General features: G+C 63.3%; 55 protein-coding genes and 1 other RNA gene (2 of these 56 only partly in view). 20 read left to right on the top strand and 36 right to left on the bottom strand.

The features are described from left to right. Window positions 1-32, bottom strand: partial view of a ferric iron uptake transcriptional regulator gene (gene fur, locus E4A48_RS05585; protein WP_039010079.1) — the start only. The gene continues 391 nt to the left of window position 1, outside the view; 32 of the gene's 423 nt are visible here — the first part of the coding sequence; the start codon lies at window positions 30-32; its stop codon lies off the left edge, out of view. A gap of 103 nt (window positions 33-135) precedes the next feature. Between fur and E4A48_RS05580 the strand changes: the two genes are divergently transcribed. Next, window positions 136-534 (top strand): outer membrane protein assembly factor BamE, encoded by a 399-nt coding sequence (locus tag E4A48_RS05580; protein ID WP_003467992.1) that lies wholly within the window; start codon window positions 136-138, stop codon window positions 532-534. A 30-nt stretch (window positions 535-564) separates the two neighbouring features. Here the strand turns inward: E4A48_RS05580 and E4A48_RS05575 are convergent, their stop codons facing one another. Both E4A48_RS05575 and E4A48_RS05570 read right to left on the bottom strand, forming a co-directional pair. Then, entirely contained in the window at window positions 565-828 is a 264-nt protein-coding gene (locus E4A48_RS05575; RefSeq protein WP_039009568.1) for an RnfH family protein, read from the bottom strand. Continuing rightward, complete coding sequence (locus tag E4A48_RS05570) at window positions 825-1,256, bottom strand: type II toxin-antitoxin system RatA family toxin (protein ID WP_142742022.1); 432 nt, start codon at window positions 1,254-1,256, stop codon at window positions 825-827. Before E4A48_RS05570 ends, E4A48_RS05575 begins: the two co-directional genes overlap by 4 nt. 60 nt (window positions 1,257-1,316) lie before the next feature. On the opposite strand from E4A48_RS05570, the gene smpB reads away from it, so the two are divergent. Further along, on the top strand, window positions 1,317-1,820 hold the full coding sequence (gene smpB / locus E4A48_RS05565) for an SsrA-binding protein SmpB (RefSeq protein WP_003467984.1): 504 nt from the start codon (window positions 1,317-1,319) through the stop codon (window positions 1,818-1,820). A gap of 375 nt (window positions 1,821-2,195) precedes the next feature. Here the strand turns inward: smpB and E4A48_RS05560 are convergent, their stop codons facing one another. Beyond that, window positions 2,196-4,673 carry a S8 family peptidase gene (locus E4A48_RS05560; RefSeq protein WP_409976361.1) on the bottom strand — a complete coding sequence of 826 codons (2,478 nt, stop codon included), beginning with the start codon at window positions 4,671-4,673 and terminating at the stop codon, window positions 2,196-2,198. A gap of 400 nt (window positions 4,674-5,073) precedes the next feature. Between E4A48_RS05560 and ssrA the strand changes: the two genes are divergently transcribed. From ssrA to E4A48_RS05540, 3 genes are all read left to right on the top strand, one after another. Then, window positions 5,074-5,425: a transfer-messenger RNA gene (ssrA, locus tag E4A48_RS05550) on the top strand. A gap of 107 nt (window positions 5,426-5,532) precedes the next feature. After that, the gene (locus E4A48_RS05545) at window positions 5,533-7,065 is read left to right on the top strand and encodes a site-specific integrase (RefSeq protein WP_142742021.1); all 1,533 of its coding nucleotides are present in this window, start codon (window positions 5,533-5,535) and stop codon (window positions 7,063-7,065) included. A 39-nt stretch (window positions 7,066-7,104) separates the two neighbouring features. Continuing rightward, window positions 7,105-8,037, top strand: coding sequence for a hypothetical protein (locus tag E4A48_RS05540; protein WP_142742020.1), 933 nt, complete (start codon window positions 7,105-7,107; stop codon window positions 8,035-8,037). Between the two features lie 3 nt (window positions 8,038-8,040). Here E4A48_RS05540 and E4A48_RS05535 read toward each other — a convergent pair whose 3' ends face one another. Further along, on the bottom strand, window positions 8,041-8,277 hold the full coding sequence (locus E4A48_RS05535) for a hypothetical protein (RefSeq protein ID WP_142742019.1): 237 nt from the start codon (window positions 8,275-8,277) through the stop codon (window positions 8,041-8,043). A gap of 91 nt (window positions 8,278-8,368) precedes the next feature. Next, window positions 8,369-9,979, bottom strand: a complete 1,611-nt coding sequence (locus tag E4A48_RS05530) for a MobA/MobL family protein (protein ID WP_142743106.1) — start codon at window positions 9,977-9,979, stop codon at window positions 8,369-8,371. 429 nt (window positions 9,980-10,408) lie between these two features. Between E4A48_RS05530 and E4A48_RS05525 the strand changes: the two genes are divergently transcribed. Further along, complete coding sequence (locus E4A48_RS05525; protein WP_185910722.1) at window positions 10,409-11,224, top strand: DUF6216 family protein; 816 nt, start codon at window positions 10,409-10,411, stop codon at window positions 11,222-11,224. A gap of 112 nt (window positions 11,225-11,336) precedes the next feature. On the opposite strand, the gene E4A48_RS05520 is transcribed toward E4A48_RS05525, so the two are convergent. Further along, entirely contained in the window at window positions 11,337-12,362 is a 1,026-nt protein-coding gene (locus E4A48_RS05520) for a hypothetical protein (RefSeq protein WP_142742018.1), read from the bottom strand. Window positions 12,363-12,377: 15 nt separating this feature from the next. After that, entirely contained in the window at window positions 12,378-12,671 is a 294-nt protein-coding gene (locus E4A48_RS05515) for a helix-turn-helix domain-containing protein (protein WP_142743104.1), read from the bottom strand. A gap of 170 nt (window positions 12,672-12,841) precedes the next feature. Between E4A48_RS05515 and E4A48_RS05510 the strand changes: the two genes are divergently transcribed. Beyond that, window positions 12,842-13,153 (top strand): hypothetical protein, encoded by a 312-nt coding sequence (locus E4A48_RS05510; protein WP_142742017.1) that lies wholly within the window; start codon window positions 12,842-12,844, stop codon window positions 13,151-13,153. A 42-nt stretch (window positions 13,154-13,195) separates the two neighbouring features. Beyond that, the gene (locus E4A48_RS05505; protein WP_142742016.1) at window positions 13,196-13,588 is read left to right on the top strand and encodes a hypothetical protein; all 393 of its coding nucleotides are present in this window, start codon (window positions 13,196-13,198) and stop codon (window positions 13,586-13,588) included. A gap of 64 nt (window positions 13,589-13,652) precedes the next feature. Here the strand turns inward: E4A48_RS05505 and E4A48_RS05500 are convergent, their stop codons facing one another. Next, window positions 13,653-14,375 carry a hypothetical protein gene (locus E4A48_RS05500; protein WP_142742015.1) on the bottom strand — a complete coding sequence of 241 codons (723 nt, stop codon included), beginning with the start codon at window positions 14,373-14,375 and terminating at the stop codon, window positions 13,653-13,655. Between the two features lie 536 nt (window positions 14,376-14,911). Here E4A48_RS05500 and E4A48_RS05490 point away from each other — a divergent pair. After that, window positions 14,912-16,246: a site-specific integrase gene (locus E4A48_RS05490; RefSeq protein ID WP_260608069.1), complete on the top strand. Its 1,335-nt coding sequence runs from the start codon at window positions 14,912-14,914 to the stop codon at window positions 16,244-16,246. A gap of 23 nt (window positions 16,247-16,269) precedes the next feature. On the opposite strand, the gene E4A48_RS05485 is transcribed toward E4A48_RS05490, so the two are convergent. From E4A48_RS05485 to xopL, 4 genes are all read right to left on the bottom strand, one after another. Next, window positions 16,270-16,674: an H-NS histone family protein gene (locus E4A48_RS05485; RefSeq protein ID WP_142742014.1), complete on the bottom strand. Its 405-nt coding sequence runs from the start codon at window positions 16,672-16,674 to the stop codon at window positions 16,270-16,272. A 42-nt stretch (window positions 16,675-16,716) separates the two neighbouring features. After that, window positions 16,717-17,640, bottom strand: a complete 924-nt coding sequence (locus E4A48_RS05480; RefSeq protein ID WP_142742013.1) for a Kiwa anti-phage protein KwaB-like domain-containing protein — start codon at window positions 17,638-17,640, stop codon at window positions 16,717-16,719. Next, the gene (locus E4A48_RS05475; RefSeq protein WP_099803904.1) at window positions 17,637-18,221 is read right to left on the bottom strand and encodes a hypothetical protein; all 585 of its coding nucleotides are present in this window, start codon (window positions 18,219-18,221) and stop codon (window positions 17,637-17,639) included. Before E4A48_RS05475 ends, E4A48_RS05480 begins: the two co-directional genes overlap by 4 nt. A gap of 979 nt (window positions 18,222-19,200) precedes the next feature. Beyond that, complete coding sequence (gene xopL / locus E4A48_RS05470; protein WP_142742012.1) at window positions 19,201-21,078, bottom strand: type III secretion system leucine-rich repeat domain-containing effector XopL; 1,878 nt, start codon at window positions 21,076-21,078, stop codon at window positions 19,201-19,203. Window positions 21,079-21,693: 615 nt separating this feature from the next. Between xopL and E4A48_RS20445 the strand changes: the two genes are divergently transcribed. Beyond that, complete coding sequence (locus tag E4A48_RS20445) at window positions 21,694-21,867, top strand: hypothetical protein (protein WP_003467978.1); 174 nt, start codon at window positions 21,694-21,696, stop codon at window positions 21,865-21,867. A 164-nt stretch (window positions 21,868-22,031) separates the two neighbouring features. Here E4A48_RS20445 and E4A48_RS05465 read toward each other — a convergent pair whose 3' ends face one another. The 6 genes from E4A48_RS05465 to E4A48_RS05440 all read right to left on the bottom strand — a co-directional run bounded on the left by E4A48_RS05465 (window position 22,032) and on the right by E4A48_RS05440 (window position 29,715). Beyond that, window positions 22,032-23,480 carry an efflux transporter outer membrane subunit gene (locus E4A48_RS05465; protein WP_142742011.1) on the bottom strand — a complete coding sequence of 483 codons (1,449 nt, stop codon included), beginning with the start codon at window positions 23,478-23,480 and terminating at the stop codon, window positions 22,032-22,034. Then, complete coding sequence (locus E4A48_RS05460) at window positions 23,474-24,208, bottom strand: SDR family oxidoreductase (RefSeq protein ID WP_039009561.1); 735 nt, start codon at window positions 24,206-24,208, stop codon at window positions 23,474-23,476. The genes E4A48_RS05465 and E4A48_RS05460 overlap by 7 nt, the downstream gene beginning before the upstream one ends. A gap of 31 nt (window positions 24,209-24,239) precedes the next feature. Then, complete coding sequence (locus E4A48_RS05455) at window positions 24,240-27,413, bottom strand: efflux RND transporter permease subunit (protein ID WP_142742010.1); 3,174 nt, start codon at window positions 27,411-27,413, stop codon at window positions 24,240-24,242. 102 nt (window positions 27,414-27,515) lie between these two features. After that, window positions 27,516-28,724, bottom strand: coding sequence for an efflux RND transporter periplasmic adaptor subunit (locus E4A48_RS05450; protein ID WP_409976360.1), 1,209 nt, complete (start codon window positions 28,722-28,724; stop codon window positions 27,516-27,518). Continuing rightward, entirely contained in the window at window positions 28,721-29,494 is a 774-nt protein-coding gene (locus E4A48_RS05445; RefSeq protein ID WP_039009555.1) for an SDR family NAD(P)-dependent oxidoreductase, read from the bottom strand. Before E4A48_RS05445 ends, E4A48_RS05450 begins: the two co-directional genes overlap by 4 nt. Continuing rightward, window positions 29,491-29,715, bottom strand: coding sequence for a hypothetical protein (locus E4A48_RS05440; protein ID WP_142742009.1), 225 nt, complete (start codon window positions 29,713-29,715; stop codon window positions 29,491-29,493). The genes E4A48_RS05445 and E4A48_RS05440 overlap by 4 nt, the downstream gene beginning before the upstream one ends. A gap of 128 nt (window positions 29,716-29,843) precedes the next feature. On the opposite strand from E4A48_RS05440, the gene E4A48_RS05435 reads away from it, so the two are divergent. Further along, complete coding sequence (locus tag E4A48_RS05435; protein ID WP_039009552.1) at window positions 29,844-30,926, top strand: LysR family transcriptional regulator; 1,083 nt, start codon at window positions 29,844-29,846, stop codon at window positions 30,924-30,926. 154 nt (window positions 30,927-31,080) lie between these two features. Here the strand turns inward: E4A48_RS05435 and E4A48_RS05430 are convergent, their stop codons facing one another. The 7 genes from E4A48_RS05430 to E4A48_RS05395 form a co-directional block, all read right to left on the bottom strand. Further along, window positions 31,081-31,779 carry an OmpA family protein gene (locus E4A48_RS05430; RefSeq protein WP_142742008.1) on the bottom strand — a complete coding sequence of 233 codons (699 nt, stop codon included), beginning with the start codon at window positions 31,777-31,779 and terminating at the stop codon, window positions 31,081-31,083. Between the two features lie 96 nt (window positions 31,780-31,875). Continuing rightward, entirely contained in the window at window positions 31,876-33,330 is a 1,455-nt protein-coding gene (locus E4A48_RS05425; RefSeq protein WP_142742007.1) for a WS/DGAT/MGAT family O-acyltransferase, read from the bottom strand. A 123-nt stretch (window positions 33,331-33,453) separates the two neighbouring features. Next, on the bottom strand, window positions 33,454-34,875 hold the full coding sequence (locus E4A48_RS05420; RefSeq protein WP_142742006.1) for a cryptochrome/photolyase family protein: 1,422 nt from the start codon (window positions 34,873-34,875) through the stop codon (window positions 33,454-33,456). 147 nt (window positions 34,876-35,022) lie between these two features. Then, window positions 35,023-36,441, bottom strand: coding sequence for a replicative DNA helicase (locus E4A48_RS05415; RefSeq protein ID WP_058196435.1), 1,419 nt, complete (start codon window positions 36,439-36,441; stop codon window positions 35,023-35,025). 233 nt (window positions 36,442-36,674) lie between these two features. Beyond that, window positions 36,675-37,229: an NADPH-dependent FMN reductase gene (locus E4A48_RS05410; protein WP_039009543.1), complete on the bottom strand. Its 555-nt coding sequence runs from the start codon at window positions 37,227-37,229 to the stop codon at window positions 36,675-36,677. A gap of 314 nt (window positions 37,230-37,543) precedes the next feature. Further along, window positions 37,544-38,707, bottom strand: coding sequence for an acyl-CoA dehydrogenase family protein (locus E4A48_RS05400; RefSeq protein ID WP_058196434.1), 1,164 nt, complete (start codon window positions 38,705-38,707; stop codon window positions 37,544-37,546). A 118-nt stretch (window positions 38,708-38,825) separates the two neighbouring features. Next, window positions 38,826-39,641, bottom strand: coding sequence for a glycine zipper 2TM domain-containing protein (locus E4A48_RS05395; RefSeq protein WP_039009539.1), 816 nt, complete (start codon window positions 39,639-39,641; stop codon window positions 38,826-38,828). A gap of 173 nt (window positions 39,642-39,814) precedes the next feature. Here E4A48_RS05395 and E4A48_RS05390 point away from each other — a divergent pair, with 173 nt between their 5' ends. Both E4A48_RS05390 and E4A48_RS05385 read left to right on the top strand, forming a co-directional pair. Then, a complete protein-coding gene (locus tag E4A48_RS05390; protein ID WP_039009537.1) occupies window positions 39,815-40,054 on the top strand; it encodes a DUF6116 family protein in 240 nt (79 codons plus the stop codon). 6 nt (window positions 40,055-40,060) lie between these two features. Beyond that, the gene (locus E4A48_RS05385; protein WP_039009535.1) at window positions 40,061-40,843 is read left to right on the top strand and encodes a TatD family hydrolase; all 783 of its coding nucleotides are present in this window, start codon (window positions 40,061-40,063) and stop codon (window positions 40,841-40,843) included. Window positions 40,844-41,125: 282 nt separating this feature from the next. Here the strand turns inward: E4A48_RS05385 and E4A48_RS05380 are convergent, their stop codons facing one another. From E4A48_RS05380 to E4A48_RS05355, 7 genes are all read right to left on the bottom strand, one after another. After that, window positions 41,126-41,836 (bottom strand): MOSC domain-containing protein, encoded by a 711-nt coding sequence (locus tag E4A48_RS05380; protein WP_039009534.1) that lies wholly within the window; start codon window positions 41,834-41,836, stop codon window positions 41,126-41,128. A gap of 22 nt (window positions 41,837-41,858) precedes the next feature. Beyond that, window positions 41,859-43,061: an aminotransferase-like domain-containing protein gene (locus tag E4A48_RS05375; protein WP_142742005.1), complete on the bottom strand. Its 1,203-nt coding sequence runs from the start codon at window positions 43,059-43,061 to the stop codon at window positions 41,859-41,861. Between the two features lie 204 nt (window positions 43,062-43,265). Then, window positions 43,266-43,439 carry a hypothetical protein gene (locus E4A48_RS20440; protein ID WP_155521929.1) on the bottom strand — a complete coding sequence of 58 codons (174 nt, stop codon included), beginning with the start codon at window positions 43,437-43,439 and terminating at the stop codon, window positions 43,266-43,268. Window positions 43,440-43,463: 24 nt separating this feature from the next. Beyond that, window positions 43,464-43,697, bottom strand: coding sequence for a hypothetical protein (locus tag E4A48_RS05370; protein WP_142742004.1), 234 nt, complete (start codon window positions 43,695-43,697; stop codon window positions 43,464-43,466). Window positions 43,698-44,089: 392 nt separating this feature from the next. After that, complete coding sequence (locus E4A48_RS05365; protein WP_039005103.1) at window positions 44,090-44,344, bottom strand: DUF6587 family protein; 255 nt, start codon at window positions 44,342-44,344, stop codon at window positions 44,090-44,092. A 1-nt stretch (window position 44,345) separates the two neighbouring features. Next, window positions 44,346-46,205 (bottom strand): ferrous iron transporter B, encoded by a 1,860-nt coding sequence (feoB, locus tag E4A48_RS05360; RefSeq protein WP_142742003.1) that lies wholly within the window; start codon window positions 46,203-46,205, stop codon window positions 44,346-44,348. Beyond that, window positions 46,202-46,459 (bottom strand): FeoA family protein, encoded by a 258-nt coding sequence (locus E4A48_RS05355; RefSeq protein WP_141696300.1) that lies wholly within the window; start codon window positions 46,457-46,459, stop codon window positions 46,202-46,204. The genes feoB and E4A48_RS05355 overlap by 4 nt, the downstream gene beginning before the upstream one ends. A gap of 124 nt (window positions 46,460-46,583) precedes the next feature. Here E4A48_RS05355 and E4A48_RS05350 point away from each other — a divergent pair, with 124 nt between their 5' ends. From E4A48_RS05350 to E4A48_RS20930, 6 genes are all read left to right on the top strand, one after another. Beyond that, window positions 46,584-47,372: an enoyl-CoA hydratase-related protein gene (locus E4A48_RS05350; RefSeq protein WP_039005106.1), complete on the top strand. Its 789-nt coding sequence runs from the start codon at window positions 46,584-46,586 to the stop codon at window positions 47,370-47,372. Then, complete coding sequence (locus tag E4A48_RS05345; protein WP_058195954.1) at window positions 47,369-47,770, top strand: VOC family protein; 402 nt, start codon at window positions 47,369-47,371, stop codon at window positions 47,768-47,770. Before E4A48_RS05350 ends, E4A48_RS05345 begins: the two co-directional genes overlap by 4 nt. A 177-nt stretch (window positions 47,771-47,947) precedes the next feature. Further along, window positions 47,948-48,841 carry a hydroxymethylglutaryl-CoA lyase gene (locus tag E4A48_RS05340; protein ID WP_142742002.1) on the top strand — a complete coding sequence of 298 codons (894 nt, stop codon included), beginning with the start codon at window positions 47,948-47,950 and terminating at the stop codon, window positions 48,839-48,841. A 216-nt stretch (window positions 48,842-49,057) separates the two neighbouring features. Next, entirely contained in the window at window positions 49,058-49,828 is a 771-nt protein-coding gene (locus E4A48_RS05335; RefSeq protein ID WP_039005110.1) for an SDR family oxidoreductase, read from the top strand. Between the two features lie 93 nt (window positions 49,829-49,921). After that, window positions 49,922-50,488 carry an elongation factor P-like protein YeiP gene (gene yeiP / locus E4A48_RS05330; RefSeq protein WP_039005111.1) on the top strand — a complete coding sequence of 189 codons (567 nt, stop codon included), beginning with the start codon at window positions 49,922-49,924 and terminating at the stop codon, window positions 50,486-50,488. Window positions 50,489-50,513: 25 nt separating this feature from the next. Then, a complete protein-coding gene (locus tag E4A48_RS20930) occupies window positions 50,514-50,981 on the top strand; it encodes a hypothetical protein (protein ID WP_230812443.1) in 468 nt (155 codons plus the stop codon). A 342-nt stretch (window positions 50,982-51,323) separates the two neighbouring features. Here the strand turns inward: E4A48_RS20930 and E4A48_RS05320 are convergent, their stop codons facing one another. From E4A48_RS05320 to E4A48_RS05310, 3 genes are all read right to left on the bottom strand, one after another. Then, a complete protein-coding gene (locus E4A48_RS05320) occupies window positions 51,324-53,216 on the bottom strand; it encodes an Lnb N-terminal periplasmic domain-containing protein (protein WP_185910721.1) in 1,893 nt (630 codons plus the stop codon). Window positions 53,217-53,275: 59 nt separating this feature from the next. Beyond that, the gene (locus tag E4A48_RS05315; protein WP_058195955.1) at window positions 53,276-53,593 is read right to left on the bottom strand and encodes a DUF2388 domain-containing protein; all 318 of its coding nucleotides are present in this window, start codon (window positions 53,591-53,593) and stop codon (window positions 53,276-53,278) included. Between the two features lie 125 nt (window positions 53,594-53,718). Beyond that, window positions 53,719-55,107 carry an FAD-binding oxidoreductase gene (locus E4A48_RS05310; protein WP_142742000.1) on the bottom strand — a complete coding sequence of 463 codons (1,389 nt, stop codon included), beginning with the start codon at window positions 55,105-55,107 and terminating at the stop codon, window positions 53,719-53,721. Window positions 55,108-55,401: 294 nt separating this feature from the next. Between E4A48_RS05310 and serA the strand changes: the two genes are divergently transcribed. Then, on the top strand, window positions 55,402-56,301 hold the 5' portion of the coding sequence (serA, locus tag E4A48_RS05305) for a phosphoglycerate dehydrogenase (RefSeq protein WP_142741999.1). The gene runs 342 nt beyond the window's last position; 900 of the gene's 1,242 nt are visible here — the first part of the coding sequence; its start codon is at window positions 55,402-55,404; its stop codon lies off the right edge, out of view.

Below are 56,301 nucleotides of genomic sequence, written 5' to 3'. Positions count from 1 at the left end.
AGGCCGACTTTGCGCAGATCGTGGGATTCCATGGTGGCTCCGTTCATAGCTGGTTTAGCGCCAGCTGCCTCGGGGTGGGTCGCGGCGGTCGGCGGGAGTGTATCATCGACCCGATTTCCCTCAGTACTGTCCCCGATGCGCAATCTCTTGCTGGTCGCCGCTGTTGCCCTGTCCACCGCTGGCTGCGGGATCATCTACAAGCAGCCTATCTACCAAGGCAACCTGATCAAGCAGGCGGCCGTCGATCAGCTCAAGGTCGGGCAGAGCAAGCAGCAGGTCAACGCGCTGCTCGGCACCCCGTCGATCCCCGATCCGTTCCATGCCCAGCGCTGGGACTACACCTCGACTGAGCGCCTCGACCGACTGGGCAGGACCGAGATCAAGAATTTCGTCGTCTATTTCGACAACGACACGGTGACCCGCTGGGAAGGCGACTATTTTCCGGAAAACGATTCGGAGCTGGCCAAGAACAGCGTGCGCCAGTTCGGCCGCAACCTGGCCAAGGACAAGAAGAAGCAGCGCCGCAGCGAGTAAACCGGCGCAGCGGCGACCGGTCCGGCGGCGCTAGCGCGGTTTCGCGCGCCGCCGCCGGGCGTCCTTCGGATCGGCCAGCAATGGCCTGAGCAGTTCGACCCGGTCGCCATCGTGCAACAGTTGGGTCGGTGCGACGACGCTGCCGTGGATCGCGCAAGGCATGCCCTGCTCCGCCTCTGCCAGCGCGGCCGCCGCCAGCGCGTCGGCGACGGTGGCGCCTTCGGGCAGGTGCAGACTGCGCGCGACGAAGCGCTCCGGCCAGGCCAGCACCACCTCGACCCGCAGCCCGCTCATGCGTCTTCGCGGTCGGCCACGCGCACGAAGTCGTTGACCATGCGGTCGGCCAGGCTCTGGAACCCCAGCGCCAGCGCCGGCCCCAGCAGCCGCGAGGCAGGTTCGAAGTCCAGCATCAGGCTAACCTTGCTGGCGTGGTCGTTGAAGCCCTGGAACTCCCACTGCCCCTGCAGGCGCTTGAACGGGCCGTCGCGCAGCAGCATATCGATGCAGTCGGGGCGATGCAGGCGGTTTTCGGTGGTGAACCAGGTCCGGAACGAACCCAGGCCCAGGTCCAGCCGCGCCACCAGATGCTGGTCGCTGTGTTCGAGCACATGCGCCGCATCGCACCAGGCGAAGCGGCGCGGGTAGGCGGCGACATCATTGACCAGATCGAACATGCGCGTTGCGGGGTGTTCGACCAGGGCGCTGCGGCGGATGATAGGCATTCGGTGCGGGGAAAGTGGACCAAGACGTTCGGGAGGCCCCGAATCGGAGACAATAGCAAGATGAGCAAGAAACCCGCCAAGGATAAAGCAAACGGCGCGACGGCCAACAAGACCATCGCGTTGAACAAGCGTGCGCGCCACGAATACCACCTGGAGGACCGCTACGAAGCCGGCCTGGCCCTGCAGGGCTGGGAGGTCAAGTCGATCCGCGCCGGCCGCGCCAACATCGGCGAGAGCTACGCGTTCGTGCGCCAGGGCGAACTGTTCCTGTTCGGCGCGCAGTTCACCCCGCTGATCCAGGCCTCCACCCACGTGGTCGCCGACGACCGCCGCACACGCAAGCTGCTGCTGCACCGGAGCGAGATCGACAAGCTGATCGGCCGCGTCGAGCGCGACGGCTACACCCTGGTGCCCACTGCGATGTACTGGAGCAAGAACAAGATCAAGCTCGAGATCGCGCTGGCCAAGGGCAAGCAGGATCACGACAAGCGCGACGCCGCCAAGGACCGCGACTGGGCCCGCGACAAGCAGCGGATCATGCGGCGCCACAACAAGAACGCGTGAGATTCGGGGACCGGGGACCGGGGACCGGGGACCGGGGACCGGGGACCGGGGACCGGGGACCGGGGACCGGGGACCGGGGACCGGGGACCGGGGACCGGGGACCGGGGACCGGGGACCGGGGACCGGGGACCGGGGACCGGGGACCGGGGACCGGGGACCGGGGACCGGGGACCGGGGACCGCAGGATGGTGTCCGGGCGAAAATCGCTGTCAAGCGATTTGATAAAAAAGACGTTTTTTGGGGAAAAAGCGGCTTTTTTACAGTTTCAGCTCGCCGTTTTGGAGCTAAAGCCCCTCCACAGAAAAGCAAAAACGCAATGCACTCGCGACCACTCTCCCTGGTCCCCGGTCCCAAGTCCTAGCCTCGGCAACACCCTCACGCCGCTCCCAACATCCGCATCAGACTCGGCAACCCACGACCCTGCATGTACGGATCGCGTTGCAGGTCCAGGCACTGGTCGAGCAGCAGTTGCTTGACCCGGTCCGGAAAGCCGATGTACTCGCGGCGCACCGACAGGAACGCGGCGATCAGCCCGGACACGTGCGCGGCCGCCATGCTGGTGCCGCTCATCTCCACCATCCAGGTGTTGGGGTCGGCGGCGGCGTAGTGATGGTGGGCCGAAACGATCTTCTCTCCCGGCGCCACCAGGTCCGGCTTGTGCCGGCCGTCGGCGGTCGGCCCGCGTGAGGAGAAATACGACACGCCATAGCTGTGCGGGCTGCTCTTGTGCACCGAACCCACCGCCAGCGCCTCCTCCAGATTGGCCGGATCGCCGATGCTCAAGTCCAGGTTCAACGGATGGGCCTGCCCGTCGTTCTGCACCAGCCAGGCCAGGCCGTCGTTGCCCGCCGCGATCACCACCACCACGCCCTGCCGCCATAGCCGGCGCAGTTCGTTGCACAGAGGGGTGAAGCCGCAGCCGTAACTCTCCGCGTCGAAGTAGCCGCCCAGGCTCAGGTTGACACCGTGGATGACCAGCGCGCCGGCGCGTTCGTTGATCTCGGCGACCTGCTGCACGCCCTTGATGATCCAAGAATCGCGGCCGTTGCCATCGTCGTCCAGCACCTTCAGCCCGTACAGCCGCGCCTGCGGCGCCATGCCGGCGAAACGCAGCGGTGTGGCCGGCGCCACCCCGGGCAACGGCGCCTCGCACTGCCCGGCGATGATTCCGGCCACGTGGGTGCCATGGCCATTGCCATCCAGCGCGGCGAAGCCGGCGCCGTCGCGGCGGCGCAGTTCGCGCGCGCGACCGCGCTGGGTGCAGTCCCATTGCGCCAACACCGTTTCGGCCAGGCCCGGCTGCTGGAAATGCGGATGCGCCGCGGCGATGCCGCTGTCCAGCACCGCCCAGCCGATGCCGGCGCCGAGCGCACGGTACGCCACCTGCACCGCGTCGGCCTGCACGGTGCTGCGCGACTGGTAGATCAGCGCGCGCTTGCCGGCGTCGCGCCACAGCCGTTTCAGGCTCAGGCCGCGACAGCGATCGCGCAGGCTTTCGATCTCGAACCGGGTCAGGCGCGCCGACACGTAGCGCTGCAGCGTGTCCTCCAGCGCGATCGCCGCGTCCAGCGCCTCGCCCTTCAATCCTGTGGACGCCTGGGTCAGCTCGCGCAGTACCGCGACCAGATCGCACTTCAACTGCGCCGGCTCGCGCGCGTCCGGCAGGCGGTCCAGTTCGATCAACACCTCGTGGCGATAGTCCGGCGCGTGCGCCTCCAACTGATCGGACAGGTCCTTGATCAGCACCGGATGCGCGATCGGCTGGTCGAAGCCGACCCCCACCGCACGCCGCACCTCGGTGCGGACCTCGAGGATGGACAGATAGCCGGAGCCCGAATGCGGATTGCGCTGCCAATCCGGATTGATCCGCGCGCCGGCGATGTTGTGGAAGCGCCCCTGCGCATCGGCGATGTCGTCGCTCAGGTCATCGTCCAACGCCACCGGATCGCGCCGCTCGGCGACGTTGACCCAGCGCTTCACGCAGGCCGGGAACGGCAACTTCTGCGTGCCGGTCCACTGCGTGAACATGCTGCGCACCACCGGCAGGCCCAGCGGCGAACCCAGAGTCAGCAACAGCGACACCTCGCAACCCTCGGCCTCGAACTCGCGCAGCACGTCGTAGGCGATCAGCGAGCCCTGGCTGTGCGCGACCACCACGAACGGACCGCCGCCGGCGCGCATGCGTCGAAGTAGGCCTTCGCGCATCTGCTCGCGCCGCGCCGGCACGAAGAAGAAATCGTGCACGTCCTGCAGTAGCGCGGCGGAGATCAGCTTCAGCAGCATCCGGTTCAGCACATCGATCGGACCCTGCGCGTGCAGGCCGGCAGCCTCCGGCACGGCGGCCTGCACCTCGTCCAACAACTGCTGCAGGCACGCACGCTCCGCGTCGCTGCCGGCCAGCATATCGGCCAATTGGCGAAGATCGGCCAGCTGCGGCAACACGCCCAGCGCGCCGAGCACCCGCTCCTCGGCCTGGTTCAGCGCCGGGCCGTGGTCCTGATCCTGGCAACCGCCCGGCTCCGGCGACGGATAGCGCTCGCGGCTGACCCAGTAGGCCATGCGCGTGCGCTCGCCCATCTCGCGACCGAACAAGGCGCGGTCCCACTGGCAGCGCAACACCTCGGCCGGCGGCTTGTTGCCGATGCCATGGAGGTAGAGGACCGTGCGCGCCCGCCCCTGTGCCAACGAACCTTCACCTGTGGCCTTGGGCCGGGTCGTGCGCGCAGGCGCCCGCGCGCGCGCGGCGGCGGCGCTGCGATGAGAGGACGGCACACGCCTGGCAGCAGCTTCCGGCTCTGCTGTGTTGGGCTTGGCCGCTTTAGGCGCGCCTGTCCCGGGTTTGTCGCCAGTCATTGTCTTCGCCGCGATGCGCCGCGCTGGCTTGCTCGGCCGCGCGGCCGCCGTTTCCGCAATCTTCGCCCGGGCCGGCAGCGCAACCGCCTTCTTCGGCTTGGCCTGCTTCGCCGCAGCGGTTCGCCGCACGGGAGGCACCCGGCCGGCGTGCACTGCTGCCTCGGTCGGTTTTGGCGCTGCCGCCGATGCCGCTGCGGCCGCTCGCTTCTGCGCCGGCCCGCCGGTGCGCGCACGCTGTTGCCTGGTTGCCATCGCGGTGCTCCATGCCTGGGAAGATCCGTCGGCACACGCCGGTAGCGGCGGTGCCGAGTGAAGCCAGCTTAAGCTGCCTTCGTCGCAAGGCTTGTGACTGCCCTCCCCGATCCCTACACTGTGCAAGTCAGCGTTTTACGTTTTCCCCGGGGGTGCACTGGTTTCGACGGGGGTTGCAAAATCGCTTGGCGCATGCCGAGGGGGCCGCTTTCCTCGTAAATCCAGCAGCAAACTTATAGTTGCCAACGACGACAACTACGCACTGGCCGCTTAAGGCCTAGCCCCGAAATCGCTTGTGTCCGTGCTCGCGACGTAGGGTCATTATCACGGAATCGCCGATGGTGGCTGCCTGTCAGCCATTGGCTAAATGAAGCAGGCTGGTCCCGGGATGCGCTTCGCACATCGTGCTGTTCCGGGATGAGATCCAACGATGAGCTAAGCATGTAGTGCCGGGGATGGAGTGCCTTCGGACGGCGGTTCGATTCCGCCCACCTCCACCATTTGATCGCGGAAAAGAGCAGTAAGTGCTTGATTTCGCGAAGGTTAGGCCCGGGGTTTGATGCTCAGTTTGAGCCTGCGTTAGGTATCAAACGAGGTATCAAACCCCGTGCCGAAGCCTTATTTTTTGCGCCGCCCTGCTGGGCTCTATGTGCGCTTCTTCGTCCCGACCGACCTGCAAGCCATCATTGGCTCGCGCTACCTTGTCCGTCCCGTTCGCTTGTCCCTGGGTGATGCTGCCCGACTGGCCGTAGCTCGAACTGCTGTGGCACTCTCGGAAGCATTCGATCGGATGCGGCGGGGGGCAAGCAGCATGAAGGACGATTTGCTGAGCCAGGCTTTGGCCGCATTGCAAGGCAACGAAGCTCGGCCCTACACCATTAAGGTGGGTGGGATGGAACTGTCTGCTGACGGGGCCGAAGACCATGCTCGGCTGCTCGAAGCGTTGAAAAATCTCCCGCTGCCCTCTTCCACCGAAGTGAGGAAGAAGGCCGGACCGTTATTTTCTGAACGCGCAGCCATCTATGTTAGTGAGATGAAACGAGTCGGTCGAAGTGCGACCAACATCTTCGACACCGAATACAGCCTGGGCTTGTTCGTTGCATTGGTTGGCGACAAGCCTGTGGAAGACTACAAGGCCGATGATGTGCGGAGCTTCTTGGAAGCCATCGAGCATTACCCCAGCAACGCGAGTAAAAAGACAGAATTTGCAGGACTGGCTCCTGCTGACATTTTGAGGAAAGCCAAAAAAGGCAATTACGCCAAGCTTGGGATGCGCACGAAGGAAAAGCATCGAGACCGTCTGGCTGCATTTTTTAATGCGTTGGCCAGCGAAGATCTGATCAGCAAAGCACCGCACAAAGCAATTATAAATCGGTCAAAGGCAACCACCGATGAGCCGAGTCGCAATCCATTTTCCAAAGACGAACTCAATGCCTTGTTCGAGCCTTCAAAATTTAAAATGTGGGCATCGAAGTATCCTCATCGCTGGTTCGGCACTTTGTTGGGATTAACCACAGGCGCCCGCATTAATGAAGTCGCACAGCTTTATGTGGATGATCTCGATCAAGTTGGAGGATGTTGGGGCATCCACATTCGTGCAGCACGAGCCGATCAGCGATTGAAAAATCCACATTCTTCCCGCTTTGTGCCGCTTCCCTCTGCATTGATTGAAGCAGGAATTTTGATCTATCGCGATGAGGTCAAGGCCGCAGGTTTTGAGAGACTTTTTCCACATTTGCCGTATCACAGTGAACATGGCTACGGGGACGCATTGGGCGATCAATTCCGGACCTATGCTAAAAAATGCGGACTGACGCAACGACTTAAAAGCTTCCATTGCTTCCGCCATACCTTGTCCAACTCGTTGATCAATGAGCATGGCGTTTCGGTGATGACCACTCAGCAGATTACAGGGCATGATCTGACGCTCCCACCTGGGCTGAAACATTATGTTGATCCGCCCACGGTTCCAGCCCGGTTGCAAGCCTTGGAAAAATTTGGCCCACCCGTCGATTTGCCAGCCTATCAGCCCAAGCAATTTAATATTTCGTTTAAGCAGGTTCGTCACATGGAGAGGCGACGTGAAGAGAATAAGACGACCCGTGCCCATTCTGAAAATAAAACAGGGTGGAAGAACTAGCACCCACCATTTCCCGCACTACTTTTAATGGATTAATCAATGGCCGCAAAACTTTGGGAAGACACCGTTGTGACTGCGTTGCGCGATGCGCAGTGGATCAATTGTAAAGGCTTTGCCCTTCCACAGACGTTCCCACCTGGCTTCGTCAAAATGGATGGCAATGCAGAGTCCGCGCTGGGAGACCTTCTTTATTCCTCCGGCGAAAGATATTATTTGATTGAAGTTAAATCCGGCAGAGATGAAGTTCCCACAGAATGGATAGAAAAGGGAAAATATAAAGAGAAAGTAGTCTACGCTTCCCTCCGAACATTGTGGGAAGAACTAGCAGATGCATCAGAAAAAAATAGACCCAAGGATAAGCGAGACCAGCTTCTCGATTTCTTTTTGAAGTCCATTTCTTGCCATCACGTTTCTTATTGGAACCCGTGGACCGCTGGTGGAATTGCCACTGGCGAGGCGGTTTTGGAACCTTATATGGTGGCATGCTTAGACCTATTTGACCCCGAAGGTCCGGCCAAGGGGAAAGGGATGTTGAAGTGGAACAACAACGATTTCCGAATTGGTAGCACGGTCAACGGAACGTTATTAGGAGCGCGAGCGATACCCGTTCGAAAAATATTTCATGAAACTTCTTGTGCGTTTTCAGTTAAAAAAATTAATGAAAAATTTCATGTTGTCTCAGCCACTCCACTTGGATTGCCGCTCGACGAATTTGAGAGTTATATTAATACTCTAACCGATATCGCCGATGGCGAAGCTCTTGATTTGCACGCAATCGTTCTATCAAACACCGGGACTACATTTAAAGTTGTATCAACAACAGACGATTTGAAGTCGATTTTTAGTCCATCAGCCCCACCTGAGAGATCACCCGAGCAAAAGCTCGAAGTATTGATTCCTCCGTCATCTTTTGATTTTTCCCAAGAAAATCTTGACAACTGGCGTAGAAAAAGAGGTTCAACCTTTAAATAGCAATCAACCACTCGGCTTGATAAAGAAAAGTTCTTTGTCATACATGATTAGCCCAGGCCAGCCAAGTATTCTAGATTGAGGCTGAACTTTATCATCGGAGCCAAAGCCAACCGATTCGTGATAGATTTTCAAAGCCTCATCTGCCAGCGCCGACGCATTGCTGGGTTCGTGAAAAGAAAGAGCCCTCTTATAGGCGATTACCCAGATCTCTTTTTCCACTTCGCTTAAATTAGTTTTCATTTAAAAAATATAACTGCTTACGCGAAGAGGTCAAGTGACTAGTAAAAAATGGCGAGATAACCCACCTCGCCATTTTTTACGACTCACAATCTCATAATCTCGGCGGCTTGAACCGAAGTTGCCACTGGCCGGACTCGCTAGAATTTGAGGCATTGTTCGAGCGATGTTCCTGCGGACTCTGCATTACGGGCAGGCCCACTTTAAAGTTCTTCTCAAAACTTTCCCTTGCCTCATTCATGGCAGTTCGTGCATTTTTAGTCCGCCCCTCTCTAAAATTCATGAATCGCTTAGAAACCATGTGCTTTGCTTTCTGAGCCTGACGAGCAGCCAAAGCTGACTTAGCCGTAGGCGTCTCACCCTCGAATTCCGATAGCCTGGCCTTTGCAGCGAGGTGATCACACTGGGCGCGGTAGGGGCTCACCAGCATCCTCGCATAGCGAACCATTGCTTTACCCAGCAGCTCCGTATCCTCGAAGAGAAATGGCTTTGTCGCGTAGTGATCTACTCTGCGACACAGTAGGGCTTCATAGGCTTGGTTAAAGCAGTCTTCAATTTGGATGCCAGGGATGCTATTGAGGATATCCAATGCTTGCCGAGCGGTTTCATGCTGCGCTTCTAACCATTGCTCAATCAGCTCCGCTTGCTCATTTAAAATATCTGCGCCTTTGCCTGTTGCTCTCGCCAATCGTGTGACTTTGCTGGCTTGTCTGGTCAATGGGCTATATCGAGTATGGATACGGTTTAGAACCTGCTGACTTTGTCTCTGGCCATTGGGATACGGTTGGCCATCAAAATGACGACTCTCCTGCCGAGCAAAGCTCCCCTGCCCTTTCTCTCTGGCTCGATCACGAAGCGCTGCTTCATGACTGTGGCTGGCTGGCACATTATGGACTAGACGGTTTTCCCGGGAAGACTGGCACTCTTTTAAAATTTGAGCAAAGCGTCGATCCGCTGGTGTTACCTTTTCTCCCAAGACCACAGCTTTATAATGACGCTTAGCTTGGAAGAATTCCCCACGAGAGATGCGCTTTTTCGGCGCCCTGGTGAGTGCTCTGGCCTTCTCGTAATCGCCTTGCTTGAAAGCATCTCGTGCCTGAGCTTTGAGTCTTCGGTGGTCCACTCTTGCTTCGACACCAGCCATAATGAGATGCGCATTGATGGTGGATGCGATCTTCCCACGAAGGATCTTCATCTCAGTGGCCCCTGCCCCTTGCCTTGCATCTAACTCGGCACAGGCCCGCTCCCCTAGTCCATTGGCATCGACCTTTCGGGCTGAGACGAGAAGATGCACATGATGATTTCGCTGGTCCCCTCTTCGACCAGGTGAGTGAACAGCCACCAGCACAGCAGCTTGATAACGATCGACAAGCAGCTGGCCAAGTGCAACCGCAAGCATTCTGCGCTGTGGAGCGTCTAAACTGTTTGGCAAGGAAACTTCGACTTCCCTCGCCACGCGAGCATTTGCTCTCGTTTCTTGCTGCTCATTAATATCCCAGAAGCTTCGAACATTGAGACACCATCTCGGTGCCCCATCGGGAGCAAGCATTTGTTGTGAAACAACGCCCGATCTTTTCCCATATTTGTGCGTTGTCTTGTGAGTTGTATCCCGCAGATTGATCCCTGCACGATAAGCGGCCGCCGCCACTGATGATTGACCTTTGCCACGACTAAACGATTTGATATTGACATGATAAATTGCCATTAATTCCCGGTTGAGGTTGGTTGATAGTGGGAATATCAAAATGGCGAATTGCTTGTCCGTCTAGATGATAAGGACGATTGTAAATTGGAGAGATACGTCACGGTGTTTTTTGCCGTTATTCGCATGAGACCACGACTCATTCGTCTCGAAAGAGACGGCTTCTCATCGCGAAAGCGATGCCCACGGTTTTTGCGAAGCAAATAACCATATGTGGGCCCTTGCTCTCTCTATTTTGGGATATCCACAAAGAGGATTAGAAGATATAAATAGAAAACATAAGCCGCAAGTTACCAATAGCTGCGGACAAGCCTCAAATGAAAATGAACGAAACCTGTACGGATTGAGAAATAATTCGATCTCGATAATACTCCCCAAGCAGTTGCAAGAAATAAAAAACCACCGATCACAACCAGAGGGCAGCTACAAAAAATGGAATGGCTTAAATTTTTAACAGGCGAAATCGCAGCTGGCTCTATCATCGTTTTTCTGTTGGCAGCTGCATTTACATGCTGGCGCTCAGGCTCTCTTCATCCTATCAATACCCGTGTCTTGCGATTATTTATCAGCAAAGACGACATTGAAGACACGGTCATTCGCAAAAATTTGGCAGACCATTCTGCTTTGGCTGCGTTTCGAATGGAACACCATATTCGCGTCCAGACGCTAAAAGACGCCAAAGCCCTGATTGGATTCGCGGACTTACACAATATCCCGCTAAAATTGATTGGACACGCAGGCTGGGCGTTTGACCTCAAAACCCACGTCATTCACCCCAAAAGAGTTCATTCTAAGTGGTGGTTGATTTTGCCATCTATCGCATTCGTGGGGTCTATTCTTCTCGCAGCCATCCTAGGCACGATTGCCACCCAGGACAGACTGTTAGTCACCTTAAAAGAGACAGATACGAACCTTTTCATTTCAGAAAATGAGGCGAAGACTCTGGGGCTTCTCTCAACCAAAAGCGATGTATTAACGATCGAACAATGCAAAAACACCGCCGACAAACAAGTCGTCCCTCCAACATTCGATCCAAGAGACCTTAAAATTCTTTGCGACGTCTGGGCAGATCCCATTCTCAAATCGCATTTAGCAAAAGAAGTGCCTAAGCAACGTAATGCATCGCTGTTCGCCTTCGTCATCTCACTATGGTGCGCTTGGTTCTTCTATACCATATTCAGAGAGCTGATCTCTGCGAATATTCTCAAAGCCCTTCTTGAAGAGCTTCAAGTAAGCACAGGCGAATAGTGACGCTTCGGCGCTTGTGCCAGCGCTTCAAAACAAAGAGATGAGGAGGTGTTCCTCCTCATCAACACGACGCGCTTGAAAATCTAAAATTGCAACTAGGAAAATTGACGGCTTATTTTAGATTTATGGAAAAAGTATTTCTAAATTGAAGACAGTTGTCGTGATTTTCATGCACATAGCCCTCTGCAATTTGATAGTGTTGAACCACACGTGGCCCTCTCAATACAGCAGGATCTAACGGATATTTAGCGTAAGGATTGTGAAAAATCTGCAACCCATCCGTTATTTTCTCCGAAGGCTTACCTATTGAGGCGCTTTGCGGATAAGGCCCTTTTGGTCCTCCCCAAGTTGTATTGATGAAGCCCAAAGCAGGATGACTAGACATAGCAACCGCCTTTCCCCATGTTGCTGCACAGGAGAAAATAACGGCGCTAACTTCCTCCCATTGGTCATCTAAGAAAATACCTAAATCAATGGTGGCTCCGTTATCTTTCTCGATTGAACCCAGTGCCACGCTAGGTGGGCCGTTCGGATACAGGTGGGGCTCTTTCAAAAAGGCAGTTTCGTCAACATAATCATCATAAAGGAGTGCGCGAATAGGCCGATCATATTGAAACTGAAAATCCGGCTGTTCGAAAGGTGCAACAGCAATGACAAATGGCTTCCCTTTAACATGAGGAAGCTTTGAATAGACATCGGTGTATTTGCGCGATTTTTTTGAAAGTGCGTTGGACAATCTAATCATTGCCTCTCTATTAAGGGGCCAAAAATTCTTGTCCAGAACCTCTTTCGTCATCGGCGCTTTTTTCTCCCATTCAGCGATAGAGCCGCTTGAAGCGTTTGCAGTCACCGCCTCCACAATGACTTCACCATTTGCAGTTATCAAATGGAAATCTGGCGAAGCTTTTGTCCAATCCATTTTAAATCCATAGTCCTTAAAAACACCATGGAGGTATATTTCCCAAAAGGACGAATTGAACGTTGTCTGAAATTCCTTGATGAATTTTCCATCTCGATCAGGAAATCCCTCTGCCCAACCCTGGACAACTGCTCTTTCGCCTATGCGAGAAGGCTTGATAACATTCACGAAGTTAGAGTGTAGTTTGTCAGCTGGAACGACTGGACTAAAAAGATCCATTTTTCATTTTCCTTTTTATTTGCTCGAAATGTGCCTTTTTCCCTTCAAGCTTAACAACAGCTCTTGCTGCTCACTATGCGTCAATTTGGAAAATTCTTGGATCATTTCTGCCAGTTCGTCTGTCTCTGCGTAGAGGTAGGCAAGCGAGACGCCAAGGGCGTCAGCCATCTTCTGAGCCGTCTCACTATCGCACTCATGCACTGCCCGCTCGTATCGATTGATGCGAACGCCTGCGACATCTTCTGGTAGTCCCATGAGCACTCCTAAGGCCTTTTGGCTGAGCCGAAGTGTCTTCCTCCGCTTCTTCATACGGGCGGCGAAGACGACACGAACACTGCGGGCGTTGGGAGAAGTCATGCCCCAAGGATGAACGTAAGCTACGTTGCTCGTAAATTACGTTGCCCGTATGTTACGTTTAGCGTATCTTTTGCTTCGTTGCAACCCTTGTGGTTGCACCCACCCAAGGCAAAGGACCAACCATGTCGAAGTTCCGTGTCTCCCTCATTTCCTTGCTCATTGCGGGGCTGACAGCCTGCTCAGGAGGCGGTCCGGCTCAAACGGAGAGAGAGCATGCATTTCTGCAATATGTGAAAGACAACGGCAGCGACGACGCCAGGATCGAGGACTTCAAGAGTGGCAAGTGCACGAAGGCAGAAGGCGCACCCAGCTTTTCTTGCGATGTGAGTGCGGAAGTCACAGCCATGGGCCGAAAGTTCGGCAATGAGATGGACGGTGTCTACACCTTCAGCCAAGTGGGCGGCGTTTGGAAGGTGACTGGTCGCGTCCAGTAAGACCCTGCTCGTTGGTATCCCCTCATCCGCTTTGGAACTTCGATGACGGTCTGGACTTTTCTTCTCTTCCTGTTGGTTGGCGGCGCATTTTTTATTGTTATTGGATCGGTGGTGGTCTTGAAGCTGCACGGTGAGCGTGCGGTTTTTAAAGAAAATTATCAGCGATTCCATTTTAATAAGCGCACTGCTATTGCCATTTCCACAGCTCGCTCATCCATTAAATTTAAAATGGGCAGCGCCTCAAAGGCTTATCAGTTTTCGGATGTTCGCTCATGGGATAAACATTGGCACCGATCGAAGCATGAGGGAACGATTACTGTGAATGTCCGGGACATCGACCACCCGAATTGGACGATCAGTTTTGGAAATGAGCGCGAGATGGACAAGTGGTATGAGCTTATTCGACAAGCCGTCAATGAAGGCTTGAAGCTTTAATTTAAATTGACGCATTAAAAAGTTGGCCCCAGTCGGGGCCTTTCTTTTAATTTGAACAAGGTCGTCAACCCGCACGGCCGCCTAGGATTTCCTTCTCCCACTCGTTCTTCATATCGTTCAAGTTTGCAGCCTCGATCCAAAAATTCTCATCTATCTCATCCAAGTCGGTCATAAGCCATGATGTAAAAAGGCCGATCTCAAAGCAGCAGAAGAGTGAAGTCTCAACTCTACTAGGCAAAACTAGCCCCAGCCCAACTTCAAAATGTGTGTTTGTTTCCTCCATTTTGATGGAGGGAATGATGGATCTGACATTAGGATGAGCACCGTCATCGATCATTGAGTCATACATGTCAGTGATGAGACCTGCATTTTCTGGCATCAACTTACCGAAACGCTTGCATGTTTTCTTGACTGCATCGCCAAACTCAGCGCGGCACCTTTTTCGAGCATCCTGGTCTCGATGCCGTTTAGCCCACACATCGCCAAGCTCTGGCTTCTGTTCGATAACTTGTGCATAGCAGGCTGCTTCAAGACACGCTCTGAGAGTGGGGAAGATCGCTGCACGGTATCCAATGAGAGCAGTGTTGATCGATGCACAGAACATGCCTCTGGCACTCAACCGCAGAAGAGTCGCAGTGGGCACCTGCAAACGAGCGGCTGCTGACTTCTCAATGAAAGCGTCCAGCTCAGCGCATCGCCTTACCGCGCTCGCATTTGATTGAATTGCGCCTTTGGCGCAATCAGAAGCAGCTTCAAGAAACTGATAAAGGGAGCGTGAGGTATCCAAGATCTGAAAGTTCCTAGAGGGCGGCAAATGATACCTAATTCATAAGAATCAGGTTGGGCGTGCTGGTTTTCCCGACGATTCTTATTACCGGATCAGGAATCACCTTGACTGAAGTCGATTCCGGATTATAAAACGTGGCATGGGCAAAAAAACGACATCGACTGATTATCACCTCGCTAATCCTATCCTGGACGACGAAGAGCGCGCGTTCCGAGCTGAGATTGTGAAAACAACTTACAAAGTCCTCAAAGCTAACAAGGTTCGCCCCTTCAAGCGGGTTAAACACCTATCCCAACTCTATGTCGATGGCCTAATTACCGATAAAGAGCTAAGCGCGCTCTTGAACGCTCGCATTTCAAGGTGATTGAACAGCGCAACAAATCTAACCCACTTATATAACATTGTTCGCGACTCCTTACACTGCTGGGGATTTTAGATTTAGCGCAACAAAACAAACTGCATCAAAAATAGTATTTTCGACATGGGTATTGACAGCCATCTGCTCGACGTTAGTGTCGGATGCAGAAGGAAACTCCATGCCCGATCATACAAAACAAAGCACATCTTGCAGATGCATCATTAGAAATTTGCCCCTCGGAAATACCGTCATCGGTGAGATTATTGTTGAGGGAGTAGATGCAGCCCAGTGCTTTGACAAAGTGCTGAAAACACTCACTCGAAGAGCTAGGCACAGGAAGTCTGACCACATCGAAGAAAAGCCAACTCTCAAACCCCGCATGCTTTCAGACGAGATTACGGGATATATTTCCGATCTGAAACGGAGGAAAGTAACGCTCACACACATTCAGTCCAGTGAGCAAACGCTTGGTGTTATGCTAGCGGTCACTGGCGATAAACAAATAGCCTCAGTCACAGACACCGATATTCGCGCCACTTTGGACAGCTATAAATTTTTGCCACCAAATGCTAGACGCAAAAAATCCTACAAAGATTTAAGCTTCCAAGACATTTTGGAAATTGGCAGAAAGAAAAAGCATTCATCCATAAATGCGACAACCTACAACAATCACGTCAAGCGGATCAAAGCGTTTTTCAACAAGCAGCTTCGTGCTAAACGCATTGAACACTCACCCGCTAACGGCATAGCCATTGAAGTTGATACCTCTACCTTGGTCAAAACTCGCCGGCCTCTAAGCAGAGATGACCTAGCCCGCATTTTCGAATTAGAACCCTACGCCAAATGGAGCAAGGATATGCCCCACCGATGGTGGGCACCCATGATTGCGCTTTACAGCGGTGCCAGAGCAGGCGAAATTGCACAGCTCAAAATCTCAGACATCGTCACCATCGACGGCATTTCTTGCTTTTGTTTCCGCGTAACGACGAAAAATCAGCGCATTAAAAACGCTTCCTCAATCCGAGTCATCCCCATCGCGCAGCCTCTTCTCGTTGCTAATTTCCTGACCTACGTCGATGAAGTCAAATCCACCGGACAAGATCGCTTATTCCCGCATCTGCCGCTTACAATTTCAGTCTACGATGGCGAAGCATACATGAAGGGCTATGGGAGCGCGATGGTCCAGCAGTTCGGCCGATATCTGAAAAAGCTGGGGTTTGAGACGGGCATTGGATCTCATATCTTCCGACATACCTTCGCCACAAATTTGACCCGAGAGAAAGTCGGAGCCGTCCAAATCGCAGCTCTGACCGGACACAAGGTGATCGGTTCTAAGTCAGAAAGCGTGCTGGTTCCGGGCTTGCAATCGTATATTGATCGGAATGAATGCCCGCCCGAGTTACGCGCGTGTGCGGAGACACTTGCCAAATTCAATCCCGGCATTGAGATCCCGATCTATACGCCAGGGCAATTCGCAAAAGCGCTATCCAACAGAAGACGCTTCAAAAAATAGCCCCGCGATGCGGGGCCTACTTTTTATCCCGGAAACTTAGGGAATTTTTCATCGGGATGCTTCGCCTTCCATTCCTTATAAGCCGCCGATCCTTCGTAAGCTGCAAAAGCACGTGGCGTCCTACCACGACCAGACCAAGTTTCCTGCGTATGGGGAAGCCAATACTTGGGAGCCACTTCCTTACGAGTGCCGGCCGCTTTTTTCGGACGGCCAAGTCCCCCAGCAGAAGCTCCGAGCTGAGCTGCGAGATCTGCTTTCTGCTTGGCGGTAAAGTGCTGTCCAAAGTGGGTCAGCAAATCTGACACTTGCTGAAAAGCGTTTGCTGCTTCTTCTTGCAGCAGATTGGCTTCTTGCTCTTCCAACTTCTTTATTTCTTCGGCGAGTTTCGCTTTGGCTGCTGCAATTGAATCGAGGCTGACTTTACTCATTTATCACCTTGGCAGAAGTTCATCGCTGCGATAGACATAACCTTACTGGACTCTCACCGCATCTGGGACATCATACATGATGTGAGTCACCTCACTAACCAAACGCTGGTCTAACAACAACTTCATGATCAAGGCAGCCGTTTCGGGGGTAGGTATTATCTTATTCGATGCGTCGAACTGGATAGCCCAGCTATACTTTTGAGCCACCGTTTTGAGTGCACTGATGAAAGCCGCATCCGCATACAAAGCTTTTTCTTGGATGACCGCCATGCGCCTTAAATGTATTGCGTTCGTTCCAACATGATCAATAAGCGGCTGCATATCAGTGAATAAAGCCACGAACTCAGGCTGTGTTTGGAGATGATTGAAAGCCTGAACATAACCAGCTCGATACTGCATCATGGACTCGAAGCCGCCTTTATTAGCAACCAGTATTCCAGTCCCTACGCAAAACATATCAAAGCGTGGATCAAGGGTGAATTCCTCGCCTTGTATTGCCTCCAATGCGCCATTCACGAAGTTCATAAACAGCACATTCTTCTTCTTGTATGCCGTTCTCCATGTGTTGGGAGAGCGCCTAGTGGCGTAAACAACTTCCCCATCATGGACAAATTTAATACAATAGCCAACCGCGCGGCGCAATTCCTTCGTCTCTTTAACTGTATGTTGTGTTTCTGGACGGTCAACTAAATTTTTTAAGATGGGGAAATTTGTCTCATTAATTCCAACCGAGAGGCAACTGTTTTCATTAGTCTGGGCCAAATGCCCATAGGGGTGAAACTCGGTAATTCGTTCTTTTTCAGACTTAACAAAACCCTTCAATGTTTCACTGAGCGTTGTGTCGATCAAGACATGATGCGCAGTATACTTCTCATTCTCAGCTGATCTACGTTTAAAAACCCACAGATAAACATCGGCTTTATCAAAGTCAAATTTCTTGAAACGTTCGAAAGCATCCTGCGTCATATATCCCCCATAATATAAACATCCTGCACCGCCTCGGCGCGTTCTTCGCCAATGCTAAGGAGCCCCTTCTTTAATACACGGGCCACGATCACTTCATTGGACTGAACCAACTTCATCTTTACTTCGTAAAATCTCCACCCCAAGACAATCAACATGGGGTTAAGAAATATTTGACCCGACCTGTAAGTGATCAAGAACAGGACAAAGAGAAATACTGAAAAACCGGCAATTTTAGAAGGATCCCCATAAGCCAACCCCATGAACGACACGATATAGGGAAATACATAGTTGATTAAGTCATTCGGAATTGATTTAACCTCTTCGATCCTCACCGGGAACCGTCTTGGAACTGCTTTTAACGTATGCATTGTCCATGCAAGGCAGAACGCTGTGACTATAACGCCGCCAATCGCCAAGTATGGATGATCAAAAAAAGAAAACGAGCAAGCATCGCCTCGCCAAGGCTTACATACCGGCATGACCCAGATTTTCGCTGGAATATCTTGAACCAGCAAAATCAATGCAAGCGGCAGATACGACCCCATGAAAAGGAGGAACGCTGATAGCAGCCTGAACTCCATGTCAACCTTCTCTTCGATTATTCAACCGACAGACGGATGCCAAATCCCTATTAGAAACCATGCCCATCTCCTAAGATCCCTTTAAGCACATCATGCCTCCATGCAATCTCAGAACGTGCGACCTTAGGATGATTCCGCGTTACAACATATCATCGATTGCCGCGATGATACTTTTGGCTATGCCCTTCCGACGGCCTTTATCTTAGATGAACGAAGGCCAAGTCGGAACAGGAATCTCACTACATTGACCTGTGCCTGACTTCAAAACTCAGAGATCGAGGTATCATTCTGGGTATCAAAGCAGGCACATCTGCTGGACCCAAATTTCTTTAGGTTCAAGGGTTTGTCTGAGGGCGTTTACAGGCTCCGCCCACCTCCACCATTCTCACCTGCAAATCTAGCGTAAGTAGCTTGATTTTTCAAGGTTTTCTGGTGATTTACGACCCTCAAACGATACCCCTTCAAGGTATCGTTTGAGGTATCGTTTTGCCCAAACCCTTCTTGTTGAAGCGCGCCAGCGGGCTCTATGCCCGCTTTCTGGTGCCTATCGACGTGCGTCCGCTACTTGGGTGCCGCTTCCTGGTGCGCGCCCTGCCCGGTCGAGGCGACGCCGCCCGGCTGGTCGCAGCCCGCATGGCGGTGGCACTATCGGAGTCCTTCAAGGCGCTGCGGACAGGGACGATGGTGAACGACGACATCAAGGACATCTTGCGCCGGGTGCGCGAGAACGGGCATCAGGATTTGACCATCCAGCAAGTGCGCCTCCCCAATGGACTGACGCTCGGCAATCTCACACGTGCGATCGGCAGCGTGCTGCACGCCATCGCGCATCGCGCAAGGCGTCTGTGCCAGGCGCCGCCTAGCGTTGCAAGCGCAGATCACATTTGCGCGGACTGCTTCCAGGACTTGCCACTGTCATGGTGCGATGCAGGCCTGACCGGAGCCGGATACAGCGCTCAATCGGTTTTGTTGGCAGCTCTCAATCATTTACAGAATCTTCGTGCGCTTTGCGCGCTTCGTCCGGGATATGAAGCGCTATCTCGGGAAAGTGTTCGCGGTCTCTCGGATCTTCAAGAACCAGCATTTCGCGCACCTTCCACATCTGCACCGCTTTAGACAGATTGACTGCATTGATCTCGCTATCACCACGAAATATAGTTTTATTATTCTCGTCACGGATGCCAAGATGTGAATTCTTCAGCGCCAGCCAATCGTTCGTAGCGGCCAGATAATCGCCTTGCGCTTCGGCACCGCTGCGGATAGGTGCACTTTCGCGCAACCTTTGCGCCATTCCATCCAATTTCTCGATAAATTCAGTGGTTTTGCTTTCACTGAGCATCATGGCGATTGAGGATACCTCACCAAGCATGGTGGGAGTTCCAGGGCAGCGCTTTTCCGGAATGAAAAACGGAGCGTCCGCAACGAAGGGATTTCTTTCCTCCATCACCAGATGCAGCAGGGCGTACGCGGTGTCATCGATCCTCTTGTGCGCTTGCTGTTGCGTTTCACTGCTGCTGGACGTCGCGGCGGAAGAAGATGCACCCGTGGCCTCCCGGGCAGCCCGGGCAGCCCGGGCCACCCGAGCTGCCCAGGCCGCCAGGGCAGAAGTCGGCTCGGAGCGGATAGAGAGGAGTCGGTCGAGTTCATGTTGCAGACGTGGTGGAACTAGGATCGTGCAATCCGCAGGTAGCCGAAAAATACTGACAGGCAGCCTTTGCAGATTGTCGCAGCCGCGCAGGTCGAGCTTCTGAAGTTGCGACAGTTTATGTATATCATGTGGCAACGAGCGCAGATTGCTGCAGTCTCTCAGAATTATTTTCTTCAGCGGCGCTCGCGCTTGTGAAATAAGCGGGTATTCGCGCAACTCCGTGCAGCCACTCAGATCCAGTTGCTCCAGCTTGGGCAGGCCATGAATGCTGCTGTCGAGTTCGGCAAGTGGTGAATTGGCAATCTTTATTTCCTTCAACTCTTTCAGGCGTCGGAGGGACGGCGGGAGCGAGCGGATCCCGGTGTTCGACAGTTCAAGCTTCTGCAAGTTGACCAATCCTTCGCGCTCGCCGGATGCGTTGCGGATCGCAAGATCCTCGGGGAGTTCGGACAATTCAGGGCAGGAGAGGATGGAGAGCGCTCGCAACTCCTTTAGCCTGGAGATGGACGCAGGCAGCGCGCTGATCGGATTTGCATCTAACTTCAATGTCCGCAGGCTGGTCAGGTCGCCGATGGACTCGGGAAGTTCCATCAGTCCAGTTCTTCTGATCGTCATATTTTGAAGATGCGAAAAGCGGAACGTCTGCTCCGGGAGCCGTGGCAGCGGGAGATATTCGATATCCAATGAGGTGACGTTGGGAGACGTTGCACGTGCCAGCATCCTTGCAGTGGCTTGTAGCGCGACGCGGGGATGGGACTCGATTCTATGTGCCGGCGCGTAGATGGAGCTCGAGGCGCCTAACCAACTGGAGCTTTCAGCCTCGCATTGCTGGCGCCACTGCGATAGCACGCGCTCGTAAGATCGAATCGGTTCGCTGCGTTGCCGGAGCGGCTGGCGCTGCAGCGCTTGCGCAGGCGAAGGTGTCGCCAGGACGAGCGGAGAAGGTGCCGCCGCCGCTTGCATCGGATGGTGGAGCGCATCCGGGGTGGGTTGCTGGCCGGGCGCATCGCTGCGCCGCGATGGCGTTGACGGATGGCGCGCGCGCTGACGAGGAAAACGTCTGAACAGGCCGCTGAGCAGGCCAGAACGGGGTTGCGTTGCGCCAAGCGGCAGCGTCCGCTCGCCCGGTGCTGCGCTCGTACTCGATTCGGCGTGCTGCGGAATTTCCGCTGGCGTTTCTGGCGCGCGCGAGCGGTTGATGCGTGGCATGGCAGTCCTCGTTCGCTGCATGGCGTATGCACGGCATGATCGATCTGAAGCGCAGCGGATAACGGGTTAGGGGCGAAACCCTGATCGGTGGGGCGAAGTCTAGGTGGGTGCGGTGGTCGCCTGAATCCAAGGCCCACGCACAGAACCCGATCTTCCCCAAGCATCCGGGCAATTCGGTTTTTTCATCTGCCCATTGCAGCAATGGATCGCCAGGCAGGTTGTCGCAAGCATGGCCCGCCTCAACGGCCGGGCAACGCTTGAACGCAGCGCCATCCGGCAATGTCGGCAGCAGCAGGCATGAGATCTACCGGTGCTTAATGAAAGTGGTCCAGCCGCGGATGCCTGCATCCTTGAAGCAGCCCCGAGCGTCGCCTTCGGCCGCACAGCTGGTAGGCGAATCATGCGCGCGTGTCCGTTACGGCAGCGTCCTCGAGGTGTTGCGGAATGATGTCGGGGCCGTCGCGGGGGGGGCAAGGAGACGGACCATGCCGACTACGTCGAGACAACAATCCGGGGCACAGGACCGGCAACGCAGACACATCCGTTACTCGCCCACATGCCCATCACCGTCGGTCTGTACGGTAGGCGATGACCTTCAGATCAGGACGCCCCGCCATGTCATTGACCCAGGAACAACTGCGCATCCTGCAGGACATCCATGCCACAAGACCGGTCGGCGAAGCGGAGACGGCTTGGGCGGTGCGCGAGAATTATGCCGCGCAAGGCGAAGATGGCGATCTCGCGCTAAGCCAGAACGGGCTGCAAGCGATCGACGGCAGCGAAGCGTAATCCCAGGCGCCGTGTCGCCTTCGCCGCACCATGGCAGCGCCGCTGCGAGGCAATAGCGCACAGTGCTGCGGCCATCCCACCTGGACCCGGCTGGCGCCATTGTGGTGTGGTGATGATGCGCAACTTCTTCGTGGTCGTGTGCGGCGTCGGGGACGCTCGCGCCGTCAGTGTGCGACCGGCACAGGCAGCGGCGTTGCCAGCGCCACCTCCTGCGGCAACACCGCGTCCTGGCCCCAGCCGCCGAGCGCCTTGTACACCCGCACCACGCCGACATTGACCGACGCCTCGGCATCGGCCAGGGCATCGTCGGCACTCAGCTTGGTGCGCTGGGCATCGAGCAGGGTCAGGAAATCTTCCGAACCGGCACGGTAGCGGATCTGCGCCAGCGCTTCGGCGCGGCCTGCCGCTTCGGCCTGCTCGAGGACGATGGCCAGCCGCGCCTGCTGTTTGGCGTAGGCGGTCAAGGCGTTCTCGGTGTCCTCCAGCGCGCCGAGCACCGCCTTCTCGTAATCGGCGGCGGCGCCGTCGGCCTGCGCCTCGCTGGCGCGCAACCGCGCGCGCACGGTGCCGAAATCGAACGCCGCCCAGCGGATCGATGGGGTCAGCGACCAGGCCTTGCTGCCGCCCTGCAGCAGCGCGCCGGCATCGCCGGACAGGAAGCCGACGAAGCCGCTGAGGCTGATCCGCGGGAACAGGTCGGCGGTGGCCACGCCGATCCGCGCCGTCGCCGCCGCCAGCCGGCGCTCGGCGATGCGTACGTCCGGCCGCCGGCGCAGCAACTGGGTGGTATCGCCCAGCGGCAGCGCGCGGGCGTAGGCGGGCGTGGCGCGCGGCGCCAGCAGGTCGTCCAGCGCGCCGGGCTGACGGCCCAGCAGCACCGTCAGCCGATGCCGGGCCTGCGCTTCGCCGACTTCCAGCAACGGGATGTCGGCCTCGATCGCCTTGAACCGGGCGCGGCTGCTCTGCACGTCCAGTTCGCTGCCGGCGCCCAGTTGCGAGCGGGTCTCGGTCAGGCGCTGGGTGTGGCGCAGGTTGTCCAGGGTGGTGCGCGCCACCGCGATGCGTTTCTGCGCACCGCGCAACTCGAAATAGTTGCGCGCCACTTCCGCGGCCACGCTGACCTGCGCATCGGCCATCCCTGCCTGCTCGGCTTCCAGGTCGGCGCGCGCCGCCTCGCTGGCGCGGCGCTGGCGTCCGAACAGATCGAGCTCCCAGCCGGCATCGAAGCCCAGGCTGTAGCGCTCGGTCAGCACCCGTGCACCGCCGGCGTCGGCATCCGGCGCCTTGCCGCGGCTGTAGTCGCCGTTGGCGGTGACGTGCGGCGCCTGGTCCAGGCGCCGTTCGGCGAACACGGCGCGCGCTTCGTGCACGCGCGCCAGGGCGATGCGCAGGTCGAGGTTGGCGACCAGGCTCTGGTGCACCAGTTGCTCGAGTACCGGGTCGTCGAACTGCGCCCACCACGACGCCACCGGCGAGGCGCTCGCGAACACCGGTGCCGCCGCGCCCTGCAGCGTCACCGGCGCCGGTTCCGGCGCACGGTAGTTGGGGCCGACGCTGGCGCAGGCGCTGAGCAGCGCCAACGCCAGCGCGCCGATTGCGGGACGGATCACCATGGCAGCACCTGGCCCACATGGGTGTAGCTTCCGGTCGCGCCATCGGCGTCGAGCAGCGCCATCATCACGCTGCTGCGCGCGCCGTCGGCCACGTCCAGCTCGCCTTCGCCGGCATTCATGTCGGTCTTCACGTAGCCGGGGTGAATGCTGTTGACCTTGATCGGGGTGTCGCGCAGTTCGTAGGCCAGTTGCACGGTCCACGCGTTCACCGCGCTCTTGGACACGTTGTAAGCCGGCACCTTGAAGTCGTAGATCGGCGAACCCGGCTGATTGTGCAGCGCGATCGAGCCGAGCACGCTGGACACATTGACGATGCGCGCGGCCGGCGCGGCGCGCAGCAGCGGCAGGAACGCCTGGGTCACCGCGATCAGGCCGAACACGTTGGTGTCGAAGGTCTTGCGCCAGGTCTCCAGGCTCTGCTGCGAGACTGTGCGTTTCATGTCGTCGATCAGGATGCCTGCGTTGTTGACCAGGATGTCGAGCCGGCCGTGGCGCGCCTGCACCGCCGCCGCCGCCGCCGCGATGCTGGCGGCGTCGGTGACGTCCAGGGTCAGCGCCTCCACCGGCAGGCCTTCGCCCTGCAGTTGCAGTGCGGCTGCGCTGGCGCGGGTGGAATCGCGGCCGGCCAGCAGCGTGTGCACGCCGGCCTCGGCCAGCTGGCGCACGGTATGCAGGCCGATGCCGCGGGTGGCGCCGGTGACGAGTGCGATTTTCTGGGTCGTGGTCATGCGAATTTCCTTGAATGAGGGAATGAACGGATCAGGCGTGGATCGGCGCATCGGCGGCGTGCGCCGGCGCATGCGACACCAGCGGACGCCCGGACAGCTTGCGCAGGGCGACATAGAACACCGGGGTGAGGAACAGGCCGAACAGGGTCACGCCGAGCATACCGGCGAACACCGTGATGCCGGTGGCCGAGCGCACTTCTGCGCCGGCGCCCTGCGAGAACACCAGCGGCACGGTGCCGGCGATGAACGCGATCGAGGTCATCACGATCGGACGCAGGCGCAGGCGGCAGGCCTGCAGCGCCGATTCCACGATGCCCTTGCCCTGCAGCTCCAGTTCGCGGGCGAACTCGACGATCAGGATCGCGTTCTTGCACGCCAGGCCCATCAGCACCACCAGCCCGACCTGCACGAACACATTGTTGTCGCCGCCGCTCAGCCATACCCCGAACAGCGCCGACAGCAGCGTCATCGGCACGATCAGGATCACCGCCAGCGGCAGCGTCCAGCTTTCGTACAGCGCGGCCAGCACCAGGAACGCCAGCATCACCGCCAACGGGAACACCACCAGCGCCGCCTTGCCCTGGCTGGCCTGCTGGTAGCTCAGGTCGGTCCATTCGATCTCCATGCCGTTGGGCAGCACCTGCTTGGCGATCTGGGTGAGCTTGGCCATCGCTTCGGCCGAGGACAGCATGCGCGCATCCGCCTCACCGGCCAGGTCGGCGGCCGGATAGCCGTTGTAGCGCAGCACTGGATCCGGACCGTAGCTCTGCTTGAGCGTCACCATCGAGCCGATCGGCACCATTTCGCCGGCGGCGTTGCGGGTGCGCAGCCGCGCGATGTCCTCGACGCTTTCGCGGAACGGCGCATCGGCCTGGGCGATCACCTGCCAGGTGCGGCCGAACTGGTTGAAGTCGTTGACGTAGGTGGAACCGAGATAGGTCTGCAACGTATCGAACAGGTCGGTCAGGGCCACGCCCTGCGCCTTGGCCTTGACCCGATCGACCTCGGCGTCCAGCTGCGGCACGTTGGCCTGGTAGGTGCCGATCGGATAGCTCATGCCCGGGGTCTGCGCCACCGCGCCCTGCATCGCGTTGACCGCGTTCTGCAGCGCGCCGTAGCCCAGATTGGCGCGGTCCTCGATGAACAGCTGGTAGCCGTTGCCGTTGCCCAGGCCCAGGATCGGCGGCGGCATGAACGCGAACGCCATGCCTTCGCCAAGCTGCGAGATGCGCTGGTTGATCTCGGCATTGATCTCCAGCGCGCTGCGGTGGCGCTTGGCGAACGGCTTCAGGGTCAGGAACAACACGCCGGTATTGGGCGTGTTGGTGAACTGCAGCGCGTTCAAACCGGGGAACGAGATCGCATGCTCCACGCCGTCGGTCTGCATGGCGATGGTGACGACCTTGCGCAGCATCGCGTCGGTGCGCTCGAGCGAGGCGCCCTCGGGCAGTTTCACGCCGGCGATCAGGTACATCTTGTCCTGGGTCGGGATGAAGCCGGCCGGCACCGCCTTGAACATCACCCCGGTGACCAGCAGCAGCACCAGGTACACCGCGAACACCGCGCCGCGCTTGCCGAGAATCCGCGACACGCTGCCCTGATAGCGCTCGGAACTGCGGTTGAAGAAACGGTTGAACGGACGGAACAGCCAGCCGCCGAACAGGCGGTCCATCAGCCGCGACGCCGCATCCTTGGGCGCGTCGTGGGAGCGCAGCAGCAGCGCGGCCAGCGCCGGCGACAGGGTCAGCGAGTTGATCGCCGAGATCACCGTGGAAATGGCGATGGTCACCGCGAACTGCTTGTAGAACTGGCCGGTGACCCCGGACAGAAACGCCATCGGCACGAACACCGCGCACAGCACCAGCGCGATCGCCACGATCGGCCCGGACACCTCGCGCATCGCCTGGTGCGCCGCGGCCAGCGGAGTCAGCCCTTCCTCGATGTTGCGCTCCACGTTCTCCACCACCACGATCGCATCGTCCACCACGATGCCGATCGCCAGCACCAGGCCGAACAGGGTCAGCGTGTTGATCGAGAAGCCCAGCACGTACAGCGCAGCGAAGGTGCCCACCACCGACACCGGCACCGCGATCAACGGAATGATCGAGGCGCGCCAGGTCTGCAGGAACAGGATCACCACCAGCACCACCAGCAGCACCGCTTCCAGCAAGGTATGCACCACGGCGGTGATCGAGTCGCGCACGAAGATCGTGGTGTCGTACACCGCCTCGTACTTCACGTCGTCCGGGAACTGCTTGGTGAGTTCGTCCATCGTGGCGATCACCTGATCGCGGATCTCCAGCGCATTGGCGCCCGGCGCCTGGAAGATGCCGATGCCGACCGCGTTCTTGCCGTCCAGCTGCGAGCGCAGCGTGTAGTCGCCGGCACCCAGTTCCAGGCGTGCGACGTCGCCCAGGCGCACGGTTTCGCCGTCGGCGCCGACCTTGAGCACGATGTCGCCGAACTCCTGCTCGCTGCGCAAGCGGCCCTGTGCGTTGATCAGGGTCAGGAACTTGCTGTCGGGCATCGGCTCGGCGCCGAGCTGGCCGGCCGAGACCTGCACGTTCTGCTCGCGCATCGCCGCGACCACGTCGCTGGCGGTGAGCCCGCGCGCGGCGATGCGTTCCGGATCCAGCCAGGCGCGCATCGCGTAGTCGCCGCCGCCGAACACCTGCGCATCGCCCACGCCCTGGATCCGCGCCAGCGCGTCCTTGACGTGCAGGCGCGCGTAGTTGCGCAGATACAGCGTGTCGTACTTGCCCTTCGGCGAGGTCACGTGCACCACCATCAGGAAGGTCGGCGACTGCTTCTGCGTGGTCACGCCCTGCCGGCGCACGTCCTCGGGCAGGCGCGCCTGCGCCTGCCCGACGCGGTTCTGCACCTTGACCGCCGCATCGTCGGCATCGGTGCCGGGGCGGAAGGTGATGGTCATCTGCAGTACGCCGTCGGAGCCGGCCACCGACTTGAGGTACATCATGCCCTCGACCCCGTTGATCGCCTCCTCCAACGGCGTGGCGACGGTCTCGGCGATGACCTTGGGATTGGCGCCCGGATACACGGTGCGCACGATCACCGAGGGCGGTACCACGTCGGGGTATTCGCCGATGGGCAGCATCGGGATCGCGATCAGTCCCGCGGCCAAGATGACGATCGACAGCACGGCGGCGAAGATCGGCCGGTCGATGAAGAATCTGGAAAAGTCCATGGGCGGTGGTCCTGGAAACTAAGGTGAAACGGGGGCAGAACAGGAATGCGGGCAAAGCGGCGGCGACGCTGTGCGCGCCCCTGGCGTCAGTCGGGGGACGACTCAGTCGAGGGCGACGGCCTTGCGTGCGGCGGCCGGCGACGCCGTGGTCAGCAGCACGGGCTTGGCCTGCACCGGCATGCCGGGCATGAACACTTTCTGCACGCCGTCGACGATAACCCGATCGCCAGCGTTGAGCCCGCCGAGCACGATGCGCAGGCCTTCGGCGCTGCGCCCCAGCTGCACGTCGCGGCGCTGCGCCTTGCCTTCGTTGTCGACCACGTAGACGTACTTGCGGTCCTGGTCGGTCAGTACCGACCGGTCGTCGATCAGCAGTGCGTTGAAGCGGCCGCTGCCGAGCAGGCGCACGCGCGCGAACAGGCCCGGGGTGAAGCTGCGATCGGCGTTGTCGAGCAAGGCGCGCACGCGGATGGTGCCGGTGCTGCGGGTGATCTGGTTGTCGAGGAAATCGACCTTGCCGGCATGAGGGAACCCGTCCTCGCCGACCAGGCCGATCTGCACCGGCAACTGCCCGTCGCGTTCGCTGGGCCGCTCGCCCTTGCGCGCCATCTGCGCATAGCGCAGGAAGGTGCCTTCGTCGGCATCAAAGTACACATGCACCTTGTCCAGCGACACCAGCGTGGTCAGCACGTTGGCGCTGTCGCCGGCGCTGACCAGATTGCCGGCGGTGACCAGGGCGCGGCCGGCGTGGCCGTCGATCGGCGCGCGGACCTGCGTCCACTCCAGATTCAGGCGCGCGGTGTCCACCGCGGCCTGCGCGGCGAGTACGTCGGCATCGGCCTGTTCGGCGGCAGCATGGCGCTGCTCCCAGCTCTCGGTGGAGATCGCCTGCTGGTCGGACAGTTTCTTGGCGCGCGCCGCCTCGCTGCCGTTGAGCCTGGACTGGGTCCGCGCCCGCGCCAGCTCGGCGTTGGCGCGCGCCAGTTCGGCGCGGTAGCTGCGCGCGTCGATGGTGAACAGCACATCGCCCTTGTTCAGTTCCTGGCCTTCGACGTAATTGACCTTGTCGATGTAGCCGGACACGCGCGGACGCAGATCGACGCGCTCGACCGCCTCGACGCGGCCGCTGAACTCGTCCCACTGGCTGATTTCCTTCTGCAGCGCCGGCGCGACGCCGACCGCAGGCGGCGGCGCGCCCTGCCCGTCGGCCTTGCTGCCGCAGGCGGCCAGGGCGGCGGCCAGCAGCGCGATCGCCAGCGGGCGCAAGGCGCGCGAGGGGCAATGGAAAAGCGACATCGGCATCGGGTTCATGGGGAAACCTCGTGAGTGGAAAAAGAAAAATGCGCTGCGGTCATCAACGAGGTGCGTGGATGCGCGTAGTGATGCTTATCGATATCGACCACAGGCTGGTCGGGCAAGCCGCCGTCGGCCAGCAGCGCCACCGCGGCGCGGCCGACGCTGAGCGCGGTGAACCATTCCGGGCAGTCGTCGCTGCCGGCTTCGCTGCGGCACACCGGATGCGCCAGCGCCAGCAACTGCACGCGCACGCCCAGCGGCTTGGCCTCTTCGTGCAGGACCTGGGCGAGCATGCGGATCGCCGCCGCGGCTACTGAACTCTCGCCATGCCCGGACCAGGCGCGCAACGCGCACGGGCTGCCGAGCAGGAGGTAGCGGCCGCCGCGCTCGGCCTGCGCCAGCAGCGGCAGCAGGTGCCGGGCCGCGGCCAGATGCGGCAGCAGGTCGGCCTCCATGCGCCGGCGCAGCGCGGTCAGCGGCTGGTCCAACAGGCGCCCGCAGCGCAGTGCACTGCCGAGGCTGGCGACCACGCCCGCCAACGGCCGCGGCCGCTGCGCCACGGCAGCGGCCAGGGTGGCGGCGCTGGCATCGTTGCCGACCGAACCCTGCAGCACGTGCAGCGCCGGCTCGTCGCTGTAGCGATCGCGCAGCGCGCGCAGCCGGCCGCGGTCGCGCGCCACCGCCAGCACCGGGCTGCCGGCCTCGAGCAAGGCGCCGACCACGCCCCGGCCGATGGTGCCGGTGCCGCCGAGCACCAAGACCTCCGGGTCCAGCGTCCCGCTCACGGGACTTTTACTCCCGCAAACGGGACAATCGTAATGCGGCCGAGTCGCCCGCTGCCGCGTTGGCCCAGCTGCATCGCGCCGCCGGCCTGGCTGCGCGGCGGCGGGGTGAACTCGCGAAAGGCCTTGAGATAGCCGGTTTCCAGCGCGTCGATGGACGTACCATCGCGTCGATTGGGGCGACGGACGCCTGCGAGAAACGGCAACAACGTACGCAACAACATGAGCAATTGGCCTGGGTGGCGGCGAATGCGTACAAATTAGGCGTCAAAGCCGCACTTGATTAGTCCGAATTAAGGGGAATAATCGTCCCGTCACCGGTCCAATCGTTCTCCCTCCTCAGGAACCCGCCATGACCCACGATCTGAACGACACCCTGATCTTCGTCAAGGTGGTCGAGCAAGGCAGCTTCATCGCCGCGGCCAACGCGCTCGGCCTGCCCAAGACCACCGTCAGTCGCAAGGTGCAGGATCTAGAGGCACGCCTGGGCGCGCGCCTGCTGCACCGGACCACGCGCCGCCTCGGCCTGACGGAAGCCGGCGCGGTCTATCACGAGCATTGCCAGCGCATCGCGCGCGAGCTGGAAGAAGCCGAGAGCGCGGTCGGGCAGCTGCAGGCCGGCCCGCGCGGCTGGCTGCGTTTCAGCGTGCCCTACTCGGCCGGCATTTCCTGGGTGGCGCCGATCCTGGGCGAATTCCACAAGCAGCATCCGGAAGTGCGCCTGGAAATGATCATGACCAGCGACAAGGTCGATCCGATCGCCGAGGGCGTGGACGTGGCCCTGCACATGGGCGCGCTGCTGGATTCGACCATGGTCGCGCGCAAGCTGGCCACCTTCCGCACCCAGGTGTTCGCCAGCCCCAACTACATCCAACGCCACGGCGAGCCGCTGCATCCGGACGACCTGCAACATCACCGTACGCTGGCGCTGAGCAGTGGCCGCAACGGCGGCAACCGGCTCAGCTGGCCGTTGCGCAACGGCAAGCAGAGCGGCGACTTCGCGATCCAGCCGATCCTGCTCGCCAACGACTCGGCGGCGCTGATCGGCGGGCTGGTCTGCGGCGAAGGCCTGGTGCTGGCCAGCGACGCGACGATCAAGCCGCTGATCGAGGCCGGCAAGGCGCGCCGCGTGCTCGGCGGCTGGGTCGGCCCGGACCTGGATTTCAACGCGGTGTTTCCCGGCGGGCGCATGCTGTCGCCGAAGGTGCGCGCCTTCGTCGATTTCCTGGTCGGCAAGCTCAACTTCGACGTCAACTACATGCTGGCGCAATGCCCGGCCAAGCTGGCCGCGCAACACGCCGACAGCGGCGCCGAGTTCACCCTGTGCAGCGGGGTGGCGATGAATACCCAGACCGTTGCGCTGCCGCAGTTACCCGCGCTGCCGTTGACCGATGCAGAACCTGCGCCGGAACTGGAGGAAGAAGTGCTGGTCTGAGCAGGCAGGCGCGTAGCGACCGCGAGGGTTGGCGCTGGCTGCGCGCTCGGCGCACGCGTCTGCGCCACCGACGCACGGGTGAGGCCACAGAGGCCACAACGCGAAACGGGCCGCATCAGCGGCCCGTTTCGCGTTCCAGGGCGGCGGTCGCCGCTCAGGAGCGCAGCGGCACCACGCGGATCTCGACGCGGCGGTTCTGCGCGCGGCCGGCCTCGGTGCTGTTGTCGGCGATCGGGAACTTCTTGCCCGCACCCAGCGTCTCGATGCGCTCGCGCTGCACGCCCTGCGCGGTGAGGTACGCCGCCACCGAGGCGGCGCGCTGTTCGGACAGGCGCTGGTTGACCGCATCGCTGCCGACGCTGTCGGTATGCCCGACCACTTCGATCATGGTCTGGTTGTATTCGCCCAGGGTCGAGGCCACGCCGTTGAGCGCCGAATAGAACTGCGGCTTCAGCGTGGACTGGTTGAAGTCGAAGGTAATGCCGTCGGGCAGGTTCAAGGTGATGTTGTCGCCGTCGCGGCGCACGTCGATGCCGGTGTTGGCAGTGCGCTCGCGCAGCGCGCGTTCCTGGCGATCCTGGTAGTTGCCGATCGCCGCGCCGCTGAGCGCGCCGATCCCGGCGCCGATCATCGCGTGCTGGCGGCGCTCGGTGGCGCTGCTGCCGCTGAGCAAGCCGGCGGCGACGCCGACCGCGGTGCCGATCAGCGCACCGCGGCCGGTGCGGTCGTTCTGCTGTTCGGTCTGGTTGCCGTACTGGTCGCGCTGCACGTAGGAGCCGCCGGTGGCGCAGGCGGACAGCACCAGCACGCTGACCAGCGCCACGGATATGCATTGAATAGCGGTGCGTTTCATCGCGCTCTCTCCCGATTCTGAAATGAAGTGGAAGCCAGCATAAACAGTGGGCCGCCAGACGGGGATGAACGTTGCGCGCGCCGCACTGCGCCCCGTTCAGGAAACCGGCAGCAACGCGTCCGCGTCCACCGCGCGCAACGGATGCTCCCAGTCGCCCATCAGCGCCAGGTACAGCAGCTTCTCGAATTCGGCGCCGATGCGGCGCATCACCGCATCCGGGTCGGGAATCAGCCGCGCATCGCCGATCAGGCCGAAATGCACGCGATGGTTGTAGCTCATGATCGACACGCCGACCCCGATCGAACCGGTCTGCGGCACACAGAACATCATCTCGCGCACCCGGCTGCCGGCCAGGTACAGCGGCTGCTGCGGCCCCGGCACATTGGTCGCCACGGTGCTCGCCTTGCGGCTGAACAGGTCCAGCGCCAGCGACTGCAGCGCCGCCGGCGCCATGCCCACCGCGGCCAGCAGTCCGAACACCACCATCGCCTGCCGCGACTGCTTGAGCTGCTGCATCGAGGCGGCCACGCGCTGCACGCGCCGCACCGGATTGGCCTCGCCGACCGGAAGGTCCAGGAACACCAGCCCGAAATGGTTGCCGAGCTTGCGCGCGTGTTCCAGCGGGCGCAGGTTGACCGGCACCGTGGCGCGCAGGGTCACCCCGTCCAGCGCTTCGCCGCGCTCGAGCATGTAGGCGCGCAAGGCGCCGGCCATGGTCGCCATCAGCACGTCGTTGACCGTGCAGTCGCAGGCGCGGCCGACCGCCTTCACTTCGTCCAGGTCCAGCGGCGCGGCCCATGCCACCCGCTTGCTGACCCCCAGGCGCCCGCGCAGCAGCGTCGGCGGATCGTCGGACAGGAGCAACGCATTGGCCAGTTCGCGGCCGATCAGGCCGCCTTCCTTGGCCAGCATCTGCGCCAGGTTCGGGTCCTGGTACATGGCGCGACCCTTGTCGAGCATGCGTCCGCCCAGTTTCAGATAGCGATCGATGGCGCCGACCCGGCGCACCACTTCCTTGCCGTCGTCCTTCAGCCAGGCACGGCCCAGTTGCGCCGCTGGCTCCGGCACGCGCTGCATGTCGGTCAGCGACAGCAGTACCTGCACCAGCGCGATGCCGTCGGCGTAGCTGTGGTGGATGCGCGCGACCAGCGCCGAGCCGCCTTCGTAGCGTTCGATCAGATGGAACTGCCACAGCGGCTTGGTCTTGTCCAAGGGCGTGGATGCCATCTGCCCGGCGAAGCGCTCCAGCGCCTGCTTGCCGCCGCGCCCGGGCAGGGCCGACAGGCGCACGTGCCAGTCCAGGTCGAAGTCGTCGTCGTGTTGCCAGTGGGCGCCGGTCGCGGTGTCCACCGGCTTTTGCTGGAAGCGCGGAAACGACAGGAAGCGTTTGCGCACCAACTGCTTGAACTGCGGTAGCGACAGCGCCTCGTCGAGCATCAACACGCCGGTGATCATCATCGGATTGGTCGGCCGCTCCATCCGCAACCAGGCGGTATCCACACGCGACATCGGTTCGCGCCGCGGCTTGCGGCGGGCTGTGCTGGTGGCCATGCATGCTCCTGTGCGTGGCCGGAGTGAATCATGGCGCAGCGAAGGGCGTCAATCGCGGCGCCCTACCCTGCGCTGCCGCGGTTCACGCCGCAGCGCCGCTCGCGCGCACTGGCTTGGCCCGCGTCAGCCGCCGCCAGTCTCGCGATAGGCGGCAAGCGCGGCGTCGCGGCCGGCGGCCAGATCCACGATCGGCTGCCGCGGATAGTGCGGCGCGCTGGTGGCCAGGCGCTGCGGCGACAGCCACGGCGCGAAGCGCTCGGCCACTGGCAGCGCCGCCAATTCCGGCACCCAGCGCGTGATGTAGCGGCCCTGCGGATCGAACTTCTGCGCCTGCGTCACCGGATTGAACACGCGGAAATACGGCGCGGCGTCGGCGCCGGTGCCGGCCACCCACTGCCAGCCGAGGGTGTTGTTGGCCAGGTCGGCATCGACCAGCGTGTCCCAGAACCAGCGCGCGCCTTCGGACCAATGCACGCGCAGGTGTTTGCACAGGTAGCTGGCGACGATCATCCGCACCCGGTTGTGCATCCAGCCGGTGTGCCACAGTTCGCGCAGGCCGGCATCGACGATCGGCACGCCGGTGCGGCCGCGCTGCCAGGCCTGCAGCTGCGCCGGGTCCGGCGTGGCCCAGCGGAACCGGGCGAAGCGCGGATTGAGGTTGTGCTCGGGCGTGTCCGGGAAATGGTGCAGCAGGTGGTGGGCGAAGTCGCGCCAGCCGAGCTGGCGGATGTAGCCGTCGATCGCCGCGCCGGTGGCGGCGCTGCGCTGCTTTTCCAGTGCGGCGACGATCCGCCACGGCGCGATCTCGCCGAAATGCAGGTGCGGCGACAGCCGCGAGGTACCGACCTGGTCGGGACGGTCGCGGCCCTCGACGTAGCCGCGCAGGGCGCAGTCGACGAACACCTCCAGCGCCTCGTGCGCGCCCGCCTCGCCCGGTTGCCATACCTCCCAGAAGCCGCGGTCCCAGCCCAGCGCCGGCGCCAGCCCAAGCTGTTGCAGCGGCAGGCTGGGCAGGGCCGGCGGTGGTGGTGGCAGCGTCTTCGGCGCGGGCCGCAGCGCAGGTACCTGCCAATGGCTCAGGGCGCTGCGCCAGAACGGCGTGAACACCTTGTACGGCCCGCCCTGCTGGGTGGCCAGTTGCCACGGTTCGAACAGCAACGCGCTGTTGTAGCTGTGCACGTCCAGGCCCTGCTCGCGCAGTTCGCGCTTGAGCTTGGCGTCGCGCGGCTGCGTGGCCGGTTCGTAGCGGCGATTCCAGTACACCGCGACCGCGCCGCATGCTTGGATCAGCTCGCGCAGCACGGTCTCGGCCGGACCCTGGCGCAGGATCAAGCGCGATCCGCGCGCTTGCAGCTGCGCATCGAGCGCGGCCAGCGCGCGCTGCAGCCAACTCAGCGAGGCCGCGCCAGCGGACCAGGCGCCTTCGTCGCCTGGACTGTGCACATAGACCGGCACGGGCGTGTGCCCGGCGGCCAGCGCCGCGTGCAGCGCGGGGTGATCGTGCAGGCGCAGGTCGCGCCGGAACCAGACGATGGCGTAGCTCATGCGCAGGACGGGCCGGAAAAGGACGCGCAAGGATACGCGTGGCCGGCGCGCAGCCGGCGTGAGCGCGCGCAATCGATGAAGGCGCGCGCCGACGCAAGACATCTCGCAACGCAGCTGGCGCTCGACCGCCAGCGCGGGCGCACGGCCCTATTCGAACGCGCCCACCGAATCGTGCGCCAGATTGTCGAAGCGGGTGTACTCGCCGAAGAACTTGAGCTTGCACGAACCGGTCGGGCCGCCGCGGTGCTTGCCGATGATGATCTCGGCCAGGCCCTTGTCCGGCGAATTTTCCTTGTTGTAGTAGTCGTCGCGGTAGATGAACACGATCATGTCCGCGTCCTGCTCGATCGCGCCGGATTCGCGCAGGTCGGCCATCACCGGGCGCTTGTCGGTGCGCGTTTCCAGCGAGCGGTTGAGCTGCGACAGCGCGATCACCGGCACGCCCAGTTCCTTGGCCAGGCCCTTGAGCGAGCGCGATATCTCGGAGATCTCGGTGGCGCGGTTCTCGCTGTTGCCCGGCACCGCCATCAGCTGCAGGTAGTCGATGACGATCAACCCCAGGTCGTGCTCGCGCTTGAGCCGGCGCGCCTTGGAGCGCAGGATTTCCGGCGACACGCCCGGCGTGTCGTCGATGAAGATCTTGGTCTCCTTCAGCATCTTGATCGCACCGGTGACCCGCGCCCAGTCCTCGTCCTCGAGCTGGCCGGTGCGCAGGCGCTGCGCATTGATCCGGCCGTTGGAGGAGATCAGGCGCATCGCCAGCTGCGAGGCCGACATTTCCATCGAGAACACCGCTACCGCCTTCTTCGACTTGATCGCCGCGTACTCGGCGATGTTCAGCGCCAGCGTGGTCTTGCCCATCGCCGGACGCGCGGCCAGGATGATCAGGTCGGTCGGCTGCAGGCCGGCGGTCATCGCGTCGAAGTCGCTGTAGCCGGTGGGCAGGCCGGTGATGTTGCCGCCGCTCTCGAAGCGGCTGCGCAATTCCTCGAACGCGTCCTTCAACGCGCCGGGCATCGCCACGAAATCGCTGCGCCCGCGCGCGCCGGCCTCGGCGATCTTGAACACCGCCTTCTCGGCGCTGGCCAGCAGCTCGGCGCTCTCGCGCCCTTCCGGCTGGAAGCCGTCGTTGACGATGCCGGTACCGACCTCGATCAGCTGCCGCAGCACCGCCTTGTCGCGCACGATCTCGGCGTAGGCGGCGATGTTGGCCGCCGACGGCGTGGTGCTGGCCAGTTCGATCAGGTAGGCGCCGTCGCCGACCATCTCCAGCTTGCCCTGCGATTCGAACCACTCGCCCAGCGTCACTGCATCGAACGGGCGGCCCTTCTCGGCCAGCTCGCGGATCGCGCGGTAGATCAGCTGATGGTCGCGGCGGTAGAAGTCGTTGTCGGTGAGCTGGTCGTTGACCCGGTCGTAGGCGTCGGGCGCCAGCATCAGGCCGCCGAGCACCGCCTGCTCGGCCTCGATCGAATGCGGCGGCACGCGCAACTGATCGATACGCGGCTCGCTGCGTTCGCCACGCTCGCTTTTGCGGTCGCCGCGGTAGCCGGGACGGGCGGACATGGGCTGGGTCTTCTCTCTGCGGGACTGCGAAACTGAGGGACACGGGCGGCGCGACGGCGCGGCCCGGTCTGCCATCTTAGTCAGCGGCGCACGGCACGGCTAGGGACAAGTCTGTGGACAACCCGTTGAGAACTGCGCACAGGCCGCGCCACGCAAGGCGATCGCCGCAGCGCCGCGACATGTCGCGCCGGCTGCGACCGAACGCGCCGGACCCGACGCACGGCCGCGCGCGCTCAGGCCTGCAGCTCGTCGACCCAGGCGATGAACTTGTCGACGAAGCCCTGCAGGAACTTGCGCGTGTCGGCGTTGCCGATGCTGCCGTCGGCCTCGATCAAGCCGTCCGTGAACTGCAAGAACACCTCCGGCTGGCCCAGCACCGGCATGTCCAGGTAGGCCAGCACGTTGCGCAGGTGCTGCTGCGCCAGCGCGGTGCCGAGCGCGCCGGGCGAGACCCCGCACAGCGCCGCCGGCTTGCCGGCGAAGGCGCTGTCGCCGTAGGGCCGCGAGCCCAGGTCGATCGCGTTCTTGAGCACGCCGGGGATCGAGCGGTTGTACTCGGGGGTGACGAACAGCACCGCGTCGGCGTCGCTGACCTGCGCCTTCAGCCGTTTGCCCTGCTCCGGGTAGTCGTGGTCCTGGTCCTGGTCGTACAGCGGCAGGTCGCCGATCTCCACGTACTCGAAACGGGCGCGGTCGCCGACCAGTTTCTCCAGTGCCAGCGCCAGGCGCCGGTTGTACGACTCCTTGCGCAGACTGCCGACGAAAACCGCGATGCGGTACTGGCTCATGGCTTACTCCTGACCAATTTTGGGGCTTGCAGCCTAGCCGCCGGCGCGGCGCGGCCAGGTGAATACGTCCCAGGCGACCGCCGCCAGGCCGCTCAGCGCCGCGCCTGACAGTCCGCGCGCGACCGCCCACACACCTCCACCGCGTGCGCCTGCAGCGGCTCGGGCAGCCGGTCATGGCGCAGGGCAGGTAGCGCGCGCCCAGCTTGGCCGCCACCGCTTTGGAATTGGCGTTCTCGGCGGCGAACGCTCATGCCCTCGTCTGCTCGTGCCGGCCATCGGTTGCGTCGGCGGCCACGCCAGCGCCGCCAACCGGTTCAGAACGCATTGATCCCGGTCAGCTCGCGGCCGACCACCAGTTGGTGCACGGTCTCGGTACCTTCGTAGGTGATCACCGATTCCAGGTTCAAGGCATGGCGGATCGCGCTGTACTCGGTGGTGATGCCGGCAGCGCCGAGCAGGTCGCGGCAGTCGCGGGCGATGTCCAGCGCCATGCGCACGTTGTTCCACTTCGCCAGCGACACCTGCGCCGGCTGCAGCGCGCCGGCATCCTTGAGCCGGCCCAGCTGCAGCGCCAACAACTGCGCGCCGGCGATGCGCCGAGCCATGTCGGCCAACTTGATCTGCGCGCTCTGCGTGGCCGCCAGCGGGCGCCCGAACAAAATTCGCTCGCCGGCATAGGCCAGCGCCTCGCGCAGGCAGGCGATCGCCGCGCCGATCGCGCCCCAGCTGATGCCGTAGCGGGCCTGGGTCAGGCAGCCCAACGGGCCTTTCATCCCGCGCACGCCAGGCAACCGCTGGCTATCGGGCAGGCGCACCGCGTCCAGGAACAGCGCCGAGGTCACCGAGGCGCGCAGGCTCATCTTGTGCGCGATGTCGTGCACACCGAAGCCGGGCGTGCCGGCCTCGACCAGGAAGCCCTGCACGCCGTCCTCGGTCTGCGCCCACACGATCGCCACGTCGGCCAGGCTGCCGTTGGTGATCCACATCTTGCTGCCGCTCAGGCGCCAGCCGTCGCCGTCGCGCACCGCACGGGTCTGCATCGCCGCCGGGTCGGAACCGCCCTGCGCCTCGGTCAGGCCGAAGCAGCCGATCGCGCTGCCGGCGGCCATCGCCGGCAACCAGCGCTGCCGCTGCGCCTGGCTGCCGTAGGCGTGGATCGGATACATGCACAGCGAGGACTGCACGCTGACGAAGCTGCGCAGCCCGCTGTCGCCGCGTTCCAGTTCCTGGCAGATCAGGCCGTAGCAGACCGCATTGAGGCCGGCGCCGCCATCGGCCGGCGGCAGTGTGGCGCCGAGCAGGCCCAGCTGCGCCAGTTCCGGCACCAGTTCGGCGGGAAACCGCGCCTGGTCGAACGCATCGCCGATGATCGGCAGCACCCTGGCATCGACGAAGCGCGCCACCGCCTGCTGGATCGCGCGCTCTTCCTCGCTCAGCAGCGAGGCCACATCGAACAGATCGTCGCAGGGCAACGGCATGGCAAGACTCGGGGCGAAAACCGCAGTGTATCGGAGCGCGCGCGCCGCGAAAAAAGCAGAGGCCGGCGCTGCGGCCGGCCTCTGTTACCACGCTACTGAGCTACTGGCGTACGCCGCTTCAGCGCTGACCGACGACGTCGCTGGCCGAGGCGGTCTGGGTGACCAGGCGCCCGTCGAGCACCGGCAGGCGGTCGCTGTTCGGCCTGTCGTCCATGCGCACGGTCTTCTCCTGGCCGTCGTAGCGGTAGGTAACCTCGTAGCCCTTGACCACATCGTCCCTGCCCAACGCGATGCGGCTGCCCGGCTTGCTGTCCGTGCGCATGGTGCCGGTGCTGCCATCGTCGTTGCGGTAGGTCACGTTGTAGCCGGTGATCCGCGAAGACTCGGCGGTACTGTTCTCGGTGTGGCACTTGCGCTCGGTACGGTCGACCACGCGGCCGCCGACGTGGTTGCGGTCGACCTCGTTGCCGATGAAGCCGCCTGCCACAGCGCCGGCCGCGGTGGCCGCTTTGCGGCCGTTGCCGTGGCCGACCTGGTTGCCGAGCAGGCCGCCGACCAGCGCACCGACCACGGTGCCGCCGACGTTGCCGTCGCGCTCGGGCAGGCGCTCCTGCACTACCACGTCGTTGCAGACTTGCCGCGGGGTGGTGGTGCTGGAGGTCTCGCGCAACGGCTCGGTGCCGATCACCTCGGCGTAGCGCTGCTCCTGCTGGGTGATCGGATCGACCCGGACCACATCGGCGTATTCCAGCTTGCCGCCGACGCCGTTGCTGGCGACCGCGTCGCCGCTCGGGCTGTTGTCCAGGGCCGGACGCACGTCGCCATTGCCGACGAATTCCTGCTTGTCGCGGTTGTTCATAAAGGCCGCGGTGGCCACACCGCCGACCAGTAATGCGCCAGCCGCGACCAGAATGGTTGTCGTATTGCTTTTCATCGTTGCTCTCCTGCGGTCTGGCCGCGTTGTCTACGATGCTGTGATTACCATGCCGAAGCTGAACCAATCCGCTCCCTATTCAGCAAAAATCCGCAGCGTGCTCTGGTGACGCGCCTGGAACGCCGCCATATCAAGGCTGTTAGCGTTTTCATCACGTTGCCGGAGAACCGTCCATGCCCAACCCGATCATGCTGCCTTTGCTGCGCTGGGCCGGCAAATTGCGCTACCCGACGCTGTTCAAACTCACCGCTGGCCTGTTCGTGCTGAGCGTGCTGCTGCCCGACCCGCTGCCCTTCATCGACGAGATCGTGTTCGGCCTGGGCACCTTGTTGCTGGCCAATTGGAAGACGCGCACGCCTGCGCCGGCCGCAGCGGAGTCCATCGCGTCCAGCGCGCGGCGCGTGCGCCGCTGAGGCCCGATGCGGCTGATCGATAGCCACTGCCATCTCGACGCTGCCGAGTTCGACGGCGACCGCGCCGCGGTGATCGCACGCGCGCAGGCCGCAGGCGTCGCCGCGCAGGTGCTGCCGGCGGTGACGGCGGCGTCCTGGCCGAAGCTGCGCGAGGTCTGCACGATGGCCGACGGCCTGTCTCCGGCCTACGGCCTGCATCCGCTATTCCTGGATGCGCATCGCCCCGCGCATCTGCCTTTGCTCGGCGAGTGGATCGCACGCGAGCGACCCTGCGCCATCGGCGAATGCGGGCTGGATTTGTTCGTCGAAGGACTGGATGAAGCCGAACAGCAGCGCTACTTCCTCGGCCAACTGCAGCTGGCGCGCGAGTTCGACCTGCCGCTGATCGTGCACGCGCGGCGCGCAGTGGACGCAGTGATCCTGGCAATCCGCAAGGTCGGGCGGCTGCGCGGCGTGGTGCACAGCTTTGCCGGCAGCCCGGAACAGGCGCGGCAACTGCAGTCGCTGGATTTCCTGATCGGCCTCGGCGGCCCGGTGACCTACGCACGCGCGCAGCGCCTGCGCCGGCTGGCGGCCGAATTGCCGCTGCAGCAACTGCTGCTGGAAACCGATGCCCCGGATCAGCCCGACGCGTCGATCCGCGGCCAACGCAACGAGCCGGCGCGGCTGCGCACGGTACTGGACACCATCGCCATGCTGCGTGGCCAGCCCGCCGCGGAGATCGCCGAACAGACCACGCGCAACGCGCAGCAGTTGTTCGGCCTGCAGGGCAACTCGAACAACCTGTAGGTTCATCACGATGAGCCGCCAAGACGCAGCAGACGCGCGTCTTCCAGACGATGTCAGTGCATCGTCTGGTTGCTGGGTGGCATCGATGTCCCGCATGGTGCGGCCGATGGCCGCCGCATCCGATCACGCCGGCACAATCCCTCGATGCTGCAGCGGAGCCAGCCGCATCAGAAGGACTCGCCGCCAACCTGCTGGGCGCACTGCGGGAGGGACTTCAGTGCCGACGGTATCCGCAGCCGGAAGCCCCATCGCGCCATTCATCGCGGCCGCAAGCTGACAGCTTTATTCGGCCGCTGGCTGCCCCAACAGCCTCTTGTCCCAGCACTCGACTTCGCGCTGGGCCAAGCGCCGTTCGAACAAGACGCGCCAGTTCGGCACCAGCGGCAACGCCAGCGCCTGCTCCAGCTGCGCCCGCTCCACCTCGCGCCGATACAGCAGTTCGATCAGGCGGGCCAGCGACCAGTCCGGGTATGGCCGTTCCAGCAACACCAGGCGGTCGCCGGCGGCGACCTCGCCCGGCTGCAGCACACGGTAGTACCAGCCGGTGCGACCGCTTTCCTGCACGCGCCGCGCCAGCGCGGCCACGCCGAAGCGGTCGGACAGCTTCCAGCACGGCTGCCGCGACTGCGACACCTCGACCAGCGCCGTGCCCAGCCGCAGCCGGTCGCCCAGGCACAGGTCGGCCTCGGTGGCGCCATGCGTGCTCAGGTTCTCGCCGAACGCGCCAGGTGCGTCCAGCAAGGCGTGCGCACCCAGTTCCCGGCGCCAGGCCGCGTAGTGGTCGTGCGGATAGTGGTGCAGCGCCTTGTCCAGGCCGCCGTGCACGCGGCGGTCGCCCTGCTCGTCCAGTTCCAGGCCTTCGATCCCGATCCGCAGCCGCCCGGACTGCTCCCGCTTGGCGATCGCGCTGCGGCTGCAGGGCCGGGTGAAGTCCTGCACGCGGCCGACCAGCACCGCATCCACGCCCAGGTCCAAGGCCGCAGCCGGGTTCATGCGCAGGCGCCGGGGTGCCGGATCAGGCGGCCGCGCCGCGATGCGCGGCGATTTCGGCCTGCAGCAGTTCGCCGAGGATGCGCACGCCGGTCTCGATGCGTGCTTCCGGCACGGTCACGAACGACAGGCGCAAGGTGTTGCGCTGCGGCTCGACCGCGTAGAACGGTGCGCCCGGCACGAAGGCGACGTTGCGCTCGATCGCCTTGGTCAGCAGTGCGCCGCCGTCCATGCCGGCCGGCAATTCGACCCAGATGAACATGCCGCCGGCAGGACGATTCCAGCGCACTTGCGACGGAAAGTATTTCTCCAGCGCCGCGAGCATCTGCTGGCAGCGGCTCGCGTACAGGCTGCGGATGCCGGGGATGTGCGCATCCAGGAAGCCGTCCTGCACCGCCTCGTAGACGATGCGCTGGCTGAACGAAGGCGTGTGCAGGTCCGCCGCCTGCTTGGCCTGCACCAGCTTGGCGTGCACCGCTTCCGGCGCCACCACGAAGCCCAGGCGCAGGCCCGGCGCCAGCACCTTGGAGAACGAGCCCATGTAGATGGCCGCGTCCGGATGCATCGACAGCAGGCTCGGCAGCGTATCGCCGCTGTAGCACAGCTCGCCGTAGGGATCGTCCTCGACGATGGGCACGCCGGCGGCCGCCGCGCGCGCGACCAGCGCCTGGCGCCGGTGCAGCGGCAGGCGCCGCCCGGTCGGGTTCTGGAAATTCGGCAGGCAGTACATGAAGCGCGCGCCGGCCAGCTGCGCATCGTCAAGCGCGTCCACCACCAGCCCGTCGTCGTCCGACTGCATCGCCGCGAACGACGGCTGAAACAGCGAGAACGCCTGCAATGCGCCCAGATAGCTCGGCGTCTCCACCAGCACCTTGCTGCCTTCGTCGATGAACACCTTGCCAAGCAGATCCAGGCCCTGCTGCGAGCCGGTGGTGATCAGCACCTGGCTGGGGCGGATCGTGGCGCCGTCGCGGCTCAGGCGCGCGGCCACCCATTCGCGAAGCGGCAGATAGCCTTCGGTCGGGCCGTATTGCAGCGCGGCCTGTGGCGCTTCGCGCAGCACCTTGTCGCAGGCGTACTGCATGCGCGCGACCGGGAACGTGTCCGGCGACGGCAGTCCACCGGCGAAGGAGATCACTTGCGGACGCTCGGTGACCTTGAGGATTTCGCGGATCGCCGAACTGGTCAGCGCCTGCGCACGGCGGGAGAACTGGAAGGAGGTCGTCATCGGCACAGGATAATCCCGGCCGCGCCGGCGCGCATCGCCATGCGCGCTCAACGCTTCCACAGCCTGGTCAGGACATCCCGCGCACAGTGCAACCCGTTCAAGCCGCGCGACGCCGCGCTGCCGAACAGCGCCTCGATCGGCATGTGATCGCCATTGGCGGGCATGTTCGGCGGGTGGTCGCCGTCTTGCCAAGCGGGGGGCCGGCTACTGACCTGCGCCGACCATCTGGCCGAACCGCTGGCGTTCGGCGCTGTAGGTCTCGTACATTTCCCCGTAGAGACCCTTGTCCTTGCTGGCCCAGATCTGGTTGGCCTGGTCGAGCACCAGCGCGCGTCCCTGCGCCGAAGGCGCCTGATTGTAGCCGCCGCTGATTTCCATCGAGCCGACCCGGATGGGAACCGATCATTTGATACCGATATTGAATCCACGGGTGACGCAGGTGTTGTGACCCATGGTCAGCGCCACCGAACCGCAGGCACCACACTGGTTGCTGAAGCAGCAATGCCAGTTCGATCCGTCGATATATTCGGAACGCTGCTGCTTGCCGACCCAACCACTGAATGTGGTTCTCAATTGCTGCGCAGCGGCGGCGCCGCTGAACAAAAATGTGACAAACGCGAACAAGACGACCTTCACCTTTGATATCGAAACAGCATTCCCCGAAATAAATAAGCCAATCCAAAATGCATAAAAAATAACCACTCCGCATCACATGCAGCCACCCAAAGAAAACGCAAAGAGACATCCGCGCATGGCATACGGATTATCTGAATCGAAATTTACCGAGGAATATCAACTGGGGTGACGGTGCGCAGAGCCCAACCAGGGAATACTAAATATCGGCGGCACGAGAAATTAACTAATGAAAGAAAAATATAATCATTAATTGCATTGACAATCGCACCGACTTGCTCCATGCATGGATTGGCAGCGCCCGTCTCTGCGTCCGGCTCAACCGTGTCCAGGTCTTGTGCGTTGTCTGGCACGTTTGCAGGACCCGATGCCGGCCCTGCGCGTTGCAGCCAGGCTCAATGCCGCCGCGGTGGCACCGGACCACAACTGTCGCAGCCGCCGCAGGCGCCGGTGCCGCCGCTGGCGGCAGGCGCGATCCTGCGGCCCAGCGCCTGCAACCAGGACGCGCGGCCCGGCTTGAGCAGGCGCAGGGCGACGGCAGTGCGCAGGGTGCGCGTGGTGCCGGGAAACTGCTTCTTCAGCACCACCCAGGCGCTGAGCAGCACCGCCAGTGCGATCACCAGGTACTGCAGCAACAGCGAAGTACTCATCTCAGCCGGCTCCCAATGCCGCCGCGACCTGGTAGGTGAGCAGCGAGGCCAGGTAGGCCAGCGCGAACAGGTAGAACGCGGCGAAGCTCATCTGCTTCCACGAGTTGGTCTCGCGCTTGATCGTGGCCAGGGTGGAAATGCACATCGGCGCGTAGATGTACCAGACCAACAGCGACAGCGCGGTGGCCAGCGACCAGCCGTCGCTGATCAGCGGCGACAGCGCCTGCGCAGCGGCATCGTCGTCGGCCGCCGACAGCGCGTACACCGTCGCCAGCGACGCCACCGCCACCTCGCGCGCGGCCAGGCCGGGGATCAGCGCAATGCAGATCTGCCAGTTGAAGCCCAGCGGCGCGAATACCGTGGTCATCGCATGGCCGATGCGGCCGGCGAAACTATAGTCGATCGCCGGCAGCGTGGCGTTCGCCGGCGCGGCCGGGAACGACAGCAGGAACCACAGCAGGATGGTCAGCGCCAGGATGATGCCGCCGACGCGCTTGAGGAAGATCGCCGCGCGCTCCCACAGGCCCAGCGCCAGGTCGCGCAGGTGCGGCACCCGGTACGAGGGCAGTTCCAGCAGCAGCGGATGTTCGCCCTTGTCGCGGCGCCACTTCTTCATCGTCCACGACACCGCCAACGCGCTGGCGATCGCGGCGAAATACAAGCCGAACAGCACCAGGCCCTGCTGGTTGAACACGCCCCAGACCTTCCGCTGCGGGATGAACGCGCCGATCAGCAGCGCATACACCGGCAACCGCGCCGAGCAGGTCATCAACGGCGCGACCAGGATCGTGGCCAGGCGGTCGCGCGGGTCCTGGATGCTGCGCGTGGACATGATCCCAGGCACCGCGCAGGCGAAGCTGGACAGCAGCGGGATGAATGAGCGCCCGGACAGCCCCGCCACGGCCATCATGCGGTCGAGCAGGAACGCCGCGCGCGGCAGGTAGCCGGATTCCTCCAGCGCCAAAATGAAGGCGAACAAGATCAGGATCTGCGGCAGGAAGATCACCACCCCGCCGAGGCCAGCGATGATGCCGTCGACCAGCAGGCTGTTGAGCGGCCCGGCCGGCAGCGTCGCACCGACCCAGGCGCCGAGCGCCTTGCTGCCGCCGTCGATCAGGTCCATCAGCGGCGCGGCCCAGGCGTACACCGCCTGGAAGATCAGGAACATCACCACCGCCAGGGTCAGCAGCCCGGCGACCGGGTGCAGCAGCCAGCGGTCCAGCGCGTCGTCGATGCGCGAGGTGCGGGTCGGCATCGACACCGCGGCGGCGAGGATGCGCCGCACCTGCTGGTGGTAGTCGCCCTGCCCTTCGGCCGGCGCCACCGCCGGCGGCAGCGCCGGGGCCATCGCGTCGAGCCGCTCGACCAGGGCTTTGGCGCCGTTGCGGCGCACCGCCACGGTCTCGATCACCGGCACGCCGAGCGCGTCTTCCAGCGCCTGGCGGTCGATCCGGATGCCGCGGCGCTGCGCGGCATCGACCATGTTCAGCGCCACCAGCATCGGCTTACCCAGCTCGCGCAGCTCCAGCGCGAAGCGCAGGTGCAGGCGCAGGTTGGTGGCATCGACCACACATACAAGCAGGTCCGGCGCCGGCTCGCCCGGATAGAAGCCGCGGCACAGATCGCGGGTGATCGCCTCGTCCAGGCTGGCCGGCTGCAGGCTGTAGGCGCCGGGCAGGTCGAGCACGGCGAAGTCGCGCCCGGACGGCGCGCGGAAGCGGCCTTCCTTGCGCTCCACGGTCACGCCGGCGTAGTTGGCCACCTTCTGCTTGCTGCCGGTGAGCTGGTTGAACAACGCGGTCTTGCCGCAGTTCGGGTTGCCGACCAGGGCCAGGCGCAGCGGAACGGCCTCCGCGCTCATGGCTGCGCCTGGGCGACGGCAGCGACGCTGACCTGCACCCGCGCCGCTTCGCTGCGGCGCAGCGCGAAACGCGTATAGCCGACCTGCACCAGCAACGGCTCGCCGCCGACCGGACCGCTCGCCAGCACCTGCACCTGCTCGCCGGCGACGAAACCCAGCTCGCGCAGGCGACGCGCGATGGCGTCGTTGGGCTGGCGCTCGTGCACCGTCTCCACGGTGGCAGTGCTGCGCAACGGCATATCGGACAACGTCACGGAGCGTTCCGTCGATAAGAATGGTTATCAATTGTAGCATCGCCGCATCGCATCATGGCGCGACCGGCGCAGCCCGCTATCATCGCCGTATGGCTGCCGTTATCCCTTCGCGAGAGAACCGCCGATGAGCGATGCACTGCTGCTGGAGCGCTCAGGCAAGGTCCTGACGCTGCGGCTGAACCGACCCGAGCTGCGCAACGCATTCGACGCCGCGCTGATCGCGCAGCTGACCGAAGCGCTGCACCAGATCGGCGCCGATCCGAAGGTCAAGGTGGTGGTGCTGGCCGGCGCCGGCGCCGCGTTCTCGGCCGGCGCCGACCTGCAATGGATGCGCTCCATGGCCACGGCCAGCGAGGCGGAGAACCTGGCCGATGCGCTGGCGCTGGCGCAGCTGATGCGTACCCTGGACGAGTTACCCAAGCCGACCGTGGCGCGGGTGCACGGCGCGGCCTTCGGCGGCGCGGTCGGGCTGGTCGCCTGCTGCGACATCGCCTTGGCCTCCACCGACGCCCGTTTCGGGCTGAGCGAGAGCCGCCTGGGCCTGTTGCCGGCGGTGATCTCGCCGTATGTGATCGCCGCGATCGGCGCGCGCCAGGCGCGGCGCTGGTTCGCCAGTGCAGAGGCGTTCGACGCGGCCACCGCCACCCAGATCGGCCTGGTGCACCAGACGGTGGCGCCGAACGCGCTGGACGCGGCGGTGCAGCGCCAGGTGGAACTGCTCGGCCAGGCCGGCCCGCTCGCCGCCGCCGGCGCCAAGGCGCTGGTGCGCCGGGTCGCCGCCGGCAGCGACAACGCCACCCTGGACCGCGACAACGCCGCGCTGATCGCGCAGCTGCGGGTCTCGGCCGAAGGCCAGGAAGGACTGAGCGCGTTCCTGGACAAGCGCGACCCGAACTGGCTGGGATTCTGGTGAGCCCGTTCGACCACATCGGCCTGCGCTGCGTCGACCTGGAGCGCAGCCTCGCGTTCTACCGCGCCGCGCTGGCCGCGCTCGGGCTGGACATCGTGATGGAGGTGAGCGCAGAACAGAGCGGCGATCGCCGCCACATCGGTTTCGGCCGCGACGGCAAGCCCAGCGTCTGGCTGACCGATGGCGCCGCCGGCGCCGGCGGCGAACTGCATCTGGCCTTCGTCGCAGCCGACCGCGCCCAGGTGGATGCGTTCCATCGCGCCGGGCTGGCCGCCGGCGGTCGCGACAACGGCGCCCCCGGCCTGCGTCCGCACTACCACCCCAACTACTACGGCGCCTTCCTGCTGGATCCGGATGGGCACAACATCGAAGCCGTGTGCCACCGCCCGGCCGACGCCTGACGTGCATTGTCAGCCGGCCGCCGCAGCTCGCCTAGCCTGCGGTTTGCGCCACCCGGCCACGGCGCGCAGCCGTCCACTCCAAGGAATGCATGTGACCGCCAATTCGTCGTTTCCGCCCTGCTCAGCGCGGCCTCTCCCGATCGCGCCCGTTTGCACGACGCGCCGCAGGCGCCGCCGATGAGCGACTTCGTGCGCCTGGTGGAAGTGGGACCGCGCGACGGCCTGCAGAACGAGAAAGCCTGGGTCGCCACCGCCGACAAGCTCGAACTGATCGCGCAGCTGTCGCGCACCGGCCTGCGCAGCATCGAGGCAACCAGCTTCGTAAGCCCGAAATGGGTGCCGCAACTGGCCGACGCGGCCGAGGTCTACGCCGGCATCGTGCCGGCACCGGGCGTGGACTACCCGGTACTGGTGCCGAACCTGAGGGGCTACGCGCGTGCGGCCGCGGTCGGCGTGCGCGAGGTCGCGGTGTTCACCGCCGCCTCGGAAACCTTCAACCGCACCAACACCAATGCCGGCATCGACGAATCGTTGGCGCGCTTCGCGCCGGTGCTGGCGCGCGCGGCGGCGGACGGGGTCAAGGTGCGCGGCTACGTCTCCACCGTGCTCGGCTGCCCCTACCAGGGCGTGGTACCGCTGGCCGACGTGGCGCGGGTGGCGCGGCAGCTGCACGCCATGGGCTGCTACGAGATCTCGCTGGGCGACACCATCGGCGTCGGCACCCCCGCCAAGGCACGCGCGATGCTGCGCGCGGTCGCCGCCGAACTGCCGATGGCGGCGCTGGCGGTGCATTTCCACGACACCTACGGCCAGGCCCTGGCCAATATCGCCGCGTGCCTGGAAGAAGGCGTGCGCGTGGTCGATGCCGCGGTCTCCGGCGCCGGCGGCTGCCCTTACGCCAAGGGCGCCAGCGGCAACGTGGCCAGCGAGGACGTGGTCTACCTGCTGCACGGCAACGGCGTGGCCACCGGCATCGACCTACCGGCCCTGGCCGCGACCGGGCGCTGGCTGGCGGACAAACTCGGCAGGGCGACCGGCAGCAAGGTCGGCCAGGCGCTGACGGCCGCTTGACCGCAAGCGATAGACGCGCCGGCAGCGCTCGGTCGCGCGCGCCCTGCTGCGCCACGCCACCCACCATGCACGGCGGCAACGCATGCACTTCCCGACCGTAGCGACAAAGAACGCATCCTTCCTTCCCGAGAGACGTTCTTCGGGTCCCGAGTCCCCGGTCCCCAGTCCCGACCTCCAGCCAGCTAAAATGCACGCTTCCCTGGAAAGGAGCACCTCATGCAGCTTGCCGATCTCCGCGCGGTGGTCACCGGCGGCGTGTCCGGGCTCGGCCTGGCGGTCGCGCAGCGCATCGTCGCCGAGGGCGGCAAGGTCGCGCTGTTCGACCTCAACGACGACAAGGGTGCGGCCGCGGTCGCCGCGCTCGGCGCCGCGCAGGCACGCTATTTCCGTACCGACGTCAGCGACGAGGCGCAGGTGGCGGCCCAGCTCGGCGCGGCGCGCGACTTCCTCGGCGTGCTCAACGCCGCGATCAACTGCGCCGGCATCCTCGGCGCCGGCCGCGTGCTCGGCAAGCAGGCGCCGATGCCGCTGGCCACCTTCCAGGGCACGGTGATGGTCAACCTGGTCGGCAGCTTCAACGTCGCCAAGGCCGCCGCCGACCTGATGCAGCACAACCCACCGGGCGAGGACGGCGAACGCGGCGCGATCGTCAACACCGCCAGCGTCGCCGCTTACGAAGGCCAGATCGGCCAGGCCGCGTATGCCGCCTCCAAGGGCGGCGTGGTGGCGATGACGCTACCGATGGCGCGCGAACTGGCGCGCTTCGGCATCCGCGTCAACACCATCGCCCCGGGCATCTTCTGGACCCCGATGGTGGACGCCATGCCCGAGGCAGTGCAGCAGTCGCTGGCCGCGTCGATCCCGTTCCCGCCGCGGCTCGGCCGCCCCGACGAGTTCGCCGACACGGTGCTGTTCCTGCTGCGCAACCGCTATCTCAACGGCGAGGTCATTCGTCTCGACGGCGCGGTACGCTTGGCGCCCAAGTAGCGGGGATTGGGGATTCGTAAAAAAGCGCCCCGCCCCTCTGCTCCCCGCCCTGTTCTTTAACAATCCCGAATCCCCAATCCCGGCTCCCAACCCATGAAAGCCAACGAAATCAAGAAAGGCAACGTCGTCGAGTACAACAATGGCGTGTACCAGATCCGCGACATCGAGCGCAGCTCGCCGCAGGGCCGTGGCGGCAACGTGCGCTTCCGCTTCGTGATGTACAGCGTGCCGGGCGGCAACAAGCTCGACGCCAGCTTCGACGGCGACGACGATCTGCGCGAAGTCGAGCTGACCCGCCACCAGTCCACCTTCTCGTACAAGGACGGCGAGGCGTTCGTGTTTCTGGACGACGAGGACTACACCCCATACACGCTCGATGCCGACGTGATCGGCGACGCCGCCGGCTACATCACCGAGGGCCTGAGCGGCATCTACGTGCAGGTCATCGACGACCAACCGGTGGCGGTGCAGTTGCCGCAGAGCGTGACCCTGGAAGTGATCGAAACTCCGCCGGAGCTGAAGGGCGGCACCGCGACCAAGCGGCCGAAGCCGGCCAAGCTCAATACAGGGCTGGAGATCATGGTGCCGGAGTACATCGGCAACGGCGAGCGCGTGCTGGTCAACACCACCACCGGCGAGTTTGCCGGGCGCGCGGACTGAATCCGTGCGTGCACGGCGCGGCACCATGCTGGCCGTGCTGTTGATCCTGCCGGGCTTGGCGGCGGCAGCCACGCATGCGGCCGCGGCGCAGGCCAAGGCCGGCTGTGCGATCCCGGCGGAAGTGGCTCCCGAGCACCAAGCCGGCTTCTGCGCGCTGTCGCAGAGGATCCCTGCCTTCGTCGCGCGTCAGGACGTGTGCACCCACTTCGCCGGCGAGGAACCCTACAATGCCGCGCGGCGCCGCGAGCTGGACAAGGCGATGGCGAAGTACTGCGACGGCAGCGAGGCGACCTGGGCAAGGCTGCGCACGAAGTATCGGCAGGACCCGGTGCGCGATGCTTGGCTGGATCGCTATGGCGAAGACGCCGGTCTGGATGTGCCGTACGGCGGCGGGGCAGCGGCGACAGCGGAGCGCATGTTAGTTACGTTCCTGGGCTTCATCGTGATCGGCTCGCGCGACGTTCGATTGAACGAGGCTTTGCCCGTACCCTGATCTTTCGCTGCGGAAACCTCGCGATGTTGGATTGCACGAGGCTTCGCCCGTACCCTCATCCGCCCCTTCGGGGCACCTTCTCCCGAGGGGAGAAGGAACAGCGCGCTTTAGCCCCTCTTCCAGCGGGAGAGGGGTTGGGGTGAGGGTCGGGCGCGAAGCGCCTCGTCCAGCCAGGACACCAGCGGCGCTGGTCGCGGCTGAGAGTTGGCTGCCAGCCGATGTCCTAAATGGCGGCAGCCCAGTCATGCAGGAGCAAATTCCGTCGCGCGACCTCTCCCCAGATGGACAAGTCCCGCGGATCTGATGGTCACGCAATGCTGTCGCGGTCGAACCACCTCCGCATCATTGCTTGTCGGCAGGCTGCAGCAACGAAGGCGAAACCAGCTGCAGGCCGCCGTTGTCGCGATTGAGATCGCGCAGCCGCGTGCCCAGCGTCGCCAGGTTCGCGTCGATCTGCTGCAGTTCCGCGCGCAGCGGCGGCGGCAGCAAGGCGTACAGACGCGCCTGCACCGCGGCGCCGTCGCTGCGCAGCGCGTCGATCCGCGCTTGCCCTTGATGCTGCAGCCAGGCGCGCTCCTGCGCCTGCGGCAACCCATAGCCCGGCTGGCCCTGCAGCAGCATCGACGGTTGGCTCAACAGACCTTGCTGCGCCAGCACCGCGCGCACTGCGGCAGCGGCATCCTGGGGTTGAACACCCATCGCGTCGGCGACGATGGCAGCATCACCGGCACCGGCCTGGACACCGGAGCCAGCGGCGGCAGGCAGATGCGCCCTGCCCAGATAGCGCCGTTTCAACGCATCGCGGCCGCGCTGCTCCTGGCGCCGGCGCGCGGCGTTCTCAAGCAACAACAGTGCGGCACTGGCGCGCAGGTCGCCGCGCTGCAGCCAGGGCGCGCGCTGCGCCGCCGGCAGGTCCAGCCAGGTGTCCACGCTGCGCGCCGGCAACGCCAACTGCGCGCGCGCGACCGTAAACATCGCCGCGTAGTGCGCGCTGGCCGGCGCGAAGTAGTAGCCCTGGCGTGTGACGGTTTCGGCATCGTCCAGCACCGCGGTGTCGGCGATGCCGGCGCGGGCCAGGCGTCGCAGCAGAGCGGTGGGGCTGATCCCGGACAACCGCGCGCCGGCCAGGCGCGGCACGCCGTCGTGCAGCAGCTTGTAGGTTTCCACCGCGCAATTGTTGCTGAGGAAGTAATAGCGCCCGTCGTAGCTCCAGTGCAACTGCGCGGCGCGCTCCAGCAGCGCCGCGCGCTCGTCCGCGGTCAGCCGCAGCGGAATCGACTGCAGGCCGCGCAGCTGCACCTGGGTGTAGTCGTCCACCACCTGGCGCAGCGGCAGCACGAACAGCCGCGACGGATAAGAACCGAGCAGACCGCGCAGATTGGAGATCTGCACGTCGTCGACGAAGGCGCGGAACGACAGCACCTTGTGATAGGCCAGGTCCAGCCGGCAGTCGGGACCGGGCACGCGCCCCGGCGCGCAGATCACCAACCGCAACATACTGTGGCCCCAATGGCTCATCGGCTGCGCGTTGCCTTCAGCCAGCAGGTAATCCACCGCGTAGACCCGCGCCGGATCGACTTGCAGCAGCGCCGCCTCGTCGGCCAGCGGATCCTGCAGGTAGGCCAGGCCGGGGGCGCAGGCGCTCGCCGGCGGCGACCAGGCCAGACGCTGCGCGAAATACCGTGCAAGCGCCGGGCGCCGGCATGCGTAATCGGGATCGAGCAAGAAGTGCTCCAGGTTGACCGCGACGAATTCCGTCGGCGACGCCAGTTCGTACCGGTCCGGGCTACGCTCGCTGAAGGCGTTGCGCCCCCGGCGCAAGCCCAGCCGCATCGGGCTGACCTGCCAGCCGGCCAGATCCAGCAAGCGCGGATCCGACGACAACCGGCCCGCCGCGGAACGGTCGTAGAAATGCGCCAGTTCGTGCAGCAGCGCGGCGACCGCCGGCCGCCACGCCGGGTCTGCTGCGCCAGCGTCGGCGGCACCGGTAGCAGGCGGCGCCATCCATGCGCGCAGCAAGGCCTTGTTCAACAGCAGCTGCCGCGCTTGCGCCCGTCCGTGCACCTGCTCGGGCAGGTCGTCGCGCCATTGCAGGGTCGGCGGCGCCGCGATCGCCGTAGTCCAGGCCGGCGGCAGCGTCGGCAGCATCGCGTCGAGCAGCGCCTGGCTGGCCGCGCGTTCGGGCGCGCTCAACCCGCTCGCATCGACCTGTAACTGCAATGCCTGCGCAGGCATTGCGCAAGCCAGTCCAAGCAGCGCCAGCCACGCCAGCCGGCGCAGCCGCCGGCGCGGCGTCACAGCGCCAGGATGGCCTGCGCCAGTTGCAGGTCGCTGGCCTGCTGCACCCGCGGGTTGCGCTCGCGCAGCACGCGCAGCGCCGCCTCCAACTGCGCGCCGCGGATGCGGCCGGCGCTGGCGACGAAACCGGCCGCATCGTCGCGCGCCTGCAGCACCAGCTTGTCATTGCCGGAGCTGCTGTCCGAGGACGCCGAACTGCCGGCCGAACCGGCCGAGGCCGAGCCGGCGGAACTGCCGGCGAAGCTGGATGCCTGCGCGAACGCCGGGACGGTCAGGATCAACAACAGCGCGCAGCGCGCGGTCACTCGGTTCATCGCATCGGTTCCAGCGGGATAGGGAAAGAGGGGGCGGCCGTGGCCGCCTCGGCATAGCCTAGCCGGCCGCCGCCACGAGCGCGAGCATCGCCGCGGCGCCAGCGCCTGCACCGCCTGCGCGCGGCTCAGGGATCGAACAGCTTGCCTGGATTGAGCAGCCCGGCCGGATCGAACACACGCTTGACTGCGCGCATCAGCGCGATTTCCTCGGCGCTGCGGGTGCTTTGCAGATACGGCTTCTTGACCAGGCCGATGCCGTGTTCTGCGGAGATGCTGCCGCCATGCTCGGCCAGCACCTGCGCCAGCAGCTTGGTGACCTGCTCGCAGGCGGCGATGAAGTCGGCGTCGGCGGTGGCGTCGGGCTTGAGCACGTTGATGTGCAGGTTGCCGTCGCCGATATGGCCGAACCAGACCACGTCGAACTGCGGATAGGCTTCGCCGAGCAGCGCCTGGGTCTGCGCCAGGAACGCCGGCATCGCCGAGATCCGCACCGACACGTCGTTCTTGTACGGCGTGTAGCGCGCCACTGCCTCGGTGATGCCTTCGCGCAGGCGCCACAGCTGCGCGGCCTGCGCATCGCTCTGGCTGATCACCCCGTCCAGCACCCAGCCCTGCTCCATGCACGCCTCGAACGCACCCAGTGCCGCGGCTTCCTGCGCCTCGTCGCCGCTGGCGTACTCGGTGACCACATAGTACGGATAGACCGTATCGAACGGCGCCTGCACGCCGTGCGCCAGCACATGGTGCAGCGCGCGGTCGGTAAAGAATTCGAACGCTTCCAGTTGCAGGCGGCTGCGGAACGCGGCGAACACCTGCATCAGCACTTCGAACGAAGGCAGCGCCAGCAGCATCACGTTGCTCGGCGGCGGCGGATCGGTCAGCCGCAGCGTGGCCTCCACGACGATACCGAGAGTGCCTTCCGAGCCGATCAGCAGCTGGCGGAAATCGTAGCCGCTGGAATTCTTGATCAGCCCGCGGTTGAGCTCGAGCAGCTCGCCGCTGCCGGTCACCACCTTGAGCCCGGCGATCCATTCGCGGGTATTGCCGTAGCGGATCACGCGGATGCCGCCGGCATTGGTGGCGATGTTGCCGCCGATCGAACACGAGCCGCGCGCGGCGAAATCCACCGGATACACAAGATCGTGCTCGCGCGCCGCGTTGTGGACCGCCTCCAGCGGCATGCCGGCCTGCACGGTGAGGGTGCGATCGACCGCATCGAACGCCAGCGCCTTGTTCATCCGCTCCAGGCTCAGCACCAGTTCGCCGTGCGCGGCCACCGCGCCGCCGGACAGGCCGGTGCGGCCGCCGGAGGGCACCACCGCCACCGCGTGGTCGTTGGCCCAGCGCAGCACCGCCTGCACCTCCTGCACCGTGGCCGGCAACGCGATGGCCAGCGGCGCCGGCGTCCAGCGCCGGGTCCAGTCGCGGCCGTAGTGCTCCAGGTCGGCGGGGTCGGTCTTCAGGCGCAGTCCGGGAACGGCGTGCGTAAGGGCGTCCAGGCGCGGGTCGGTCATCGGCTCAGAGGTCGTGGCGAAGGCAAGCGTTCAAGCGTGCCAGCGTTGTGCGGTGGCGTCTAGTTTCGGGACCGGGGACTCGGGACTCGGAAGAGCCGGACCACCAGCATGAAGCGAAGCGGCACCGTCAGGCTCACGCTTGCTCCGGGCCCCCGGTCCTCGGCCCCCAACAAGATGCAACTGAAACCGTCGCCGCCATTGCATCCGCGCCCTCCCGGCGTCCTATTGCGGCGCACCAAAGCGCGGATCCATCTGGCATAGTGACCGCCCCTTTCGCCAGGCCTCGTCGCTGCAATGTCGCCCAAGAAAACCTCGTTTCCGAAGCAGGATATCCGCGTGCTGCTGCTCGAAGGCATCAGCCAGACCGCCATCGACGTGTTGCGCGCCGCCGGCTACTCGCAGATCGAACTGCACGCCAAGTCGCTGCCGGAAGACGAACTGAAGGCGCGCATCGCCGAGGCGCATATCGTCGGCATCCGCTCGCGCACCCAGCTCAGCGCCGAGGTGTTGGCGCAGGCCAAGCGCCTGATCGCGGTCGGCTGCTTCTGCATCGGCACCAACCAGGTGGACCTGGACGCGGCCGAGCTGGCCGGCATCCCGGTGTTCAACGCGCCCTACTCCAATACCCGCAGCGTCGCCGAGCTGGTCATCGCCGAGGCGATCCTGCTGCTGCGCGGGATTCCGCAGAAGAACGCCGAATGCCACCGCGGCGGCTGGTCCAAATCGGCCGCAGGCAGCCACGAGACCCGCGGTAAGGTGCTGGGCATCGTCGGCTACGGGCATATCGGCACCCAGGTCGGCGTGCTGGCCGAGTCGCTGGGCATGCAGGTGATCTTCCACGACATCGAGGCCAAGCTGTCGCTGGGCAACGCGCGCGCGGCGACCGACCTGGACGACCTGCTGGCACGTTCGGACGTGGTGACCCTGCACGTGCCGGAAACGCCTTCGACCAAGGACATGATCGGCGCGGCGCAGATCGCGCAGATGAAGCCCGGCGCGCACTTGATCAACGCTTCGCGCGGCACCGTGATCGATATCGCCGCGCTGGACGCGGCGCTGACCTCCGGCCACATCGGCGGCGCGGCGGTGGACGTGTTCCCGGTGGAGCCGAAGGGCAACGGCGACGCATTCGAATCGCCGCTGGCCGCGCACGACAACGTGATCCTGACCCCGCACGTGGGCGGCAGCACGCTG

The organism is Xanthomonas translucens pv. cerealis (assembly GCF_006838285.1).
Classification (GTDB): domain Bacteria; phylum Pseudomonadota; class Gammaproteobacteria; order Xanthomonadales; family Xanthomonadaceae; genus Xanthomonas_A; species Xanthomonas_A cerealis.
Note: the sequence above shows the minus strand (reverse complement) of the source record. Positions and strands in the feature narration are given on the sequence as shown.

Coding starts and splice junctions, on each gene's coding strand:
- E4A48_RS05380 (WP_039009534.1), bottom strand. CDS start 41,836: ATGAACCCGGCTGCGGCCTTGGACCTGGGCGTGGATGCGGTGCTGGTC.
- E4A48_RS05480 (WP_142742013.1), bottom strand. CDS start 17,640: ATGACGCAGGATGCTTTCGAACGTTTCAAGAAATTTGACTTTGATAAA.
- E4A48_RS05400 (WP_058196434.1), bottom strand. CDS start 38,707: ATGCCGTTGCCCTGCGACGATCTGTTCGATGTGGCCTCGCTGCTGAGC.
- E4A48_RS05455 (WP_142742010.1), bottom strand. CDS start 27,413: ATGGACTTTTCCAGATTCTTCATCGACCGGCCGATCTTCGCCGCCGTG.
- E4A48_RS05485 (WP_142742014.1), bottom strand. CDS start 16,674: ATGAGTAAAGTCAGCCTCGATTCAATTGCAGCAGCCAAAGCGAAACTC.
- E4A48_RS05465 (WP_142742011.1), bottom strand. CDS start 23,480: ATGGTGATCCGTCCCGCAATCGGCGCGCTGGCGTTGGCGCTGCTCAGC.
- E4A48_RS05580 (WP_003467992.1), top strand. CDS start 136: ATGCGCAATCTCTTGCTGGTCGCCGCTGTTGCCCTGTCCACCGCTGGC.
- E4A48_RS05440 (WP_142742009.1), bottom strand. CDS start 29,715: ATGTTGTTGCGTACGTTGTTGCCGTTTCTCGCAGGCGTCCGTCGCCCC.
- E4A48_RS05415 (WP_058196435.1), bottom strand. CDS start 36,441: ATGTCCGCCCGTCCCGGCTACCGCGGCGACCGCAAAAGCGAGCGTGGC.
- E4A48_RS05475 (WP_099803904.1), bottom strand. CDS start 18,221: ATGGAGTTCAGGCTGCTATCAGCGTTCCTCCTTTTCATGGGGTCGTAT.
- E4A48_RS05410 (WP_039009543.1), bottom strand. CDS start 37,229: ATGAGCCAGTACCGCATCGCGGTTTTCGTCGGCAGTCTGCGCAAGGAG.
- E4A48_RS05390 (WP_039009537.1), top strand. CDS start 39,815: ATGCCCAACCCGATCATGCTGCCTTTGCTGCGCTGGGCCGGCAAATTG.
- E4A48_RS05535 (WP_142742019.1), bottom strand. CDS start 8,277: ATGAAAACTAATTTAAGCGAAGTGGAAAAAGAGATCTGGGTAATCGCC.
- E4A48_RS05525 (WP_185910722.1), top strand. CDS start 10,409: ATGGAATGGCTTAAATTTTTAACAGGCGAAATCGCAGCTGGCTCTATC.
- E4A48_RS05570 (WP_142742022.1), bottom strand. CDS start 1,256: ATGCCTATCATCCGCCGCAGCGCCCTGGTCGAACACCCCGCAACGCGC.
- E4A48_RS05435 (WP_039009552.1), top strand. CDS start 29,844: ATGACCCACGATCTGAACGACACCCTGATCTTCGTCAAGGTGGTCGAG.
- E4A48_RS05505 (WP_142742016.1), top strand. CDS start 13,196: ATGACGGTCTGGACTTTTCTTCTCTTCCTGTTGGTTGGCGGCGCATTT.
- E4A48_RS05540 (WP_142742020.1), top strand. CDS start 7,105: ATGGCCGCAAAACTTTGGGAAGACACCGTTGTGACTGCGTTGCGCGAT.
- E4A48_RS05425 (WP_142742007.1), bottom strand. CDS start 33,330: ATGGCCACCAGCACAGCCCGCCGCAAGCCGCGGCGCGAACCGATGTCG.
- E4A48_RS05490 (WP_260608069.1), top strand. CDS start 14,912: ATGCCCGATCATACAAAACAAAGCACATCTTGCAGATGCATCATTAGA.
- E4A48_RS05430 (WP_142742008.1), bottom strand. CDS start 31,779: ATGAAACGCACCGCTATTCAATGCATATCCGTGGCGCTGGTCAGCGTG.
- E4A48_RS05450 (WP_409976360.1), bottom strand. CDS start 28,724: ATGAACCCGATGCCGATGTCGCTTTTCCATTGCCCCTCGCGCGCCTTG.
- E4A48_RS20445 (WP_003467978.1), top strand. CDS start 21,694: ATGTCATTGACCCAGGAACAACTGCGCATCCTGCAGGACATCCATGCC.
- E4A48_RS05575 (WP_039009568.1), bottom strand. CDS start 828: ATGAGCGGGCTGCGGGTCGAGGTGGTGCTGGCCTGGCCGGAGCGCTTC.
- yeiP (WP_039005111.1), top strand. CDS start 49,922: ATGAAAGCCAACGAAATCAAGAAAGGCAACGTCGTCGAGTACAACAAT.
- E4A48_RS05320 (WP_185910721.1), bottom strand. CDS start 53,216: ATGCCTGCGCAGGCATTGCAGTTACAGGTCGATGCGAGCGGGTTGAGC.
- E4A48_RS05510 (WP_142742017.1), top strand. CDS start 12,842: ATGTCGAAGTTCCGTGTCTCCCTCATTTCCTTGCTCATTGCGGGGCTG.
- xopL (WP_142742012.1), bottom strand. CDS start 21,078: ATGCCACGCATCAACCGCTCGCGCGCGCCAGAAACGCCAGCGGAAATT.
- E4A48_RS05420 (WP_142742006.1), bottom strand. CDS start 34,875: ATGAGCTACGCCATCGTCTGGTTCCGGCGCGACCTGCGCCTGCACGAT.
- E4A48_RS05515 (WP_142743104.1), bottom strand. CDS start 12,671: ATGAAGAAGCGGAGGAAGACACTTCGGCTCAGCCAAAAGGCCTTAGGA.
- E4A48_RS05530 (WP_142743106.1), bottom strand. CDS start 9,979: ATGGCAATTTATCATGTCAATATCAAATCGTTTAGTCGTGGCAAAGGT.
- E4A48_RS05365 (WP_039005103.1), bottom strand. CDS start 44,344: ATGAGTACTTCGCTGTTGCTGCAGTACCTGGTGATCGCACTGGCGGTG.
- E4A48_RS05340 (WP_142742002.1), top strand. CDS start 47,948: ATGAGCGACTTCGTGCGCCTGGTGGAAGTGGGACCGCGCGACGGCCTG.
- E4A48_RS05310 (WP_142742000.1), bottom strand. CDS start 55,107: ATGACCGACCCGCGCCTGGACGCCCTTACGCACGCCGTTCCCGGACTG.
- E4A48_RS20440 (WP_155521929.1), bottom strand. CDS start 43,439: ATGGAAATCAGCGGCGGCTACAATCAGGCGCCTTCGGCGCAGGGACGC.
- E4A48_RS05315 (WP_058195955.1), bottom strand. CDS start 53,593: ATGAACCGAGTGACCGCGCGCTGCGCGCTGTTGTTGATCCTGACCGTC.
- E4A48_RS05350 (WP_039005106.1), top strand. CDS start 46,584: ATGAGCGATGCACTGCTGCTGGAGCGCTCAGGCAAGGTCCTGACGCTG.
- E4A48_RS05375 (WP_142742005.1), bottom strand. CDS start 43,061: ATGACGACCTCCTTCCAGTTCTCCCGCCGTGCGCAGGCGCTGACCAGT.
- E4A48_RS05385 (WP_039009535.1), top strand. CDS start 40,061: ATGCGGCTGATCGATAGCCACTGCCATCTCGACGCTGCCGAGTTCGAC.
- E4A48_RS05335 (WP_039005110.1), top strand. CDS start 49,058: ATGCAGCTTGCCGATCTCCGCGCGGTGGTCACCGGCGGCGTGTCCGGG.
- E4A48_RS05460 (WP_039009561.1), bottom strand. CDS start 24,208: ATGACCACGACCCAGAAAATCGCACTCGTCACCGGCGCCACCCGCGGC.
- feoB (WP_142742003.1), bottom strand. CDS start 46,205: ATGAGCGCGGAGGCCGTTCCGCTGCGCCTGGCCCTGGTCGGCAACCCG.
- E4A48_RS05560 (WP_409976361.1), bottom strand. CDS start 4,673: ATGACTGGCGACAAACCCGGGACAGGCGCGCCTAAAGCGGCCAAGCCC.
- smpB (WP_003467984.1), top strand. CDS start 1,317: ATGAGCAAGAAACCCGCCAAGGATAAAGCAAACGGCGCGACGGCCAAC.
- E4A48_RS05395 (WP_039009539.1), bottom strand. CDS start 39,641: ATGAAAAGCAATACGACAACCATTCTGGTCGCGGCTGGCGCATTACTG.
- E4A48_RS20930 (WP_230812443.1), top strand. CDS start 50,514: ATGCTGGCCGTGCTGTTGATCCTGCCGGGCTTGGCGGCGGCAGCCACG.
- E4A48_RS05520 (WP_142742018.1), bottom strand. CDS start 12,362: ATGGATCTTTTTAGTCCAGTCGTTCCAGCTGACAAACTACACTCTAAC.